General features: G+C 68.7%; 53 protein-coding genes, 2 tRNA genes and 1 pseudogene (1 of these 56 cut by a window edge). 31 read left to right on the top strand and 25 right to left on the bottom strand.

Annotated features, from left to right (window positions below; translation table 11 throughout):
• The 6 genes from ACQPXG_RS00280 to ACQPXG_RS00255 form a co-directional block, all read left to right on the top strand.
• Positions 1 to 203, top strand: the end of a protein-coding gene (locus ACQPXG_RS00280) for a S1 family peptidase (protein ID WP_433465537.1). It extends 637 nt beyond the left edge of the window; only the last 203 of its 840 coding nucleotides appear in the window; the start codon falls outside the window, past its left edge; the stop codon is at positions 201 to 203.
• Positions 204 to 366: 163 nt separating this feature from the next.
• The gene (locus tag ACQPXG_RS00275; RefSeq protein ID WP_433465536.1) at positions 367 to 1,779 is read left to right on the top strand and encodes a cytochrome ubiquinol oxidase subunit I; all 1,413 of its coding nucleotides are present in this window, start codon (positions 367 to 369) and stop codon (positions 1,777 to 1,779) included.
• Positions 1,780 to 1,791: 12 nt separating this feature from the next.
• Complete coding sequence (gene cydB / locus ACQPXG_RS00270) at positions 1,792 to 2,799, top strand: cytochrome d ubiquinol oxidase subunit II (protein WP_433465535.1); 1,008 nt, start codon at positions 1,792 to 1,794, stop codon at positions 2,797 to 2,799.
• Positions 2,796 to 4,451 (top strand): thiol reductant ABC exporter subunit CydD, encoded by a 1,656-nt coding sequence (gene cydD / locus ACQPXG_RS00265; RefSeq protein ID WP_433465534.1) that lies wholly within the window; start codon positions 2,796 to 2,798, stop codon positions 4,449 to 4,451. Before cydB ends, cydD begins: the two co-directional genes overlap by 4 nt.
• Before the next feature lie 190 nt (positions 4,452 to 4,641).
• Entirely contained in the window at positions 4,642 to 6,384 is a 1,743-nt protein-coding gene (gene cydC / locus ACQPXG_RS00260; protein WP_433465533.1) for a thiol reductant ABC exporter subunit CydC, read from the top strand.
• A gap of 142 nt (positions 6,385 to 6,526) precedes the next feature.
• Positions 6,527 to 7,123, top strand: a complete 597-nt coding sequence (locus tag ACQPXG_RS00255) for a peptidoglycan-binding domain-containing protein (RefSeq protein ID WP_433465532.1) — start codon at positions 6,527 to 6,529, stop codon at positions 7,121 to 7,123.
• Between the two features lie 280 nt (positions 7,124 to 7,403).
• On the opposite strand, the gene ACQPXG_RS00250 is transcribed toward ACQPXG_RS00255, so the two are convergent.
• Genes ACQPXG_RS00250 through ACQPXG_RS00240 form a run of 3 tightly spaced genes read right to left on the bottom strand, consistent with a single transcriptional unit; the run spans position 7,404 to position 10,903 of the window.
• Entirely contained in the window at positions 7,404 to 8,636 is a 1,233-nt protein-coding gene (locus ACQPXG_RS00250; protein ID WP_433465531.1) for a hypothetical protein, read from the bottom strand.
• 10 nt (positions 8,637 to 8,646) lie between these two features.
• Positions 8,647 to 9,531: a nitrilase family protein gene (locus ACQPXG_RS00245; RefSeq protein ID WP_433465530.1), complete on the bottom strand. Its 885-nt coding sequence runs from the start codon at positions 9,529 to 9,531 to the stop codon at positions 8,647 to 8,649.
• 10 nt (positions 9,532 to 9,541) lie between these two features.
• Positions 9,542 to 10,903, bottom strand: coding sequence for an amidase (locus ACQPXG_RS00240; protein WP_433465529.1), 1,362 nt, complete (start codon positions 10,901 to 10,903; stop codon positions 9,542 to 9,544).
• Positions 10,904 to 11,069: 166 nt separating this feature from the next.
• On the opposite strand from ACQPXG_RS00240, the gene ACQPXG_RS00235 reads away from it, so the two are divergent.
• Positions 11,070 to 12,122, top strand: coding sequence for a LacI family DNA-binding transcriptional regulator (locus ACQPXG_RS00235; protein ID WP_433465528.1), 1,053 nt, complete (start codon positions 11,070 to 11,072; stop codon positions 12,120 to 12,122).
• A 98-nt stretch (positions 12,123 to 12,220) separates the two neighbouring features.
• Positions 12,221 to 13,591 carry a hypothetical protein gene (locus ACQPXG_RS00230; protein ID WP_433465527.1) on the top strand — a complete coding sequence of 457 codons (1,371 nt, stop codon included), beginning with the start codon at positions 12,221 to 12,223 and terminating at the stop codon, positions 13,589 to 13,591.
• Here the strand turns inward: ACQPXG_RS00230 and ACQPXG_RS00225 are convergent.
• Entirely contained in the window at positions 13,588 to 13,932 is a 345-nt protein-coding gene (locus tag ACQPXG_RS00225; RefSeq protein WP_433465526.1) for a hypothetical protein, read from the bottom strand. The genes ACQPXG_RS00230 and ACQPXG_RS00225 overlap by 4 nt on opposite strands.
• 115 nt (positions 13,933 to 14,047) lie before the next feature.
• On the opposite strand from ACQPXG_RS00225, the gene ACQPXG_RS00220 reads away from it, so the two are divergent.
• Both ACQPXG_RS00220 and ACQPXG_RS00215 read left to right on the top strand, forming a co-directional pair.
• Complete coding sequence (locus ACQPXG_RS00220) at positions 14,048 to 14,416, top strand: hypothetical protein (RefSeq protein ID WP_433465525.1); 369 nt, start codon at positions 14,048 to 14,050, stop codon at positions 14,414 to 14,416.
• Positions 14,417 to 14,498: 82 nt separating this feature from the next.
• Positions 14,499 to 14,813: a hypothetical protein gene (locus tag ACQPXG_RS00215; protein ID WP_433465524.1), complete on the top strand. Its 315-nt coding sequence runs from the start codon at positions 14,499 to 14,501 to the stop codon at positions 14,811 to 14,813.
• Between the two features lie 104 nt (positions 14,814 to 14,917).
• On the opposite strand, the gene ACQPXG_RS00210 is transcribed toward ACQPXG_RS00215, so the two are convergent.
• The gene (locus ACQPXG_RS00210; RefSeq protein WP_433465523.1) at positions 14,918 to 15,874 is read right to left on the bottom strand and encodes an aldo/keto reductase; all 957 of its coding nucleotides are present in this window, start codon (positions 15,872 to 15,874) and stop codon (positions 14,918 to 14,920) included.
• 111 nt (positions 15,875 to 15,985) lie between these two features.
• On the opposite strand from ACQPXG_RS00210, the gene ACQPXG_RS00205 reads away from it, so the two are divergent.
• Positions 15,986 to 16,654, top strand: coding sequence for a TetR/AcrR family transcriptional regulator (locus ACQPXG_RS00205; protein ID WP_433465522.1), 669 nt, complete (start codon positions 15,986 to 15,988; stop codon positions 16,652 to 16,654).
• Positions 16,655 to 16,766: 112 nt separating this feature from the next.
• Here the strand turns inward: ACQPXG_RS00205 and ACQPXG_RS00200 are convergent, their stop codons facing one another.
• Complete coding sequence (locus ACQPXG_RS00200; protein WP_433465521.1) at positions 16,767 to 17,159, bottom strand: VOC family protein; 393 nt, start codon at positions 17,157 to 17,159, stop codon at positions 16,767 to 16,769.
• A 117-nt stretch (positions 17,160 to 17,276) separates the two neighbouring features.
• Positions 17,277 to 17,936, bottom strand: a complete 660-nt coding sequence (locus tag ACQPXG_RS00195) for a YdcF family protein (RefSeq protein ID WP_433465520.1) — start codon at positions 17,934 to 17,936, stop codon at positions 17,277 to 17,279.
• Positions 17,937 to 18,335: 399 nt separating this feature from the next.
• Between ACQPXG_RS00195 and ACQPXG_RS00190 the strand changes: the two genes are divergently transcribed.
• The 3 genes and pseudogenes from ACQPXG_RS00190 to ACQPXG_RS00180 all read left to right on the top strand — a co-directional run bounded on the left by ACQPXG_RS00190 (position 18,336) and on the right by ACQPXG_RS00180 (position 21,279).
• Positions 18,336 to 18,956, top strand: a complete 621-nt coding sequence (locus ACQPXG_RS00190; RefSeq protein ID WP_433465519.1) for a hypothetical protein — start codon at positions 18,336 to 18,338, stop codon at positions 18,954 to 18,956.
• Positions 18,957 to 19,312: 356 nt separating this feature from the next.
• Positions 19,313 to 20,292 (top strand): annotated as a pseudogene (locus tag ACQPXG_RS00185) (IS481 family transposase).
• A gap of 294 nt (positions 20,293 to 20,586) precedes the next feature.
• Entirely contained in the window at positions 20,587 to 21,279 is a 693-nt protein-coding gene (locus tag ACQPXG_RS00180; protein ID WP_433470178.1) for a site-specific integrase, read from the top strand.
• Between the two features lie 1,054 nt (positions 21,280 to 22,333).
• Here ACQPXG_RS00180 and ACQPXG_RS00175 read toward each other — a convergent pair.
• Positions 22,334 to 23,632: a hypothetical protein gene (locus ACQPXG_RS00175; protein WP_433465518.1), complete on the bottom strand. Its 1,299-nt coding sequence runs from the start codon at positions 23,630 to 23,632 to the stop codon at positions 22,334 to 22,336.
• A gap of 899 nt (positions 23,633 to 24,531) precedes the next feature.
• Here ACQPXG_RS00175 and ACQPXG_RS00170 point away from each other — a divergent pair.
• Entirely contained in the window at positions 24,532 to 25,038 is a 507-nt protein-coding gene (locus ACQPXG_RS00170; protein ID WP_433465517.1) for an ATP-binding protein, read from the top strand.
• A gap of 175 nt (positions 25,039 to 25,213) precedes the next feature.
• On the opposite strand, the gene ACQPXG_RS00165 is transcribed toward ACQPXG_RS00170, so the two are convergent.
• A complete protein-coding gene (locus ACQPXG_RS00165) occupies positions 25,214 to 25,867 on the bottom strand; it encodes a hypothetical protein (protein ID WP_433465516.1) in 654 nt (217 codons plus the stop codon).
• A gap of 296 nt (positions 25,868 to 26,163) precedes the next feature.
• On the opposite strand from ACQPXG_RS00165, the gene ACQPXG_RS00160 reads away from it, so the two are divergent.
• The 8 genes from ACQPXG_RS00160 to ACQPXG_RS00125 all read left to right on the top strand — a co-directional run bounded on the left by ACQPXG_RS00160 (position 26,164) and on the right by ACQPXG_RS00125 (position 32,874).
• Positions 26,164 to 26,931 carry a GntR family transcriptional regulator gene (locus ACQPXG_RS00160; RefSeq protein WP_433465515.1) on the top strand — a complete coding sequence of 256 codons (768 nt, stop codon included), beginning with the start codon at positions 26,164 to 26,166 and terminating at the stop codon, positions 26,929 to 26,931.
• A 124-nt stretch (positions 26,932 to 27,055) separates the two neighbouring features.
• Positions 27,056 to 27,484, top strand: coding sequence for a plasmid replication, integration and excision activator (locus tag ACQPXG_RS00155; protein WP_433465514.1), 429 nt, complete (start codon positions 27,056 to 27,058; stop codon positions 27,482 to 27,484).
• A complete protein-coding gene (locus ACQPXG_RS00150) occupies positions 27,484 to 27,774 on the top strand; it encodes a hypothetical protein (RefSeq protein ID WP_433465513.1) in 291 nt (96 codons plus the stop codon). The genes ACQPXG_RS00155 and ACQPXG_RS00150 overlap by 1 nt, the downstream gene beginning before the upstream one ends.
• Positions 27,771 to 28,070 (top strand): hypothetical protein, encoded by a 300-nt coding sequence (locus ACQPXG_RS00145; protein ID WP_433465512.1) that lies wholly within the window; start codon positions 27,771 to 27,773, stop codon positions 28,068 to 28,070. Before ACQPXG_RS00150 ends, ACQPXG_RS00145 begins: the two co-directional genes overlap by 4 nt.
• 82 nt (positions 28,071 to 28,152) lie before the next feature.
• Positions 28,153 to 29,610 (top strand): FtsK/SpoIIIE domain-containing protein, encoded by a 1,458-nt coding sequence (locus tag ACQPXG_RS00140; protein ID WP_433465511.1) that lies wholly within the window; start codon positions 28,153 to 28,155, stop codon positions 29,608 to 29,610.
• Between the two features lie 59 nt (positions 29,611 to 29,669).
• Positions 29,670 to 31,295 carry a replication initiator gene (locus ACQPXG_RS00135; RefSeq protein ID WP_433470177.1) on the top strand — a complete coding sequence of 542 codons (1,626 nt, stop codon included), beginning with the start codon at positions 29,670 to 29,672 and terminating at the stop codon, positions 31,293 to 31,295.
• Positions 31,292 to 31,522, top strand: coding sequence for a helix-turn-helix domain-containing protein (locus tag ACQPXG_RS00130; RefSeq protein ID WP_433465510.1), 231 nt, complete (start codon positions 31,292 to 31,294; stop codon positions 31,520 to 31,522). The genes ACQPXG_RS00135 and ACQPXG_RS00130 overlap by 4 nt, the downstream gene beginning before the upstream one ends.
• A complete protein-coding gene (locus ACQPXG_RS00125; RefSeq protein ID WP_433465509.1) occupies positions 31,522 to 32,874 on the top strand; it encodes a tyrosine-type recombinase/integrase in 1,353 nt (450 codons plus the stop codon). Before ACQPXG_RS00130 ends, ACQPXG_RS00125 begins: the two co-directional genes overlap by 1 nt.
• A gap of 59 nt (positions 32,875 to 32,933) precedes the next feature.
• Here the strand turns inward: ACQPXG_RS00125 and ACQPXG_RS00120 are convergent.
• From ACQPXG_RS00120 to ACQPXG_RS00110, 3 genes are all read right to left on the bottom strand, one after another.
• A tRNA-Ala gene (locus ACQPXG_RS00120) sits at positions 32,934 to 33,006 on the bottom strand.
• A gap of 16 nt (positions 33,007 to 33,022) precedes the next feature.
• Entirely contained in the window at positions 33,023 to 33,739 is a 717-nt protein-coding gene (locus tag ACQPXG_RS00115) for an HAD family hydrolase (protein ID WP_433465508.1), read from the bottom strand.
• Positions 33,740 to 33,761: 22 nt separating this feature from the next.
• Positions 33,762 to 33,881 (bottom strand): DLW-39 family protein, encoded by a 120-nt coding sequence (locus ACQPXG_RS00110; RefSeq protein ID WP_021592723.1) that lies wholly within the window; start codon positions 33,879 to 33,881, stop codon positions 33,762 to 33,764.
• A 208-nt stretch (positions 33,882 to 34,089) separates the two neighbouring features.
• On the opposite strand from ACQPXG_RS00110, the gene ACQPXG_RS00105 reads away from it, so the two are divergent.
• The 3 genes from ACQPXG_RS00105 to ACQPXG_RS00095 all read left to right on the top strand — a co-directional run bounded on the left by ACQPXG_RS00105 (position 34,090) and on the right by ACQPXG_RS00095 (position 37,023).
• Positions 34,090 to 34,299, top strand: a complete 210-nt coding sequence (locus tag ACQPXG_RS00105; RefSeq protein ID WP_433465507.1) for a hypothetical protein — start codon at positions 34,090 to 34,092, stop codon at positions 34,297 to 34,299.
• A 17-nt stretch (positions 34,300 to 34,316) separates the two neighbouring features.
• The gene (locus tag ACQPXG_RS00100; protein WP_433465506.1) at positions 34,317 to 35,108 is read left to right on the top strand and encodes an SDR family NAD(P)-dependent oxidoreductase; all 792 of its coding nucleotides are present in this window, start codon (positions 34,317 to 34,319) and stop codon (positions 35,106 to 35,108) included.
• A gap of 121 nt (positions 35,109 to 35,229) precedes the next feature.
• On the top strand, positions 35,230 to 37,023 hold the full coding sequence (locus ACQPXG_RS00095) for a M64 family metallopeptidase (RefSeq protein ID WP_433465505.1): 1,794 nt from the start codon (positions 35,230 to 35,232) through the stop codon (positions 37,021 to 37,023).
• A gap of 16 nt (positions 37,024 to 37,039) precedes the next feature.
• Here ACQPXG_RS00095 and ACQPXG_RS00090 read toward each other — a convergent pair whose 3' ends face one another.
• The 3 genes from ACQPXG_RS00090 to ACQPXG_RS00080 are packed head-to-tail and all read right to left on the bottom strand — an operon-like array spanning position 37,040 to position 39,135.
• Positions 37,040 to 37,966, bottom strand: coding sequence for a DMT family transporter (locus tag ACQPXG_RS00090; protein ID WP_433465504.1), 927 nt, complete (start codon positions 37,964 to 37,966; stop codon positions 37,040 to 37,042).
• Between the two features lie 40 nt (positions 37,967 to 38,006).
• Complete coding sequence (locus tag ACQPXG_RS00085) at positions 38,007 to 38,945, bottom strand: AraC family transcriptional regulator (RefSeq protein ID WP_433465503.1); 939 nt, start codon at positions 38,943 to 38,945, stop codon at positions 38,007 to 38,009.
• On the bottom strand, positions 38,902 to 39,135 hold the full coding sequence (locus ACQPXG_RS00080; RefSeq protein WP_433465502.1) for a hypothetical protein: 234 nt from the start codon (positions 39,133 to 39,135) through the stop codon (positions 38,902 to 38,904). The genes ACQPXG_RS00085 and ACQPXG_RS00080 overlap by 44 nt, the downstream gene beginning before the upstream one ends.
• Before the next feature lie 270 nt (positions 39,136 to 39,405).
• Here ACQPXG_RS00080 and ACQPXG_RS00075 point away from each other — a divergent pair, with 270 nt between their 5' ends.
• On the top strand, positions 39,406 to 39,756 hold the full coding sequence (locus ACQPXG_RS00075) for a VOC family protein (RefSeq protein WP_433465501.1): 351 nt from the start codon (positions 39,406 to 39,408) through the stop codon (positions 39,754 to 39,756).
• Between the two features lie 468 nt (positions 39,757 to 40,224).
• Here ACQPXG_RS00075 and ACQPXG_RS00070 read toward each other — a convergent pair whose 3' ends face one another.
• Positions 40,225 to 40,959 (bottom strand): bleomycin resistance protein, encoded by a 735-nt coding sequence (locus ACQPXG_RS00070; RefSeq protein ID WP_433465500.1) that lies wholly within the window; start codon positions 40,957 to 40,959, stop codon positions 40,225 to 40,227.
• A gap of 161 nt (positions 40,960 to 41,120) precedes the next feature.
• On the opposite strand from ACQPXG_RS00070, the gene ACQPXG_RS00065 reads away from it, so the two are divergent.
• The 4 genes from ACQPXG_RS00065 (at position 41,121) to ACQPXG_RS00050 (ending at position 43,509) form a co-directional block, all read left to right on the top strand.
• Positions 41,121 to 41,984 (top strand): dioxygenase, encoded by an 864-nt coding sequence (locus ACQPXG_RS00065; protein ID WP_433465499.1) that lies wholly within the window; start codon positions 41,121 to 41,123, stop codon positions 41,982 to 41,984.
• Between the two features lie 42 nt (positions 41,985 to 42,026).
• Entirely contained in the window at positions 42,027 to 42,383 is a 357-nt protein-coding gene (locus ACQPXG_RS00060) for an ADP-ribosylation/crystallin J1 (RefSeq protein WP_433465498.1), read from the top strand.
• Positions 42,384 to 42,745: 362 nt separating this feature from the next.
• Entirely contained in the window at positions 42,746 to 43,237 is a 492-nt protein-coding gene (locus ACQPXG_RS00055; RefSeq protein WP_433465497.1) for a DUF2975 domain-containing protein, read from the top strand.
• A complete protein-coding gene (locus ACQPXG_RS00050; RefSeq protein WP_433465496.1) occupies positions 43,237 to 43,509 on the top strand; it encodes a helix-turn-helix domain-containing protein in 273 nt (90 codons plus the stop codon). The genes ACQPXG_RS00055 and ACQPXG_RS00050 overlap by 1 nt, the downstream gene beginning before the upstream one ends.
• A gap of 199 nt (positions 43,510 to 43,708) precedes the next feature.
• Here ACQPXG_RS00050 and ACQPXG_RS00045 read toward each other — a convergent pair.
• The 9 genes from ACQPXG_RS00045 to dnaA all read right to left on the bottom strand — a co-directional run bounded on the left by ACQPXG_RS00045 (position 43,709) and on the right by dnaA (position 56,464).
• Positions 43,709 to 43,785: transfer RNA gene (locus ACQPXG_RS00045), tRNA-Ile, on the bottom strand.
• A gap of 92 nt (positions 43,786 to 43,877) precedes the next feature.
• Positions 43,878 to 44,426: a DUF3566 domain-containing protein gene (locus tag ACQPXG_RS00040; RefSeq protein ID WP_433470176.1), complete on the bottom strand. Its 549-nt coding sequence runs from the start codon at positions 44,424 to 44,426 to the stop codon at positions 43,878 to 43,880.
• Between the two features lie 561 nt (positions 44,427 to 44,987).
• On the bottom strand, positions 44,988 to 47,492 hold the full coding sequence (gene gyrA, locus ACQPXG_RS00035) for a DNA gyrase subunit A (protein ID WP_433465495.1): 2,505 nt from the start codon (positions 47,490 to 47,492) through the stop codon (positions 44,988 to 44,990).
• Positions 47,493 to 47,578: 86 nt separating this feature from the next.
• Complete coding sequence (gene gyrB, locus ACQPXG_RS00030; protein ID WP_433465494.1) at positions 47,579 to 49,516, bottom strand: DNA topoisomerase (ATP-hydrolyzing) subunit B; 1,938 nt, start codon at positions 49,514 to 49,516, stop codon at positions 47,579 to 47,581.
• Positions 49,517 to 49,889: 373 nt separating this feature from the next.
• Positions 49,890 to 50,417 (bottom strand): DUF721 domain-containing protein, encoded by a 528-nt coding sequence (locus tag ACQPXG_RS00025; protein ID WP_433465493.1) that lies wholly within the window; start codon positions 50,415 to 50,417, stop codon positions 49,890 to 49,892.
• A complete protein-coding gene (gene recF / locus ACQPXG_RS00020) occupies positions 50,414 to 51,556 on the bottom strand; it encodes a DNA replication/repair protein RecF (protein ID WP_433465492.1) in 1,143 nt (380 codons plus the stop codon). The genes ACQPXG_RS00025 and recF overlap by 4 nt, the downstream gene beginning before the upstream one ends.
• Positions 51,557 to 51,589: 33 nt before the next feature.
• Positions 51,590 to 52,510, bottom strand: a complete 921-nt coding sequence (gene gnd, locus ACQPXG_RS00015; protein WP_433465491.1) for a phosphogluconate dehydrogenase (NAD(+)-dependent, decarboxylating) — start codon at positions 52,508 to 52,510, stop codon at positions 51,590 to 51,592.
• 113 nt (positions 52,511 to 52,623) lie between these two features.
• On the bottom strand, positions 52,624 to 53,766 hold the full coding sequence (gene dnaN / locus ACQPXG_RS00010; protein WP_433465490.1) for a DNA polymerase III subunit beta: 1,143 nt from the start codon (positions 53,764 to 53,766) through the stop codon (positions 52,624 to 52,626).
• A gap of 664 nt (positions 53,767 to 54,430) precedes the next feature.
• On the bottom strand, positions 54,431 to 56,464 hold the full coding sequence (dnaA, locus tag ACQPXG_RS00005) for a chromosomal replication initiator protein DnaA (protein ID WP_433465489.1): 2,034 nt from the start codon (positions 56,462 to 56,464) through the stop codon (positions 54,431 to 54,433).

The following is a 56,464-nucleotide window of genomic DNA, read 5'->3' as shown; positions in this document are numbered from 1 at the left end:
AGGTCATCGGCGCGAACAACACGCTCAACGAGAGCGGGCAGCGCTGCACCCTGAACAACCCGTGCGAGGTCGACCAGTCCGGCAACGTCACGGTGCACGAGGGCATCGGGTACGCCCAGGAGACCTACATCCTGGCCGCCTGCATCGCCCCCGGAAGCGTGATCGACTACAACCGCCCCGGCTGCCTCGTCCCGCGCGGCTGACCGCCCGCTCGGGATCCGGCTCGTCCCACCGGCCCGCGGCCTCTGAAGGCCGCGGGCCGCGCTGTGAGCGACATAACGACGGCAGGTAGTACTACGGCTTGTAGTATTTCTGACAGGATGTAGTACTACAGCTTGTAGTGGACGAGCCGGAGAGGCACCCGCCATGGACACGGTCGACATCGCCCGGTGGCAGTTCGGGATCACCACCGTCTACCACTTCCTGTTCGTCCCGCTGACGATCGGGCTCTCCGCGCTCGTCGCGGTGCTGGAGACGGCCTGGCTGCGGACCGGCCGGACCGCCTACCTGCGGGCGGTCAAGTTCTGGGGCAAGCTCTTCCTGATCAACTTCGCGATGGGGATCGTCACCGGCATCGTGCAGGAGTTCCAGTTCGGCATGAACTGGAGCGACTACTCCCGGTTCGTCGGCGACATCTTCGGCGCACCGCTGGCGATCGAGGGGCTGCTCGCGTTCTTCGTCGAGTCGACCTTCCTCGGCCTGTGGATCTTCGGCTGGGACCGGCTGCCGAAGCGCGCGCACCTCGCCTGCATCTGGATCGTGCACGTCGGGACGCTGCTGTCGGCGTACTTCATTCTCGCCGCGAACTCCTGGATGCAGCACCCCGTCGGCTACCGCGTCGACCACGAGACCGGACGGGCCGTCCTCACCGACTTCTGGGCCGTCCTCACCAACCCGACGCAGCTGGTCGCGTACCCGCACACGATCACGGCCGCGTTCGTCACCGGCGGCATGTTCATGGCCGGCGTCAGTGCCTGGCACCTCGCCCGGCGCAGGAACGTCGAGGTCTTCAGGCCGTCGCTGAAGCTCGCGCTCGTCGTCACCGCGATCGCGTCCATCGGCGTCGCGATCTCCGGCGACATGCAGGGCAAGGTCATGACCGAGCAGCAGCCGATGAAGATGGCCGCCGCCGAGGCCCTGTACGAGACCGAGCAGCCCGCGTCGTTCTCCGTCCTCACGGTCGGGACGCTCAACGGCGACGAGGAGGTCTTCGGGATCAAGGTCCCGCACGTCCTGTCGTTCCTGGCGACGGGCAGCCTCGACGGCGAGGTCAAGGGGATCAACGACGTCCAGGCCGCCGAGGAGGCCCGGTACGGGCCCGGCGACTACCGCCCGATGATCCCGGTCGCCTACTGGAACTTCCGGATCATGGTCGGGGTCGGGATGCTCACCGCGCTCGTCTCGCTGGCCGGGCTCTGGATGCTGCGGCGCCGCCGGCTGCCGTCCAGTCCGTGGGTGTACCGGATCGGCATGCTGTCGCTCACGCTCCCGTTCATCGGCAACTCCGCCGGATGGGTCTTCACCGAGATGGGCCGGCAGCCGTGGTCGGTGTTCGGCGTCATGAAGACGTCCGCGAGCGTCTCACCCGGGGTGTCGGCGTCCTCGATGCTCATCTCGGTCGTCTCGCTGACCGCGCTGTACGCCGTCCTGCTGGTCATCGAGTCGGGACTGATGCTCAAGTACGCCAAGGCCGGGCCGCCTTCGGAGGACGAGGTGCTGCCGCCTCCGCCCGGCGCCGGCGATTCCGAGTCCGAGCGCTCGCTCGCGTTCGCCTACTGACGGGAACCGGTCATGGAACTCACCACCGTCTGGTTCATCATCATCGCCTTCCTGTGGGCCGGCTACTTCTTCCTGGAAGGGTTCGACTTCGGCGTCGGGATGCTGCTGCCCGTCCTCGGCCGGGACGACGTCGAACGGCGCGTCGTCATCAACACCATCGGCCCGGTGTGGGACGGCAACGAGGTCTGGTTCATCGTCGCGGGCGCCGCCACCTTCGCCGCGTTCCCCGAGTGGTACGCCACCCTGTTCAGCGGCTTCTACCTGCCGCTGCTGACGATCCTGCTCGCGCTGATCATCCGCGGCGTCGCGTTCGAGTACCGGGGCAAGCGGGACGACGCGCGCTGGCGCTCCCGCTGGGACAAGGCGATCTTCTGGGGCAGCCTGCTGCCCGCGTTCCTGTGGGGCGTCGCGTTCGCGAACATGGTGCGGGGCGTGCCGCTCGACGCGGACCACGAGTACGCCGGGACGCTCGCCGACCTGCTCGGCCCGTACGCGCTGCTCGGCGGGCTCACCACGATGACCCTGTTCCTCCTGCACGGGGCGGTGTTCCTCGCGCTGAAGACGTCAGGGGAGATCCGCTACCGGGCGCGCCGCGTGGCCGGCCTCGCCGCGGTGGCGGCCATCACCGCCGGCGGGAGCTTCCTGCTGATCACGCAGATCCAGCACGGCAGGCCGGTGACGTGGGCGACCGCCGCGGGCGCCGCCGCCGGGCTGCTCCTCGCCGCCGCCGCCAACCGGCGCGGCCGGGAGGGCTGGGCGTTCGTCGGCACCGGCGCCGCCATCGTGCTCGCGGTCGCGACCCTGTTCCTGTCGCTGTTCCCGGACGTGCTGCCGTCCACCCTCGGCACCGGCTCGCTCACGACGTCGAACGCCGCCTCGTCCGCCTACACGCTCAAGATCATGACGTGGGCGGCGGCCGTGTTCACGCCGGTCGTGATGATCTACCAGGGCTGGACGTACTGGATCTTCCGGAAGCGGATCGGCACGTCCCACATCCCCGCGCGGAAGCCGGTCGCATGAAGCCCCTCGACCCCCGCCTGCTGCGGTACGCCCGGACGACGCGTCTCTTCCTCGCGGCGTCCGTGGTCCTCGGCGCCGCCACCGCCGGGCTGATCATCGCGCAGGCGACACTGCTCGCCGGCATGCTCACCCGGGCCTTCCTGGGCGGCGCCACGCTCACCGGCCTGCGCACCCCGCTGCTGCTCCTGCTCGCCGTCGTCCTCGGGCGGACGCTCGTCGCGTGGCTGCAGGAGGTCACCGCCCACCGCTCGTCCGCGGCGGTGAAGTCACAGCTGCGCGGCCGTCTGCTCGCGCGGTCCCTGCGGCTCGGCCCGCGCTGGCTCTCCGGCGAGCGCAGCGGTGAGCTGGCCACCCTCGCCACCCGCGGGATCGACGCGCTCGACGACTACTTCTCCCGCTACCTGCCGCAGCTCGTCCTCGCCGTGATCGTGCCCTTGGCCGTCGGCGCGCGGATCCTGCTGGGCGACTGGCTCTCCGCCGTGACGATCGCGGCGACGCTGCCGCTCATCCCCGTCTTCGCGATCCTGGTCGGGCTGACCACGCAGCGGAAGATGGACCGGCAGTGGCGGACGCTGTCGATCCTCGCCGCGCACTTCCTGGACGTCGTCGCCGGGCTGCCCACGCTGAAGATCTTCGGCCGGGCCCGGACGCAGGCGGCGAGGATCCGCGAGATCACCGACCGGCACCGGCGGGCCACCATGTCGACGTTGCGGATCGCGTTCCTGTCCGCCCTCGTCCTCGAACTGCTCTCGACGCTCTCCGTCGCGCTCGTCGCCGTGTCGATCGGCCTGCGCCTGGTCGAGGGCGGGCTGGGCCTGGAGACCGCGCTGCTCGTCCTGATCCTGGCACCGGAGGCGTACCTTCCGCTGCGCCAGGTCGGCGCGCAGTACCACGCCAGCGTGGAGGGCCTCACCGCCGCATCACGGATCTTCGAGGTCCTGGAGACGCCCGCACCCGCCACGGGGACGCGGTCGGACGTCCCCGATCTGGCCCGCTCGACGCTCCGCCTGGAAGAGGTGACGGTCGCCTACCCAGGCCGGGACGCCCCGGCCCTCGACACCTTCTCGTTGACCGTCCACCCTGGCGAAACGGTCGCTCTGACCGGGCCGAGCGGTGCCGGGAAGTCGACCGTCCTGTCGGTGCTGCTCGGGTTCGTCCAGCCGGACTCGGGGCGCGTCCTGGTCGACTGGGACGACCTCGGTTCCTTCGACCCGGACGCCTGGCGCGCCCGGATCGCCTGGGTTCCGCAGCGCCCCTACCTGTTCGCCGGTTCCGTCGCGTCGAACATCCGCCTCGGCCGCCCGGACGCGTCCGACACCGAGGTGCGCGCCGCCGCCGAGGCCGCGAACGCCCTCTCCTTCATCGAGGCGCTGCCCTCCGGCCTCGACACACCGCTGGGCGACCGCGGCACCGGCCTCTCCGCGGGCCAGCGCCAGCGCATCGCCCTGGCCCGTGCCTTCCTCCGCGACGCACCGCTCCTCCTGCTGGACGAACCGACCTCCAACCTGGACGGCGAAAGCGAAGCCGAGGTCATCGAAGCCGTCGCGCGCCTGAAGGCGGGCCGAACCGTCGTCCTCGTGGCCCACCGCCCGGCCCTGACCGCCCTGGCCGACCGGACCATCGCCGTCGCCAACGCGGAGGTGACCGCATGACCCCGCACCTCACAGCACAGCGTGGCCCCAGGCAAGCCGGCTCCGCGCAACCGCCCCATCTCGCGCGAACCCGCAGAGGTCGCTACTGCTCTGCCAACGGGTGGGCGATGCTCCGCGCGCCTGTGAATGATTCACGTGAAACCTCTCCTCTCACACAGGCCACAGACCTGGCCTTTCCGGGGGTGGCGGCGTGATTCTGCGGCTGATCAGGTTCGCGCGTCCGGCACGGGGACGGCTGCTTCTCGCCGTGCTCTTCGGCGTTCTGGCGCTCGGCAGCGGGGTCGGGCTGATGGCGACGTCGGCCTGGCTGATCTCGCGGGCGGCGCAGCATCCGCCCGTGCTGATGCTGATGGTCGCGATCGTGGCCGTCCGCGCGTTCGGCCTGGGCCGAGGCGTCTTCCGCTACGCCGAGCGCCTCGTCGGGCATGACGCGACGTTCCGCATCCTCGGGGACCTCCGCGCACGGGTGTACGAGCGGCTGGAACGCCTCGCCCCCGGCGGGCTGCCCGCCTTCCGCGGCGGCGACCTGCTGAACCGGCTCGTCGCGGACGTCGACGCCGTCCAGGACCTCTTCCTCCGCGTACTGCTGCCCTGCACGGTCGCCGCGGTCGTCGGCGCCGGTTCGGTGGGGCTCGCCTGGGCGCTGCTTCCATCGGCGGGGGTCGTCCTGCTCCTGGCCCTGCTTCTCGCCGGTGCCGGGGCACCTTGGCTGTCGTCCGCCATGGCACGGCGGGCCGAGCGGCAGACGACCGACCTGCGCGCCGAACTGACCTCGCACATCGTCGACACCTTGCAGGGCGCCCCCGAGCTCATCGCGTACGGCGCCGCCCCGGAACAGCTCGCCAAGGCCGGGCGGCTGGACCACGACTTCACGCGCGCCTCGGGCCGTTCCGCCACGACCACCGGAGTCGGCGCGGCCCTCTCCGCCCTGGCAGGCGGTCTGGCCGTCTGGGGCAGTCTCGCCGTGGGCGTGCCGGCCGTCCGCTCGGGGGCGCTCGACGGCGTACTGCTCGCGGTGGTCGTCCTCCTCCCGCTGGCCGCATTCGAGGTCGTGGCCGGTTTGCCCCAGGCCGCGCAGCACATGGAACGCGTCCGCCGTTCGGCCACACGCATTTTCGACGTCCTGGACAGCCGTCCCCCGGTGCACGACCCGGACGACCCCACACCGTTGCCCGCATCGCCCTACACGCTCTCGGTCGAGAACCTCCAAGCCCGTTGGACGCCCAGCGCGCCGTACGCCCTCGATGGCATCTCACTGGACCTGTCCCCAGGACGCCGCTGCGCGATCGTGGGCCCGAGCGGTTCCGGCAAGACGACCCTCACCGCCGTCCTGCTCCGTTTCCTGGAACCCGCCGGCGGCGGGGTGTCCCTCAACGGCGTGGACCTACGGGCTCTCAGCGGCGACGACGTCCGCCAGGTCATCGGCCTCTGCGCCCAGGACGCGCACCTGTTCGACTCCACGATCGGCGAGAACATCCGCCTGGCCCGTCCCACCGCCACCGACGACGACATCCGCGACGTCCTGGGCCGAGCTCGCCTACTCGACTGGGTCGACTCCCTGCCGCACGGTCTCGACACCCGCGTCGGTGAGCATGGCGCCCAGGTCTCCGGTGGCCAGCGCCAGCGCATCGCACTGGCGCGCACCCTCCTCGCCGACTTCCCGATCGTCCTCCTGGACGAACCCGCCGAACACCTCGACATGGCGACCGCCGACGAACTCACCGCCGACCTCCTCACCGCCACCGAAGGCCGGACGACCCTCCTCGTCACCCACCGCCTGGCCGGCCTGGACGTCGTGGACGAGATCATCGTTCTGGACGAGGGCCGCGTCGTCGACCGGGGAAGTCACAGCAGCCTCCTGGACCGCCCGGGTCTCTACCGTTCGCTCTGGCACCACGAGAAGACCGCCGAGCACGCCCTCGAATTTAACTGAGTAAATTATCCCAATTCAGGTAAACCTGATCACCCACCAATTCGTCGCGACACTTTTCTGGAGATTATCCAGAACAATTCCCAACCGGTCGGCATCACATCGGAGTACAGGATCCAATCGACCGGAACAGGGGGTTCCACAGATGAAGATCTTGGCTCGCGCGGTGCTCGGCACCGCGGCCACGCTCCTCGCGCTCGGCACCGGGGTGGGCGCGATGAACACCGCCAGCGCCGACGGTCCGGACACCAATCCCGCGGTCCTCAGGGCCATCGCGTCCCAACCGTGGGTGGATCTCGGACCCGGCGACAGCGACTACCGCATCGCCTCCGCCCGCTGCTACCTGGTGCAGCTCGGCTACTACGGCGACTGCACCCCGACGTCCGCCGGCGAGGGCTGGCCGGCGAACCTCGGTGACGCGCTGAAGAAGTACCAGAAGGCGCGCAACCTGCCCCAGTCCGGCAGGCTCGACACCGAGACCTGGGGCGTGCTCCGTGACAACGGCGGCGAGGTCGGCCAGGGCAGCACCCGCCGCAACCAGATCAAGGGCATCCAGTACGCGATGAAGGTCCTCCAGGACCGCTCACTCGTCGTGGACGGGTACTACGGCGCTGCGACCACGAAGGCCGTCACCGCTTTCCAGAAGCGCAAGGAGATCGACGCGGACGGAATCTTCGGCCCGATCACCTTCCGCGCCGCCTTCGCCAAGGGCGCCGAGACCCAGCGCACTCCAGGCCGATAACCCACCGGCGGCCGCCTCGCGACCACTCCCGATCGCAAGGCGGCCGCCTCCACTCACCGAATTCAATTGCGAGTGATCAACGCAACGCGCTTACATCACAGCGCCTTTAGTGCGTCGCTTATGTGGTGTGCGAGTGCGCGGGGTGCCTGTGCGTGGGCCAGGTGGCCCTGCCCAGGGATGCGGACGACCTGTGCTTGGGGCATCGCTCGCGCGAACTCCGCGAACGCCGTGCCATCACGGTTGAACTGAACTGGGCGCAATGTCGATCCTTCGAGACGAGTCAGAGCGTTGAGACGAACCCGGGCAGGAGACCGAGCCCCGGGACGGCGATGAGCGTGCAGACGGTCATGGAGACCACGTTGCCGATGAACGGATGGAAGTCCGGCGGCAGGCGTCTGGAGACCAACGCGGCCAGCGGCGGCCCGGCGACCGCGCCGAACACCGCCCCGAGGACGACCGCCTGAACGGTCGCGCCATAGGTGAGGACCACCGCCGGCGCCACCGAGACGACCGGGACGAACGTCGGATACCAGCCGAGGACGGCCCAGCGACGCTGGTAGAGCAGGACGCCCAAGGTCCCCGCCAAGACCTGGGCGGTGAGCATCGCGGGCAGCAGGCTGCTTCCGTACACCGGAGTCAGGGGGTTGAGCAGATAGGTCGCGAGCGTCCCGCCGATCAGGCCGATCGCGGCTATCTCGTTGCCGTAGAACTGGGCTTCGGTGAAGTCGGCCAGCACGCGCCGGACCACCCACACGGCGCCGCGCCCGTCCGGCTCGGGCGCCGCGGGTTCGGCGGGTTCGGCGCTTCGCTCGGCGGAGAGCGGACGAGGCATCCATGGCAGGTGCCGGCAGATCAGGAACGCCAGGAGCGCTCCGACCCACATGCCCGTGACGTTGCCGATGATGTTGGGCAGGTGCAGGGGGTGGCAGAAGTAGTTGGCCACGACCAGCGCCGTCGGCGTCGTCAGCGCGGCTCCGAGCACAGCCCCGGTGGCGGCCACCGACCATCCCGCGCCGTAGACGAGCACCACCGCGGGCGGGACCGACACGAACGGCACGAAGGTGGGCTGCCACTGGCCGGTCGCCGGGATCGTCCACCCCCAGGCGAGGTCGGACAGCAGCAGGCCGAACGCGGCGGAGCACAGCAGCCACGGCCACAGTCCGGTGCCGTAGCTGATCGGGAAGCCCGCCCAGCGGCGGCCCCTCCGCCAGGCCGTGTGCGCGAGCCAGCCTCCCGCGATCATCCCGAGCCCGCCGATGGCGGACTTGAAGAACTCGGCCTCGGTGGCGTCCCCGATCCACCAGCGCAGGAACTGCGGGACGTTCGCGTACGCCTCGTCCTGCCAGGCGGCGTAACCGGGCAGGACGTGAGGCAGTCCATCCGTGGCACGCGAGAGGAGAACGGCGAGCACCGCGGTCACCGAGACCAGGACGGCGCCGCCGACCCATCTCGCGACCGCTGGATCCGCGGCGCGGGCGGCCACGGCCGGCGAGGTCTTCGTCGTGTCGCTCATGACCGCGTCCTCACCGCGGGAAGGCGTCGCCGCCGCGGTAGCCGAGCAGCGGATCGTAGAGATCGGTGCGCCGGTCGCGGACGAGGTCGTTGAGATCGTTCCAGATCGGCGCCGACCGCGCCGCCACGACGTCGAGGTCCGCGTAGACGGTCGTCTCGCCCTCGGGCGGGGCGACGGAGCCGATCGGCCAGCCGTTGGTGCCCGTGATGAGGGAACACCCGAGGAACTTGCCTCCCCGCTCCTCGCCCACCCGGTTCGCCGCCACGATCGGGAGGTTGTTCACGTGCGACGCGCTCATCGTCAGGTAGGCGGCCATGCACCGGCCCGCCTCGTCGAAGAGCGGAGGCGGCGTCCACACCCAGTTGTTCACGCTGCAGACGACGTCCGCGCCCTGCGTGGCGAGCAGCCGCGCCACCTCGGGGAACCAGATGTCCCAGCAGATCAGCAGCCCGATCCGGCCGATCCTGGTCGGGAACACCGGGAAGCCGAGATCGCCGGGTTCGAAGATCAGCTTCTCCCGGTTCCACAGGTGGGTCTTCCGGTAGGTGCCGATCACGCCGTCCGGGCCGGTCAGCACCGCGGTGTCGTACAGCCGGACGCCGTCGCGCTCGGGCAGACCGCCGACGACGTGCAGGCCGCGCTCGCGGGCGAGCTCCGTCCACGCCCGCGTGGTGGGCCCGTCCGGCACGGGTTCCGCGTGGGCGTAGGCCTCCTCGCGGGTGGCGAATCCGTAGCCGGTGGCGGCCAGTTCCGGGAGCACGATCAGCGTGGCTCCGCGGTCGGCGGCCTCGTTGATCAGTTCGAGGCTCCGCTGGACGTTCTTCTCCTTGTTCTCCAGGCCGACCTGGGGATCGAACTGGACGGCGGCCGCGGTGACCGGGCTGACAGCGGACATGGGTGCTCCTTCAGGGCTGGGATGCGGTGGTGGTCGACTGGTTCGCGTCCGCCAGGCGGGCCGCGACGGCGAGCAGCAGGCGCTCGGCGCCCGGCCTGGCGATCAGCTGGAGGCCGGTGGGCAGCCCGTCCACCAGTGCGGCGGGAAGGCTGACGGCGGGCAGCCCGAGCACGCTCCACGGGCTGGTGAGCGACAGCAGTGCGGCTCGGACGTCGATCGACGTCCCGTCCAGGGGCACGCTTCGGACGTCCAGTGGAGGAGGGAGGATTGGGACGGTGGGTATGGCGAGAAGGTCATGGCGTCCTAGGAGCGCCGTCACCGCGTCTTGGACCCGCTTCCGGATCGTCTGGGCCGCGGCCGTGTCCTCTTCGGTGATCCTCCCGGCGGCGTGCAGGCGGGCGAGAACCTCCTCGTCGTAGAGGTCCGGTGCGGCGGCCAGCCGTCCGGCGTGGACCATGTGGACCTCGCGGCCCTGGATCACCTGGTAGGCCCAGCGCAGCCGCGCGACGTCCGGGACGGCCACGTCCTGCACGGGCAGCGGTTCCAGCATGGCGCGGGCCGCCTCGGTCACCCGCGGGTCGGCCGGATGGAGGGCGTCGGGCGCCACCCACCCGACGCGGCAGCCGGAGATGTCCGGCTCGGGGACGTCCTGACCTGCCAGGACGTTCCAGAGCAGCAGGCAGTCCCCGGCCGTGCGCGCCATCGGGCCGACCGTGTCCAGGGTGGGCGACACCGGGAAGACGCCGCCCGACGGCACGGCACCGTGGGTGGGTTTGAGCCCGACGATCCCGCAGCAGGCGGCGGGGATGCGCACCGAGCCGCCGGTGTCGGTGCCCACCGCGAGCGGCACGATCCCGGCGGCCACCGCGGCGGCGGACCCGCCACTGGAACCGCCGGAGACATGACCGCGCCGGTACGGGTTGCGGGTCGCCCCGTTCGCCGACCGGTCGCCGGTGGGGCCGAACGCGAACTCGTGCGTCGCCGCCTTCCCGACGATGATCGCGCCGGCTGCGCGCAACCGGCGCACGCACTCCGCGTCATGCTCGGGCACCCGGCCGGTGTGGTGACGCGAGCCCATCGTGGTGCGCAGGCCAGCGGTGTCCACGACGTCCTTGACCGCGACGGGGATGCCGTGCAGGGGGCCGCGGTCCAAGCCCGCGGACAGTTCGCGACCCGCGCGCTCCGCCGCCGCTCGCGCACCGGGCACGTCGACCGTGACGAACGCGTTGAGTTCCGGGTCGAGCCTGGCCGCCTCGGTCAGCGCCCGCTCCACCAGATCGTCCGGAGACATCGTCCCGGCACGCAGCGCCCCGGCCAGCTCGGTCACGGTGCGCCGGGCGAACCAGCCCGCGCCCGGCGGCGGCCCGATCATGCCAGCCTCGCCGCGTCGACCCGTCCTGTCACGACTCGCCTCTTTCCCCAAACGTTTGGGTGTTGATCTCTGGCTGACCCAAACGATTGGGTCAAACGTTTGGGTTGTATAAAAGACACCGAACGGTTGCCCTGTCAAGGGGTGCGGCGACAGAGAGGCGGGACGGGTGGCCCGGAGCGACCGGCAGCGGCCCGCGACACTGCGGACCATCGCGCAGGCGGCGGGGGTCGACGTCTCGACCGTGTCCCGGGTGCTCAACGGTTCCGCCGAGGACGCGCAGCGCGCCGCGTCCCGCGAGACCGCCGACGAGATCCGGCGGTGGGCGGCCCGGCTCAACTACCGTCCGAACCCGCACGCCACCAGCCTGCGCACCGCGCGGAGCAACCTCGTCGGCGTCCTGGTCCCCCGGCTGTCCGACCTGGTGCTCGCCACGATCTACGAGGGCGTCGAGGACGCCGCCGCCCGGCACGGCCTCACGACCTTCGTGATGAACAGCCACGACCGCCCGGACCAGCAGCGGGCGCGCACCGAGCTGGCGCTGTCCCGCCACGTCGACGGGCTGGTCTTCGGCGACGCGCACACCGACGCCGCGTTCCTCGACGAGATCGCCGAACGCCGGATCCCGTTCGTGCTCGTCAGCCGGCACGCCGGCCGGCATCCCGCCGTCACCTGCGACGACCACCTCGGCGGCCGGCTGGTCGCCGACCATCTCCTCGGCCTCGGCCACCGGCGGGTCGGGGTCATCGCCGGCGAGCCCTTCGCCAGCACCGGCGCCGATCGCACCGCCGGCTTCGTCGACCGCTACCGCGAGGCGGGCGTCCCGGTGCCCGGCTCCCACGTCGTCCGCTCCCGGTTCGACGCCGCCGGCGGCCGCGACGCCGCCGAACGCCTCCTCCGGCACGACCCCCGCCCCACGGCCATCTTCGCCGTGAACGACTTCGCGGCCATCGGCGCGCTCGGCGTCCTGCGCGACCACGGCCTCCGGCCCGGCAAGGACGTCGCCGTCGCCGGATACAACGACACCCCGCTGGCCGCGGAACTGCCCATCCCGCTGACCAGCGTCCGCTCGCCCATGCGGCAGATGGGCGCCCAGGCCCTCGACCTGCTGGTGGACCTGCTCGCCGGGCGTTCGCCCGCGTCCGAGCGTCTGCGCCCCGACCTCGTCGTCCGGGCGTCCACCGACCCCGCGAAGCTCTCCAGGATGATCGAGGAGTTCTGACGCGGTCGGCCCGTGAAAGATGTGAAAGACCACTGTCCTGAAACGAGGGGTGTCTCTACGCTGCCGGGGTCGCAGACGAACTCTGGAGGGCCGCCCCCATGCCCGAGCTCCCCGCCGCGTCCACTCCCGCCCGGACATCGATCGACCGCAGGAAGTTCTTCGGGGTGACCGCGGGGGCCGCCGCGGCGTCCGCCCTGCTGAGCCCGGCCACGGCACGCGCCGACGGACCGGGATCCGGCCGCCGCCGGCGCCGCCCGGTCCGGTTCGGGGTGAACTACGTGCCGAGCAAGAACTGGTGGTTCTCCTGGTCGGACTGGGACCGCAGGTCGATCGCGGCCGACCTCGACGACATCGCGTCACTGGGCATGGACCACATCCGGATCATGCTGATCTGGTCGGAGCTGCAGCCGAACGCCGCCTACGCCCGCGGTGAGCAACTCGACCGGCTCGAAGAACTCCTCGACCTCGCCGCCCACCGGCACCTGGACGTGGAAGTGACCGTCTTCAACGGCGCGGTCAGCGGCGTCCTGTTCGTCCCGCCGTACCTCATCAACAACGGCAACGGCAAAATCCGCAACGTGCTCACCGACCCGGTCGCGGTCGAGCGGGAGCAATGGCTTCTCGGCCAGATCGCCGAACGCATCGGCCGGCATCGCGCGTTCATGGGTTTCGACCTGTCCAACGAGATCCACTGGTTCGCCAAGCCGCTGGGCATGGCGGCCACCCAGGCCGAAGGCGACGCCTGGCACACCGCCCTCTTCGACACCTGCGAAAAGGTCGCGCCCGGCAAGGTTCACGTGTCGGGAATCGACCACTGGCCATGGCAGAACAACGACTATTGGACGCGCCACGGCCTCGCGACCGCCGGGACGATGACCGCCAACCACACCTGGGCCGGATGGACGCAGGTCATCCAGCGATACGGCTCCCTGTCGACCTCGTCCACGCACTACTCCGAGTTCTTCGTCGAACTCATCAAGGCCTTCCACACCGACCTGAAACGGCAGGTGTGGATCGAGGAGACCGGCGTCTCGACCGTCTGGATGGACGCGGCCGACATCCCGGCCTGGACCGAACGATCGATCCGCGCCATGGCCGACTGCACCAGCCTCTTCGGCATCACCTGGTGGGACTCCCACGACCTGAACCCGAAACTCAGCGGCTACGTCGACCTCGAATACGACCTCGGTCTCTTCACCAACGACCGCAAGCTCAAGCCGATCGGCAAGACCATCCGGAAAGTCATCGCCGAGTACGACGCCCGCCCCCCGTCACCGCCGCGACGCGCAACGGCGCTCGTACTCCCGGACGACATGATCCCGCTGGCCGACTTCACCCGATTCTTCGACCCGTTCATGAAACTGGTCGACGAGGGAACACGCCCCGCCGTCGTCCTCCAAAGCCGCACCACCGACACCGCCTACCTCACCGCCCGCGGCATCGACCGCCTGATCACCCCCGACCGCTAACGCCACAAGTAGTCGTAACGTGCCGCCGCGGGGCCGATGAAGACCTCACCGTCTCTGACCTGCCATTCAGACTGGCCTTCTTCCTCATGAAAGACGAGGAAGAGTCCACACACACGGTCGTTGTCCTCATCGACCGCGGGAAGAGCGGCGATCTCGCGGATCAGGTCGAGCACATCGTCCACATACTGCGAGCGCACCGCGTGGGCGTAGCACACCGCGTCCAGCCAACCACCCTGAGGAAACGCCCACCCCTCGGCTGCCCCGCCACCGAGAATGCGTTCCACCTGCTCCCGCTGCCCATGAAACTCCAGCCAGCCCCGTACATAGACCCAGCTCCCCATCCCCCAATACTGCAGCCCGCGTTGGCAAGGGGGCGACCCGCCCGCTTCACCGCCACGGACCGGCTACCGGCCCACGGATCGTGACCCTCGCTTCGAGGTGGCTCATTATGAAGGCATGCCGGAACACATCCCCGCCCACCTTGACGCCGTCGGCCCAGGCTGGCACCCGCTGCTGCTACGCCTGCACGAGCAACTGCTGGCCGTGAACCCCGACTACAGGGTCCAGCAGGTCAAAGAGAAGTACGGCACTCTGCGGATCTACCTCCTGACCGGCTTGATGCGCTACCCAGGCTGGGAGACCGGCAATTTGCCCGAACCGCACGACGAGGAACGCTACAAGCGCGAGGACGAGGCGGCGCGGCGCCTCGTCCACGCCGCCGAGGAGGAGTCGGCCAGAATATGTGAATCCTGCGGCAACCCTGGCGAGACCAGAGGAAACAGCTGGCTGAAAACCTTGTGTGACGACTGCGCCACTCCTCGCTAAGACGAAGTGATTTGCGGCACTGAAGTCTGACGGCGCACCACTAACGCTCATCACAAGATCGAATCTCCGTATACTCGCCGCCATGAGGAAAACGATCTTGGGCACTCTGGTCACCGTGGCGGCCGGTGCCCTCGTCTCCGTCACCCCGACGGTCGCGCACGCCGAGCCGTGGCCTTCCGACTGCAAGGACGACTTCCGCGCGCCCCGCGTCGGCACGTGGGCGCGATGCGACTCCGGCGCCGGCTATGTGCAGGCCATCGCCAAGTGCAAGAAGCGGGACGGGACCGGCGGCACAAAGAACGCCTACGGGCCGTGGAAGTGGATCGGTGCGACCTCTCTGTCGAAATGCCCCACCGGCTGGATCGCCGTGAGTCACTCCCACACCGTCAAGCACTAAGCGGGCAATAGCGCGCACCGAAAACGCACCTCAATTTTCGGTGCGCGCACTCGGCGGTCCCGCGCCGGTTGACCACGACCGAACGGCAGCTCGCGCGATGTCGGTCAGATCCAGGTCGGGAGGGCGTGGTCGACATAGCGGGCGCCGAAGCCACCGGTGGGCAGGATCTGGGCGATGGCCTCCAGGTCGGCGCTGGTCAAGGTCAGGTCGGCGGCGCCGGTGTTCTCCTCCACCCGCTCGGCACTTCGGGTGCCGGGGATCGGCACGATGTCCTCGCCCTGGGCCAGGATCCAGGCCAAGGCCAACTGGGCGACGGTCGCGTCCTTGGACGCGGCCAGTTCCGTGAGCTGCGCGACGGCGTCCAGATTCTTCTCGAAGTTGCCGGGCTGCCAGCGCGGGTCGGCGTTGCGCATGTCGGTGGCCTCGTATTGACCGGCGGGCTTGGCGGTTCCGGTGAGGAAGCCGCGTCCCAGCGGGGAGTAGGCGACGAACCCGATGCCCAGCTCGCGCAGCACGCCGAACAACTTCTCGACGTCCCCCTCGAAAAGCGAGTATTCGGTCTGCAGCACTGAGACCGGCTGCACGGCGTGGGCCCTGCGGATGGTCTGCGGCCCGGCCTCGGATAGGCCGAAGTACTTCACCTTGCCCGCCTCGATGAGCTCCTTGATGGTCCCGGCGACGTCTTCGATCGGGACGTCGGGGTCGACACGGTGCTGGTAGAGCACGTCCACGTGGTCGACACCCAGGTTGCGCAGGCTGTTGTCGAGCACCTCGCGGATGTGCCCAGGCCGGCTGTCGGTGCCGTAGTCGCGAGTGAAGCCGAACTTGGTGGTGATCTCGTCGCGGAACGGCGCCACGGTCTTGCCGACGATCTTCTCGTTCTCGCCCCACCCGTACAGCTCGGCAGTGTCGAAATGGGTGACGCCCAGCTCGTGGGCGCGTCGGATCGCCGCAGCGCCCTCCGCATCATCGCCGGGGCCGTACGCCATGGAGATGCCCATCGAGCCGTAGCCGACTGCTGAGGTGACCAGGCCCTGACGGCCCAGGGTGCGCTGCCGCATGGTGAATCATCCTCCACATGTCAAACCGAACCGTTCGGTATGGCCGATGCCCACGCTACCTCCCGTGTTCCCTTTGTCAAACCAAACGGTTCGGTTGGCTAGGGTGAGGGCATGACCGGCACCGACTCCACCCGCGACCGGATCGTCGCCGCGGCCAAGGCGGAGTTCGCCCGGCACGGCATCGCCGGCGCCCGCGTCGACCGGATCGCCAAGGCCGCCCACACCAGCAAGGAACGCGTCTACGCCCACTTCGGCAACAAGGAAGCACTGTACGCCTACGTCGCCTCCAGGGAACTGGCGGCCGCGGCCGAAGCCATCCACCTGGACCCGGCCGACCTGTCGAGCTACGCCGGGCAGATGTTCGACTACTTCACCGCCCACCCTGACAGCCACCGCTTCATCAGCTGGGGTCGCCTGGAGTTGAGCACCGATCCCACCGGGAAGCCCCCCGCCACCGACCGGCCCGACCCATATGGCGAAGCAATTCTCGGCAAGGTCGAAACGGTCCGCCGCGCACAGCAGACCGGAGACCTCGACCCGACCTGGGACCCGATCGATGTGATGACCCTCGTCACCCAGATCGCCCACGCCTGGATCGCCCAACCCGAACTCGCCGGCCTCGCCCGTCTCGCGGCCACCGACCCCACCCTCGCCGCACGCCGCACCGCCGTCATCCGCGCCGTCCGGACCCTCTTCCCACCCGCGCCACGCCCCGCCGCACCCTCAAACCACCGCGAGCACGCAACAGATGCGGAAGAGAGCAAGGGAGACGAGAGCTAGGCCAGAGGCGATGACCACGCAAACGACCGTGGCCCCCCGTTGGTCAACGTCCCATCAGGCCATACAACGGGCACGATTGTCAGCCGCCCCGCCGAGGCATCGTCGTGGTCCGTCAAGGCGAACCGAGCAGATCCCATCGGTTGCCGGCGATATCGAGGAACACGGCGACTCGCCCATAGGGCTCCGTGCGTGGCAAGGTCACGAAGTTGACGCCGGCGGCCATCATGCGTTCATGGGCGGCATTGAAGTCGTCCACTTGGAGAAAGAACCCGACGCGCCCGGCCACCTGGTTTCCGACGGCACCGGTTTGGCGCTCGCCATCCGCGCGAGCCAGCAAGATGCCGGTCGCGGCACCCGGCGGCCGCACGACGACCCAGCGTTTCGGACGGCCGTCGTTGGTCAGTGATGGCGAGTCCTCGACCAGGTCGAATCCCAGGGCGGCGGTGAAGAACTCGATGGCTTGATCGTAGTCGTCCACAATGATCGTGATCAGATCAAGTCGCACCTGCATGAGACTAGCCCGCAGAGCCCCGCAAGACCGCCCCATGATTCCTGGAACATCCGTCAAGCATGTCCTGGGATCAAAACGAGGTGGTTCCGGGACCTGTCTTGTCGGGGCGGGTTATCGGACGAGTCTGCTGGTAAAACCTGCCTCGACCAGGCGGCGGTAGGCCGCTTCGACTTCGGGCGGCATGTCCTGTGGGATGGCGAATCCCTGTGTGGGATAGACCATGATGCGCTGGGTGTCGCCTACCAGCATGTTGATAACGCGGTTCACGTCGCCGATGCTCACGATGTACTCGTCCAACGGGAGCGGTCGAGACGCGCAGATGATCTCAAGGTCTGGCCACAGCTTTCTGGCGGTGGAGTAGGCACGGCGCTGCTGGTAGGGCCGAGAGATCAGGGTCGCTGTGTTGACTTCGATCCCGCGGTCAGCGAGTAGCTTGCGGGTGAACTCGATGTTCTGGCCGGTGTTGGCGGCCTTGGGCTCGACCAGGATCGCCTCATCGGGAACGCCGAGTTCGATGGCGTGTTCGCGGTAGTGGACGGCTTCGCCGCGCGGGAATCGTTCGATCGTCGTCGGTGCGTTGGCGCCGGTGAAGACGATGCGGGGGAACATACCCTCGTGGTAGAGCTCCGCTGCGAAGGTGGCAACGCCGAGATCATGGCTACCGAGTCCGATGGCGACGTCGCTAGGCCGAATGGTGTGGTGCATGTCGTGGTAGTCCCAAAGCGTTTCCACGTCGGCGCGGTAGGCGGCGGACAAAGTCACCTCGGCCACGGGGCTCACTCCTTCAGGCGGGCGTCACGGTTGGCTCTTGCCGCGGAAGTGCTCGGCCTCCCGAGCTGCTCGTCCCGGTGGCCTGATTGCACGCTAATCGCACGAACACCCTCATCCATGATCAGGATGAGGGCGTTTGGTGGGTGGAGCCTTGGGGATTCGAACCCCTGACACCCGGCTGCAAAGCCGATCATGAACCCGCCGCGCGACCCGGCGAACCTCTGACCTGGGCCTCGTTCTCTGGCTCGTTCCGCCGTGGTGACCTCGCGCTGATGGTTGATCACGCGCGGCGCCGTCTGCTGCCGTTGTCACGGCTGCTGTCACTGTTGTCCGGCGCGTGCACTAGGCAGGGCGGAGTGACGAAGGGCCTCTTCGGCATATCTGACTATTTCAGGCATCATGATCGGCATGATGCAGAGCTTGCCGCGCGACCGACTCGCCTGGACCTGGCTCGCGGCCGTTTATACGGCGCTGATCGCCGGGACCGCTATCGCCACTCTCGCATTGCTTTCGCGCAACGTTGACCTGGGACAGGAGCTATGGCCCGACGCGCAGACGGGCCCGCAGGCGGTGTATGCGTGGCGGGGCGGGGCCATCCTCGGCTATACCTCCGGCAGCGAGGTCGGTCATATCTGTGCACTACTGGCCGGCCTGCTGGCAGTGCGGGCCGTAAAAGCCCGGGCATGGCGAGCCGGGCTGGCCGTGGCCGTGCTCGCCGGCACGGTGCTGGCGCTGGTGAATCTCTCGCTGGCCTGGTGGAAGGCATCCCCCCAGCTTGCCCAGCTGGCCGGTCCGGCTCTGTATGGAACCGTCGATCCCGGGCTGCGGCACCATATCTGCGTCATCGTCGCCATCATGCTGGTGTTCACTTCGTACCTGGTGTTCGCGGCCGTCGGCTACTTCCTCGGTTTGAAGCGCAGGAACAAAGCCACACTCGTTCTCCTGGCGGCGCTCTTGGTAGCAGCGCCCTACAGCCACTTCATCGCTGCCACGATCCTGACACCCCGGGTGGGTCTTTAGCAGCCGCCCCGTGAACGTCCCCACCCCTTTCTTCCCTGCGGCCCATCCGTGCCCTCAACCCGGCTTCTTCCTGTCGCGGTCTGCGAGGGCGGCAACCTCCACCCCGTCACCGACCGCAACAGACGAGCAAACCTGTCCGGAGGGGCCCCGGGGAACCACGGCGTCCCCCAGTCACACACGCTTGACCAGTCGCCCCGAACCAGCCGTGACGACCTGGGACAACACTCAGTCACGAGCATGGTCTAGCTGTACTTGGTCATGATCTTGGTGACACCTGACCGGTAGGTGTTTGATCAGCAAGAAGACCTCCGGGCGTAGTGGGGTTTCACCGACTTCACCGACGCCCGGAGGTCTTGATGGGTCACGCTAACGCGCGGCTGACGTTTCATGGCAGATGCCTGCTGGTTCGCCGCGTCGTCTTCGATGGCCGCCCGGTCGCGCATGTGGCGTCCGAGTTGGGGATCTCGCGGCAGTGCGCGCACCGGTGGGTGGGACGGTTCCGCGGCCAGGGCTGGGACGGGCTGGCCGACCGCCGCAGCGGTCCCCGCTCGCGCTCGTCGCGGACCCCGGCCGTGGTGGAGGAGCGGGTGCTGGCCGCCCGCGAACGCCTTCGTGCCGGCCCCGACCACATCGCCGCCGCGACCGGGGTGCCGGCCCGCACCGTCACCCGCATCCTGCGCCGCCACGGCGTTCCGGTGCCGGCGGCCTGCGACCCGCTGACCGGCCAGCAGATCCGGGCGTCCCGCAACAGCGACCGGCGTTACGAGCACCCGGCACCCGGCACCCGGCACCCGGCGACATGATCCACATCGACGTCAAGAAACTCGGCCGGATCCCCGACGGCGGCGGATGGCGCGTCCACGGCCGCAGCGAACCCGTCCGCGGCCGCGGCATCGGCTACGACCACGTCCACACCGCCATCGACGACCACACACGGCTGGCCTACGCCGAGGTCCTGCCTGACGAGAAGGGCACCACCTGCGCGGCGTTCCTCACCCGCGCCGCGGCGTTCTTCGCCGCCCACGGCATCACCCGCATCCACCGGGTCATGACCGACAACGCCAAGAACTACCGGACCAGCCACGCCTTCCAGCAGGCCTGCACCGACCTGGGCGCCCGCCAGAAATTCACCCGCCCGCGCTGCCCGTGGACCAACGGCAAAGCCGAACGCCTCAACCGCACCCTGACCACCGAATGGGCCTACCGCCAGCCCTACACCAGCAACGACCAGCGCACCCAAGCCCTCGAATCCTGGCTCGAGCACTACAACACCCAACGCCCCCACTCGGCCCTGGGCGGCCACCCACCCATCACACGACTGACACCAAGATCATGACCAAGTACATCTAGCGCTCGATGACGAATGGCTCCGACTACGGCGGTGGCGCGTGCTCCGTGGCGACCGGTCGGGGCGGGGCCAGCGGACCTGTTGCGATGCGCGGCCCCTGCGCGGCCGTCCGGTGACCGGCGCCCACGCCGCACGCTCCGGGCGGCCTGGCGCGGGGCCGCGCAGCGGCCTGAGCGCCGCCGCCCCTTGACTCCGGGGCCGGTGCCGTCACGGTGGCCAAGGCGTATCGACTGCTCAAGGCAATCATGAACACAGCGGTCAGTGACGGCATGATCAAGCGCAATCCATGCGCGATCAAGGACCGGCGGGGCCGAGAACTCACCAGAGCGGCCGGTCCTCAGCATCTCGGAGGTCTTCGCCCTGGCTGAGGCGATCGACCGTCATTACCGGACGCTCGTTCTGCTGGCGACCTTCCCGAACCTGCGTTGGGGTGAGGCCGTGGCACTGCGACGGAAGGACATCGATCTCAAGGCCGGAACGGTGCGGGTCGAACGGACGCTTGTGGAGGTGACCGGAAAGCCGCTCCACTTCGGGCCCCCGAAGTCTGAGGCGGGCGTCCGAACGCTTCCGATTCCGGCAATCGTGCTCCCTGAGCTGAAAGAGCACATCAAGGCGTTCGCCCAGGACGGCGACGAGGGGCTGATCTTCGTCGGTGGCAAAGGGGCGCTCCTCCGGCGTGCGAACTTCCGGCGCAACTGGGTCCGGGCCTTGGACAAGGCGGGGCTCAAGGATGTGCGGTTTCACGACCTGCGTCACACAGGGAACACGCTTGCTGCGATCGCGGGGGCGACGCTCCCAGAACTCAAGGAACGCATGGGCCATGCGAGCGACCGCGCGGCCATGATCTATCTGCACGCGACGGACGAACGGCACCGCGAGATCGCGGACACGCTCAGCGCGATGGCCAAGGCTGAGCTCAAGAAGGCGAAGCGATCGGGCACGCAACGGGCACGGAAGCGAAAGAGGAGATCGTGAGACAAGAGAGCCCAGACCGGAACTTTGGTTCTGACCTGGGCTTTTTGGTGGGTGGAGCCTAGGGGATTCGAACCCCTGACACCCGGCTTGCAAATCTGCGAGATCAACCCCGATCACTCCCCTGACCTGCACAACCCGTGATCCAGACGTGACCGCTCTTGCCCCCTCGTGACCGCCCCTAATTGCACGCTAATTGCACGGCTCCCCGTCGCTGGCCTGCGAGTCCTCCCCCGTGCAGCGCACGCCACGGACCACCGCAACAGACGAACGGACCTGTCCGGAGGGTGCTCCCGCGCGAACGGCGCGAACCCCGAGACAGACAGATTCGCGCGGGAGTGCCCTCCGGGTCCAGGAGGGGTCTGGGGAACCACGGGGTTCCCCAGTAGCGCACGCTCAGCCGACCTCCAGGCAATCTCCCCTAATCCTCCAGCCGCACTTGTAGATCTTGGTCTGGCGTGGGGCCAGGGCCAGTGGCTTGCTTCCAAGTCAAGATCGCGGACAGTCCAAAGCGTGGCGTTTAGGTCGCCACAGTGGCAGTTGCCATGAGAGAACCGAAAGGGCTTATGCTCATGCGTATAGTCGAAACTGGAGAGACAGGCGGGCCGAAAGGCACTCCTGGCTCACCCGACAAGGCGTGCCTCCCGAGCGAGGCGCACCGCGACCTGTTCAAGCGGCTGGCCCGCCAGGTCGGAACGCCCGGGATCCTGACAGGGCGGAGCGTCGAGGCGATCAGCGCGTTCACATTCAGCACCGCGGGCCTGCGGGTCTTCGGACAAGAGTAACAACGGTGCCGTAGCTGACACGGCGCTGTTGTCTACCTGTGGCCCTCGGAGTTCCGCTCCGGGGGCCACGCTCTTGTTAGGGCGGCGGCGCGACCCTGCGGTGGGCGGTCGGGGCGGGGCTGGCTGGCGCGGCGCGATGCGCGGTCCGGCGCGGCCGTCCGGTGACCGGCGCCCACGCCGCACGCTCCGGGCGGCCTGGCGCGGGGCCGCGCAGCGGCCTGAGCGCCGCCGCCCCTTGATCTAAAACAGCCCAATTCGGCAAGCAAGTGATGTCAGTTGCGTTGTTCGGACTGGTTTTGGCGGACGGCTTCGCGGGCGGTTACGAGTCGTTCGCGGAACTGCTCGGCGAGTGGTTCGGCGGGGTAGTGCTCATCGAGCACCTCAACGAGGTCTTGGCCTCGCATCGCGAGGTCGTAGTTCTGGCGGTCGTAGTCGAAGGCGGCCAGACCTTGTCGAACGGCCTCGTCGAGATCACCTCGGCGGGCGTGGATGATCCCGAGGTTGATGCGGGCGTCGCCCGTTCGCATGGGGGCGTTGCTGGTGCCGTCGGCCCTGGTGTGGCGGGACAGGACTTCGAGCGAGTGCTCTTCGGCGCGTTCGTCGTCGCCCTGGTTGGTGTAGATCGTGGAGGCGTAGAACACCCACTTGGAGTGGTCGAACACGAAATGGTGATCCGGCCTGGAGGGTGTGGCGAGTTGGCCGAGAACCTCCGCGCCGCGCTCCAGGGCCTGGCGTGATTCCGTTCGGAAGGTAATTCCGAGCCGTGAGTACGCCTGCGCTTCCTTCAACGTCAGTTGAACCGCAGCGTTGCTGCTGCCGGCGAACTCCTGCCCTCGTTGGGCGGCGTCGAGTACGTCTTCGTAGCGGCCTTCGACGAGTGCGAACCATGCCGACATCTCGTAGGCCCAGCCCATGAGTTCGCCGTGGCCAGTCTGCTTGCCCATCTGGTAGGCGGCCTGACGCGCGGCCTCGGCTTGCTCTCGCTGGCCAAGGTCGTAGTGAACGCATCCCAGGAGGGCCGCGAGCCATCCGGCTTGGACGAGCAGTTCGCGGTGTTGGTGGAGGGTGAGTCGGCCCTGCAACAAGTCGAGAACGTACTTCATGCGGCGCTTGGTGCGGTCACGCAGAACGACGGCGTCAGTGACGGGGTAGGCACGGCATAGGAGGTCTACCGCCTCTTCGATCGTCTCCAAGGTGCCGGGGCCGATGTCGGAGACCTCCGTCATGCGGGCCAGTTCCATCGTGTCGAAGAGGGAGGCTTCGGCCTGCATGGCGTCCGCGGGAACGACTCGGCCGACGAGCAGGGCTTGCCGCTCTCGCTGTTTGGCTGGGGGAACGAAGCCGAGTTGTTCGGCGGTGCGCCCGGTCAGCTCCTGAAGTGCTCTGCGGTATGGCGGATGCGGCCATAGGACCTCGCCGCGTTCCCAACGTCGAATCCGCTCCTCGTCGCAGACCAGCGCCTTCTCACGCGCCGTGGGTGTCTGGCACAGCGCGTCGGCCATGTCCCTGCGCGTGGGGTGGTTCGCCTCGCGCCATGCAGTGAGCTGCACATTAGGGATGGTTTCGGGCATTCGACCTTGCCTCGTCGAGAAAAGGGGGCGATTGGGGGTCCGGTTAGCGGTCCTTACGGAAGGTGACGGCTGGTTGTCTTCATGGCAGTCAACACCGTACGTCATTCGAGCACAGTTGATCATGCAGCTTCAGGAGGCATGACTGGTGATCCCCCGTCCCGGAGAGAACGAGCCGACTCGCGAAACCCCCTGCTCTTCGTGCAACGGGCGTGGTTGGTCCTGGGTGTCGTCTCGGGTTGACCTGCTGGTGGCGCGGCGTGGCTCCGGACGTGGACCGGAACGGAAGCGGGAGAGCTGCATCGAGTGTGGCGGGGCGGACCGGGCCGAGGTGGCGTGAAAGCGGCGGGTCCGGCGGCATGGTGCGGGCGGCCGTTGATCGGCCCGGTTCTGCTGCGGGTCGTGAACCAGGGGACGGCAGTGACCCCGTGTCGCCGGACTCGCTTCCATCAGATGGCGGGCGTGGGCGCGTGAACGTGGCGGTTCGTCCGGCGGTATCCGAACACCGAAGGGAGTGGCGTTGCGATGTCGGGTGAGATGGGAAAGGCCGCTGTGGTCGCTGGGCCGACGAGGTCGACGGCGGGCGGTGGCGGTCGGTCCGCTCGGCTCAATCACGCGATGGGCGCGCGTCGGCTGCATCTGGCGGCGTTGGACGCGGTAATTGCACGCAGCGAGGAACCGTTGTCGTGTGGGCTGGTGAGCCGGGAGGGCGGGCCGCCGGTGTTGCTCGTGGTGAGCGGGGCGGATCGGGCGCGGTCGGTGCGTGTGGGGTGTGAGCGGGTCGGCGGGGTGTGGTGGTTCGTGCGGGCCGACTCCGGTGAGGGGATTGTGCCGGTCGATGAGGTTCAGTCGGCTCCGGCGGTGCTGGCTGGAATGGTCGCCGGTGGTAAGGCCGGCCCCCGATGACCGCGACAGCCCAAGTGGACACTTTGGCGCATCAGCGTAGGCAGACGCTGACCAAGGCGTGCCCGGACAGCGTGTATCTGACCCGTGCTCTGGTGCGTGAGGCTTTGGACGGGTGGGGGCTGGCGGCTTACGAGAGCGACGCCTGTCAGATCATGGGTGAGCTTGCGGGGAATGCTGCAACGCTGTGTGAGGGCGCGGAGATCCGTGCTTGGGTGAGCCGGATCGATGTAGGCGTTGAACTGTGCGTGTGGGACGCGCACCCCGGACGCCCCGAGCTGCAATCGCCGCGTGAGGGTGCGGAGTGCGGGCGCGGGCTGATCATCGTGCAGGCGTTCGCGTCCGGTGGCTGGGGCTGGTGCAGCCTGGGACAGGGAAAGATCGTTTGGGCGCGCATCGCGATCGATTACGCGTTCATGCTTTCGGGCGCGCGGGCGGCGGGCCGTCCGGTTGTCGGGCCCCTGCCGCACGTGGACAGGCCGACCGCGCCGACGACAACCCGATAGTCGGCCCCCGGGGCGTCCCTGCCGGGTCCCCCGGTCTGGAAGACGGGGAGGCGAGAAGAGGCAGCCTCTCCCATTGCGGAAGAGGCTGCCGGTGTGGAGGCCGCCGCGGTTGAGGCGACAACCGGTGTGGTGGCCCCGGGCGCCTGGACGCCCGGGGGTGGATGCCCCCAGGTCCTTACTTGACCTCGGGGGACGTTGCGGTCGTGACCACGCTCGCGACCACGATCTCGCGGAGCCGGGGGTCCCGACTGTGGGGGAGCGGTGGCTGCGTCTTCCACCGCAGCAAGGTGCGGTAGGGGCCAAAGTTGGCCCCGACTTCTCCCTGATCGTCCCGCCCGTAGTGCTTGTACAACAGCTCTTCCACATTGTTGCCGCGACCACGGAAGCGGTTAATGATCTTGCGGAGCGCATTGAGTTCGTTCAGGCTCAGCCCGCGGGTCCCGGAGGACTTGCGGAGCTGCCCGAGCTCGTCCGCTCGTACTTGATGGTCCCGCCCGCGAAAGTCCCAGTGCAGGATCATCCACCGGGCGTACCAGGAAAGCCGGTTGAGCGGCTGGCGATAGCGCTTCGCCCAGCCCAACACCGGTCCTCGCCCGGTCAGTGACTTCACCTCACGGAGCTCGTCGAGGTTGAGCGCACCCGACTCGGTCACCAGGTGCACCGACGGGGGCTGCCCCGTCTCGAACTTCCCGACGACGAACAGGTGGGTTGCGCGCTCAAGCTTCGCGTCGAGCTCCTCCACATAGGAGGGGCTGTCCACCGGGGGGACGAAGTGGATACCCAGGGCGTGGAGACGCTCCCAGGTGATCTGCTGCCCATGCTTGGACATAATTTCGTTCCTTTGAGTTGAGTCCAGATCTGTAGCGGCTCCAGGAGCCTCACGACACCGATGTCCGGCGCTCGCTTGTAATGATCGTCCGACCCAACGCAGAAATGGCCACCGAGCTGACGAGGCCCCGACCACGTACGGAACTCGACGCCGCCAGCGCGTGAGTCCCAGAACTCCCAGTTCGTACAGTCGCTGCCATGCGTGACGCGCAGACGGGCTGCGGACGACCGGGTGAAGAACTTGCCAGCTCGGGACCGGTGAAGGCGTGACAGCGGCTGGTGGCGTCTGGTTTCCTGGTGCTACTCGTGTTGTCGAGCTGTTGGCAGGACCTCGTGGCAGATCATGCTTCGTACGCTCCGAAGTACGTCCAGATCATCGAGACGCTCCGGCGTCGGATCCAGGACGGCACCTATCGGGTTGGGGACCCGATCCCGTCTGAGGCGGCGCTAGGGCGGGAGTTCGGGGCGTCGCGTCCGACGGTGGTCCGCGCGTTGAATGAGATGGCGCTGTTGGGTGAGCTGCATCGTGAGCACGGGCGGGGCACCTTCGTTAAGGCTGCCTCGCCGTCGCGGGCGTCGGACAGTAGCCGGCCCGGTCTGGCGGTCCTGGATCGCCAGGAGACGGGGTCGTCTGTCCGGGTCTTGGAGGTCGGCCGCCGTCCTGCGCCGAACCAGGTGGCTGCGCTGCTTGGCCTGGCCGAGTCGGCTCCGGTCCTGCTGCGGCGGTACGTGGGCCGGTATGACGACATCGCCAGTGAACTGGTTTCGCTGTGGGCTCCGCTGGATGTCGCGCGCTCTACCGGCCTAGACCAGGAGGGCCCGTTGACGGTGCCGGTCCGTCAGTTGATGACGGCGGGCATCACCGAACGGCTGACCCGCATTGATGAGCGTCTCCGGGCTCGTCGTCCGACCGGCGAGGAACGCGATGCGCTCGCCCTGGTCGACGGTGAGCCGGTGCTGTCGGTGCTGGGGTCGGTGGTGGACTCGGCGGGCCGGACGGTCCTGGTGGTGGAGGTCGTCCTACCGGGGTCGCTGCATGTTCTCGAAGAGAGCTACGGCTTGTGACGCAGATCACTCGATAAGTCGTCTTTCGGCGATTGAAGATCTGGATCTCTCGGGTACGTTCTAATACAGCAACTCGACAAAGCGAGTTGTCGTCAGGAAGAACGATCGAGAGGGTGTGATCGCGATGGCGGTGCAGGGTCCGTTCAAGGTCTCGTTCGGGGACGTGTTCCCGTTCGGGGCGTTCATCAAGGGCGGTGTTGAGCCGGTGCGGGACTTCGACCGGTCGACCCGCGAGAACTTCGTCCAGGCGCGGGACAAGGAGTCCGGCGAACTGGTGTGGGCGGTGGAGGTCCTGGACGCCGATCCGGAGTCCAAGGGCACGTTCAAGGTCAAGCTGATGGCGCCGGTTCAGCCGGTGATGCCGGAGGCTCCGGCGGGGTTCCCGTTCGTGCCGGTGGAGTTCGATGGGCTGGCGGTGACGCCGTATGTCAACTCCGGTACCGGGCGGCTGGCCTACAGCCTCAAGGCGGCTGCGGTGCGCCCGGCCAACTTCAAGGGCAATGGCTCGGGCCGGACGGCGGCCAAGGACAACGCTGCGAAGGATGCGGCGTGATGGCGGGCGGGCGCATGTCGGCGCTGTCGCTGCCGGTCGACGCGTCGGCTTCGGTGAAGTTCAAGCCGTTCCGGGGGCGTACGCCGCTGTTCACGGTGTCGGCGGGTCGGGTGCTGGTCACCCTCACCCTTCCCGAGCGGGTCAACGCCGGTGACGTGGAGTTCGCGCGGGGGCTGGCCGAGCAGGCGGCGGCGTACGCGGTGGAGGTGGAGCGGCTGTACCGGTCGGGCCGTCGTCCCTCGGGCCGGTCCTCGTCGGGCCGGTCCTCGGGTAAGCGGAAGGCGGCGTGATGCAGACCTCCTACAGCCACACCACGGTCATGGTGGAGCCGGACGGGACGTCGGTGATCTCGGTGAGCCTCTACCCGGACGGGCGGATGGCGATGACGTGCCCGACCGACGGCGATCGCGCGCAGATTTGGATCTCGCACGCTGGGGCGCGGGTGCTGATCGCGCCGACCAACCCGGAGGAGCCGACCGCCGAAGACGTCCGGGTCGCGCGCAAGTTCGCCGAGGTGTTCGCGCGGTACGCGGCCGAGGTGGAACGGCTTCACACCGCAGCGCAGTCCGCCGCACCCGCGGCCTGAAAACCAGGTGGGGCGGCTGGAGCTGGTACCTCCGGCCGCCCCGCTTCTCTCCCCTGAACAGCGCAACGAAGAGGAATCCATCATGGCATGGGAGTTCCGCAAGCTCGGTCCCGGCGAAAACGTTGCGGTCGAAGCGCAGCGTGACCCGTTCGCGCCCCCGAAATGGGCGCCTCCGGTGTGGCACATGCCTGAGGGCCTGGTGCTCATCGTCAACGCCGTCCGCGTCCTGGTCCGGACGATGGTGTTCCTGGTCCGCAACATCGTCCCCGTCACCGTGGCGTCCGGTCTGGGCTGGCTCGGGTACCGGTTCGGCTGGCCGGTCCCCGCCGTCGTCCTGGCCCTCGTCGTCCAGGGCCTGAGCGCGTGGGCGCTGGTCGACAATCCGTCCTTCGTCCGCTGGGTCGCCCGTCCCGTCCGGGCCCGATGGCGGCTCGTCACGGTCTACCGGCGGGACTGGCAACCCGTCCTCGTCACGGCCGGACTGACCAAGGTCCACAAGGGGCGCGAATACCTGCCTTCGCTGGTCCGGGTCCGCTGCGGCCCGACGTCGGATCGGGTGCTGGTGAAGATGCTCAAGGGGCAGGCCCCGGCCGCCTGGGAACAGGTCGCGGTCAACCTCGCCCATGGCTTCGGCGCAACCCTGGTCCGCGTCCGGGACGGGGACCGTCCGGGCCGTATCTGGCTGGAGTTCGTCCGCCGCGATGCCCTCGCCGTCCCCATCCCCGCACTCCCGATCCCGGACCCTGCCGACGTCGATCTGTCCGGGCTGGAGATCGGACGGCAAGAGGACGGCTCACCCTGGCGGCTGCGACTCCTCGGAACCCACGTCCTGATCGCGGGCGCGACGGGGGCCGGCAAGGGGTCGGTCATCTGGTCGATCATTCGCGCCCTGCTGCCCTGGATGCTGTCCGGGCTGGTGGAGGTGTGGGGCATCGACCCCAAACGCATGGAACTGAGCTTTGGGAGGGCGCTGTTCGAACGGTGCGGGCGCTACAGCGACGACCCCAAGGGCGGCATGGTCGAACTGCTGGAAGCCGCGGCCGAGGACATGAACGCCCGCGCCGAACGCTTCGCCGGAGTCACCCGCTCGTTCACACCCAGCCATGAGCACCCGTTCCGGGTCATCGTGGTCGATGAACTGGCCTTCCTCACCGCCTACTGCCCCGACCGCGACCTACGCAAGCGGGCCGAGTCGGCGCTGGCCGTGCTCACCTCGCAGGGTCGGTCGGTGGGGTACTGCGTGATCGGTGCGCAGCAGGACGCCCGCAAAGAGGTCAACAATCTGCGCAACCTGTTCCCCGACCGGATCGCGCTGCGCCTGGACGAAGACGACCAAGTGGACATGGTGCTCGGCGACGGTGCCCGCGACCGTGGCGCCCTCGCTGACGAGATCTCCTCCATCCCGCAGGTCGGCGCGGGAGTCGGGTTCGTCCGGCTGGAGACGAGCCCGGATCCGGTGCGGGTGCGGGCCGCGTACGTCTCCGATGACGACATCAAAGACATGGTCGCGCTGGGCTTCCCTGATGTGGAGGCGGCGTGAATCAACTGGCCCTCGACGGTGCCGCCTCCCCTGCGGCTGAGCCCGAATCGGCCGAACCGGTGGTCAAGACGCTGGCTCCGCTGGCGCGGGGCGTGCTGGAAGCGGTCGCGGTCGAAAACGGCGTCTGCATCCGGCCGGTGCCCATGCGGCGGGTCGACCTGAACACCGGTGCGGCTGAGGTGGTGTACGTCCCGTGCAACCACACCCTCGCCTCGGTCTGCCCCTCGTGCGCCGAACGCAAGCGCAAACTCCGCGCCGTGCAGTGCTCCCAGGGCTGGCACCTGACCGAAGAACCGGTCATCACCCGCGCTGACCCCAACGCCGAGCAACGCGCGTGGATGGAGCTTCGGGCACAAGCTCAAGCGGCCCGTGACCGTGCGGCCGAGGAGGGTTCGGCAGAGGGGGAAGACGCCGGGTTCTGGGATGCCGTGGTGCGTGACCTCGACAACGAACTCGAACGCACCGGCGTGCGCGGCTCGCTCAAGACCGGCGAGGAGAGCAAAGGCCGGCGTGCCCGGTCGACACGGCGGCGGCAGGACGCTCCGGATCTGCCTCGCCGTCCGGTCGACTCCCGCACGGTCGGCAAGGTGTTCCGGGGCCGTGATGGGAAGACGTTCCGGCCGTCGATCTTCCTGACGCTCACCCTGGACTCCTACGGGCGGGTGTGCTCGGACGGAACCCCGGTCGACCCGGCGGCGTACGACTACACGCGGGCCGCGCGTGATGCCCTGCACTTCTCCAAGCTGGTGGACCGGTTCGTGCAGAACCTGCGCCGGTTCGTCGGCTATGACGTGCAGTACTTCGCCACCGTCGAACCGCAACGCCGTCTCGCACCCCACCTGCACATGGCGATCCGGGGCACCATCTCCCGCGCGGAACTGCGGCAAGTGGTGGCGGCCACCTATCACCAAGTGTGGTGGCCTCCGACAGACCGCGTCGTCTTCGATGGCGAACACCTCCCGGTCTGGGATGAGGCTGCGGGCGAGAACGGCGGCTACCTCGACCCCACTACCGGCGAGGTCCTCCCCACCTGGGATGAGGCTCTGGATGCGGTGGGCCTGGACGAGGATGCCGAACCGCTGCACGTGGTGCGGTTCGGGCGGCAGATCGACGCCCAGGGCGTGATGCCCGACTCCCCAAAGTCCCGCAATCTCATCGGATACCTGACCAAGTACCTGGTCAAGGGCGTGGCCGAATGCCACACCGCCCAGACTGCCGCGCAGCGCGAACACGCCGACCGGATGGCCGAAACGCTCCGCTACGAGCCGTGCTCGCCCACCTGCGCGAACTGGCTCCGCTACGGCGTCCAGCCCAAGAACCCCCGCAAGGGCCTCACCCCCGGCTACTGCAAAGGCAAAGCACACCGACACGAACACCTCGGCTACGGCGGCCGCCGCGTCCTGGTCTCCCGCAAATGGTCCGGCAAGACCCTCGCCGACCACAAAGCCGACCGCAAAGCCTGGGTCCTGGCACGGCTGGCTGAAGCCGGAATCCCCGTCCTCAACCCGACCGACCCGAACGCCCTCCACGTCTGGGAACGCGCCGGACCAGGCGACCCGGACGTCAAGTCCATCGAACGACGGCTCATGCACATGATCAACGAACGCGTCACCCGCCGCGCACAACTCGACCAAGCGACGCAGACCGACACCCCAGAACTTTCGGCAATTCCGGAGGCGGCGTGACCAAGCGACCTGACAACCTTCCGGCTGAACGGCTGCTGACCGTGGCTGAGGCGGCCGAGTACCTCAACACCTCACAGCGGTTCCCTCGTCGACTCATCGCCGAAAGACGCATCCGCTTCGTCAGGGTCGGGCGGTTCGTCCGCATCCCAGAGTCTGCACTTCGTGAGTTCGTTTCAGCCGGGCTAGTGGAGCCCATCACCGCGTCCGACGTCTGGAGGGCTGCATAGTGGCTAAGGGCAACAAGCCGGGACACCGACGTTTCGGCAACGTCCGCAAGCTGCCCTCGGGGCGTTATCAGGCGAGCTACCTGGGGCTTGACGGCAAGCGGCGGTATGCACCGGAGACGTACGAGCGCAAGGGCGACGCCGACCGATTCCTCTCGCTCGTCGAAGCGCAGATGATCCAAGGGCAGTGGATCGACCCTGAGCGCGCGAAGGTGAAGCTCAGCGTCTACGCCGCGAAGTGGATCAAAGAGCGGGCGGGCCTGCGTCCTCGTACCGTCGAGTTGTACGAGCGACTCTTGGGGAAGCACATCGGCCCACACCTGGGCGGAGTCTCAGTCGGCGACATCAGTACGAGCATGGTCCGGGAATGGCGAACGGCCCTCCTGGACTCCGGTGTTTCGGCAAGCGTGACCGCAAAGGCGTATCGGCTGCTGCGGGCGGTCCTCATGACCGCGACGGAGGAAGACGGCATGCTCGCACGTAACCCATGCCGGATCAAAGGCGCCGGTGACGAGACACCGGAAGAACGCCCCGTGCTCACGCTGGCGCAGGTCTTCGAACTGGCCGAACTGCTCGGCCGTCACCCTCTGGGCAACATCCGCAAACTGCCTTCCGGAGAGTTCCAGCTTCGATACCGGCTGGTGGAGGGCGGGACGCGGGCGTTTCCTCAGTACCTACCGGACCGCCAGGCCGCCGAACGCGTGCTATGGAATCTCGCCGTGGAGGGATACGCGGCCGTCGAGCATGACGACAGGTACCGGGCTCTCGTGCTCCTGGCGACCTTCGCAAGTCTTCGGTGGGGTGAGGCCGTGGCGCTGGTGCGGCGGGATATCGACCTGAGGGCCGGTGCTGTGTCCGTCCGGCGGCAGTACCTCGAACTCGACACGGGTGACCTGGTGATCGGTCCTCCCAAGTCTCGGGCAGGCAAGCGCACCGTGAGCTTCCCGGCGGGCATCGTCCCGTTGATCCGGGAACACCTGCGGGCGCACGTCGGTGACAATCCCGCGGCGCTCGTCTTCGCGGGGCCGAACGGCGGCGTACTGCGGCGGGGCAACTTCCGGCGGGCGTCCCGGTGGACTCTTGCCGTGGAAACGCTCGGGCTTCCGAGCCTGCATTTCCACGACCTGAGGCACACGGGCAACACCCTTGCGGCACAGAGCGGGGCGAGCCTGCGCGACCTCATGGACCGCATGGGGCATGACAGCGTCCGGGCGGCGATGATCTATCAGCACGCCACGTCGGAGGCGGGCCGCGCCATCGCAGACGCGCTTAACGACAAGATCCAAATGGAGCGGGACGCCGACGGTGACGAGGACGACGACGGTCCTACCGGGCTGCTCGTCCCGGTGGCCTAATTGCACGCTAATTGCACGAACGCCCTCATCCATGATCGGGATGGGGGCGTTCTCGCAGGTGGAGCCTAGGGGATTCGAACCCCTGACACCCGGCTTGCAAAGCCGGTGCTCTACCAACTGAGCTAAGGCCCCTCGCGGCGGGTCAAGCCTACCCGGGGTCGGGGGTGGGCGTGGCATCGGCGGGAGTGCGGAGGATGAGGTCGGGGAAGGCGGCGACGCTCGGGATGATGTGGGTGGCGCCGGCGGTGAGGAGGCGGTCGTGGTCGTGGGCGCCGGTGAGGACGCCGGCGACGATGGACGCGCCTGAGCGGCGGCCGGAGAGCATGTCGTTCGCGGTGTCGCCGCAGACGGCGATGTGTCGGACGTCGTCCACGCCGAGGCGGAGGGCCGCGGTGAGGATGAGGTCGGGCCACGGGCGGCCGCGGGGGACGTCCTCGGGGCAGAGGGTCAGATCGACGCGGTCCCACCAGTCGAGGGTGTCGAGGATGCGGGCCTGTGTGCTGCGGCCGAAGCCGGTGAGCAGGCATACTCGGACACCGGCGCCGCGGATGCGCGCGAGGGCGGCATCGGCGCCGGGTACGGGCTTCAGACCGCGCCTGTCGACGAGCTGGTCGTAGGAACGCTCGAACGCCAGGTTCGCGGCCTGGGCGCGGGGCTCGTCGAAGAGCGAGCGGAATATGCCGATCTTCGATTCGCCGCGCGCGTCGTGGAAGCCGGCGAGGGCACGGCCGTAGGCCGCCGTGCCGGAGACGATCCCCAGGGTGGCGATCGCCTCGGCGAAGGCGGATTCGACGGTGTCGCCGTCCGCGACGGTGGTCCCGGCGAGATCGAGGCAGGCGACGGTGATCGGCTCTGCTTCGTTCACGCCGGGGCCTGTCGCCGGCGTGTCAGTTGTCGGACGACGTGGCCTCGGTCCACAGGTCCAGCTCGGCGCGGTCCTGCTGGAGCTTGCGCCAGACTGCGAAGCCACCGAGTGCGACAACGGCGAGGACGAGCAGCTTCTTCACGGTGGGACCCCTTCACCTCGACTATCAAGTCAAAACCCGGGAATTGCGCATCAGTGAGTGCTTCCCCCAGGCTCTTCCGCAGCCTAGCAACCGTTGCCGGGCGATCAGCACTCAGTCGCCTCATCGGACCGCGCGTCCAAAGAAGACGTCACGTTTCGCAGGGCCGGGACGGCCGCATAATCCGGGGTGACGACCTTCGGGAGTGCCGATGGCTGAGGACGACTTCCGGCGCTGGGAACGCGAGCTGGACTCGGGCGTGCCGGAGGAGCGGGGCTCCGGGGGCCGCGGGATGGTCCTGGTCGCGGGCCTGACCGCCACGGGTTGCGCCGCCATGATCGCGTTGGGCGAGGTGCCGCTCGGCACCGCCGGGCTGGTGCTGTCGTCGATCATTCTGCTGCTGTGGCGGATCGGGATGTGATCCGCCATCATCTCGGCATGGATCTGCGCGGAGCGAACGTCCTGGTGACCGGGGCGACCGGCGGAATCGGCCAGGCGCTGGCGAGGGCGCTGGCCGATCGCGGGGCGAGGGTCGTGCTGACGGGTCGCCGGGCTGACGTCCTGGAACCGCTGGCCGAGCGGCTCGGCGGGCGGGCCATCGTCGCCGACCTGGCGGATCGGGCGGCGGCCGAGGGGCTGCTGGACGAGGCCGGACGGGTGGACGCGCTGGTGGCGAACGCGGCACTGCCCGCTTCCGGGCTGCTGGCCGAGTACTCCATCGCGCAGATCGACCGGGCGCTGGACGTGAACCTGCGGGCACCGATCGTGATGGCGAAGCTGGCGGCCGCGCAAATGGCCGATCGTGGCCGCGGACATCTGGTATTCGTATCGTCACTGTCCGGTAAGACGGCGTCCGGGCACGCGTCGCTGTACAACGCGACGAAGTTCGGAATGCGGGGCTTCGCCTTGGCGCTGCGGGAGGATCTGCGTCCGCACGGCGTCGGCGTCTCGACGGTGTTCCCGGGTTTCATCCGGGACGCGGGCATGTTCGCCGACGCGGGTGTGAGTCTGCCCAAGGGGGTCGGGACGAGGTCGCCCCGGGACGTGGCGCGCGCGACCGTCCGGGCCATCGAGCGGAACATCGCGGAGATCGACGTGGCGCCGCTCGGGCTGCGAATCGGCGCGCGGATAGGCGGGGTCGCCCCCGTCCTGTCCGCGGCGGTGCAGCGGCGCGCGGGCGGACAGCGGATCTCGCGGGGCCTCGCGGACGGCCAGCGCGACAAGCGGTAGCGACAAATCCGGATCTTCCGACGATAATCCGGGCGGACCCGCTTGATCAGCGGGACGAGCCGGCGCACCGTCCTGGCCGCACCCCGCCCGCCGCGTGCGCCCCGCGCGAGGAGGTCTGCGCATGTGGACGGGCAGGAAGATCGTGATCGGGACCGCGGCCGTGACCGTCCTGTCGCTGCTGTCGGCGCCCGCCCGGGCGGCCGAGCCGACGGACGCGACGGTGGTTCCGGTCCAGGTCACCGGTGATCCGGCGAAGCGCTTCAACCTGGTCGTGCTGGGGGACGGCTACACGGCGGCGGACATGCCGAAGTTCCGCGCGCACCTCGCCAAGCACTTGAACGACCTGTGGACGATCGAGCCGTTCAAGTCGTACCGGAGCTACATCAACGTGTATGCGGTGGAGATCCCGTCCGGGGAGTCCGGGGTCAGCTGCGACCCTGCACTGTCGTCCCCGCGCCGCACGACGCCGTTGAAGATGGCGTTCTGGAGCGGTTGCCGGGAGGACGGCATCCAGCGCCTTCTGGTCATGGACTCGACTGCTGCCAAGACGTACGCGGACCTCGTCCCAGGCACGACGGCGGGAAATCGGCAGCTCCTTGCGCTCGCCAACAGCGACACCTACGGCGGTGCAGGCGGCACCTATGCAACGGCGTCCGGCGGGAACGCGATGTCGGCTCTCATCGCGCCGCACGAGCTCGGCCACTCACTGGGTGGCTTGGACGACGAGTACGACTACTACCAGCGTGGCGTCCCTGGCGGGACGTACACCGGTCCTGAGCCTGGCTCCATTCACCACACGCTGCTGACCGAGCAAGAGATGAAGGCGCAGAAGAAGAAGTGGTGGCGGTGGCTCGGTGAACGAAGCGAGGCTGGGGGCACCATAGGGCGGTACGAGGGCGGGCTCTACTTCAGCAAGGGAGTGTGGAGGCCGAGCCAGCACTCGATGATGAAGACGCTGGGCTACTACTACGACCAGGTCGCACGTGAACGGATGACCCAGCGGATCTCAGCCAAGGTCAACCTCGTCCAGGCGAACACGCCTACGGACGCCCCGGTGGGGGACGACCGTGTGCTGTGGATCGAAACGATGCATCCGACCGGTCATCAATTGTCCGTCACATGGACAGTCGACGGGAAGACCGTTGGACGTGGGGCGAACCTGGATCTGTCCAGGCTGCACCTTAAGACGGGCACGCACACGGTCAAGGCGACGGTGACCGACCCCACGGGCTTCGTCCGGGACCCAGCGATACGGTCCTCCGCAGCGCTCACCCAGGTCCGCACATGGACGGTCGATACGAGCCTGACCACACCGCCTACGAACGTGCCCCCCGACTTCACGTCGTCCACGCCGGCCGACAAGCCCGTCGGGGGCGAGTCTGTCGTGTACGTGGAAACGACCCACCCTGTGCAGAGCGCGCCCAAGGTCCGCTGGGAACTCGACGGACGGCGTGTAATCGGCGGCGACCGGGACATCGACCTCAGACGGTTCCACTTGGCCAAGGGCACGCACACGCTGGCCGCGCGAGTCGGCTCCAAGAGCCGCTCTTGGGCGATCGACGCGCAGGCCCCGACCGTGACCTATGAGCTCTCCAAGGCCGCATCGAGCCGGGTGCGCCCTGGGCACACGCCCGAGTACGTCTTCGACGGCCCGTTCACCATGCGGCTGACCGGCGCGGACGACCGTCCAGGCGTGGTCGTCTCGGAGTTCCGCGTGGACGGCGACGGATGGTTCAACTACTTCGGCTGGCCGACCGACTCGTCCGCGCCCTGGCTGTTCACCGAGAACGGCACGGTCATCGACAGCCTCACCTACGGCAAGCTCGGCAAGGGCCGCCACACCATCGAGTACCGCGCCGTCGACCCGGCGGGCAACGTCGGAAAGCCCGCGAAGTTCATCGCGACACTGCGCTGACCGGCCCTCGCCCCTGTCAGTGTTCGGACGCGGGCTCCGGTGCGGACGCGGGTCGGGGCGCGGGGCTGTCGGACGTGGGCGCCGGCTCCGGGGAGCGGTGCGCGGTCGCGAGGATGGAGCCGCCGAGGATCAGCACGAACGAGGCGGTGATCGTGGCGGTGAGGGGCTCGTCGAGGAACACGACCCCGGCGGCGACGGCCACGGCCGGGTTCACGTACGTGAACACCATGCCCCTGGACGTGCCGACTTCCCGGATGAGCTCGAAGAACACGATGAACGCCAGCGCCGTGCACACCATGCCGAGCGCGACGAGCGCCACGAGGACGCGCCCGCTCGGCATGGTCTCCGGCCAGGTGGCGATCGCGGGGCCGGTGTAGACGAGTGCGGCGATCGCCAGCGCGAACGCCGCCATGTGCAGGCTCGGGAGGTCCTGGAGCCGCCGGGTGGCGATCACGGGTGCGATGGAGTACCCGAGCGCGACGAGCATGACCTCGCCGATCGCCCATGCGCTGCCGCCGCCGAGGTGCGGCCCGGCGAGCACACCGACGCCGGCCAGCCCGACCAGGAGCCCCGCCCACCGCACCGGCCCGAGCCGCTCCGCGTCCCCGGCCAGCCGGGCGAGCAGCACCCCGATGATCGGGACGGCGGCGATCAGCAGCCCGGTCATGGAACTGGTCAGCCGGTTCTCCGCGTCCGACAGCAGCGCCCACGGGCCGAGGATCTCCACGGCGGTGAACAGCAGCAGCGGACGCCAATGACGCCGGACCAGGTCCAGCCGGCCCGCCCTGACCGCGAGCGGCAGCAGGATGATCGCGCCGAGCGCCGTCCGCGCGAACACCACCATGGGGACCGAGACGCTCTCGACCGCCACCTTGATCATCAGATAGGGGATGCCCCACAGCACGCTCATCAGCGCGAACAGCATCCAGCCACGGCGACTCAACCCGACCTCCGTTCACGTCCACTCTGGACGTTCACGACATTCAGGATGCCGGCCGGCGGGTCATGCCGTCTTGAACGCTGTTGCGGTACGCGCCCGGCGTGACGCCCAGCACGCGGCGGAACCAGCGGGTGAGATGCGCCTGGTCGGCGAAGCCGACGAGCGTCGCCGCCTCCGCCGGGCGAAGCCCCACGTCGAGCAGCGCACGCGCACGCGCCACCCGGTGCTGGGCGAGCCACGCGTACGGCGGCATTCCCATCGCGTCCCGGAAGACGCGCAACAGCTGATAGCGGGAAAGCTCCAGGTCGGCGGCAACTTCGGCAAGCGTCGGCGGGGCGACGAGTTCGTCGGACAGGCGGGTCGCGACCTTCCTCGCGATCCGCCCGGCTTCGGCCCTGCGGTGCCCCGGGACCGCCTTCGGCCCGGACGCCGCATGCCGCTGGACGAGCGCGCCCAGCACTCCGAGCAGCCGTGACTCGCCCTCAAGCGGGTCTTCGCCGAGCCTCAGCGCGCGGTGGGCGAGCCGCAGCGCCTCGCCGAGCCGCGGGTCGTCGATGATCGGGTCGGCGAAGTGGGGTTCCACCGGCACCGGCCCGGGTTCCGCCGTCGTCGCCGCTCCCAGCAGCTCGGCGCCCGGGTAGAGGCACAGGTAGGCGAAGCCTTCGGGACGTGCCGGACCGCCGGTGTGCGCCTCGCCAAGCTCCACCACGACCACGCTCCCGGCCGCCGAGTAGATCCGCTCGCCCCGGTAGAGCATCGTCTCCAGGCCGTCGACGGTCACCCCGATGGCGTACTCGTCGTGGGTGTGCGGCGCGTAGTGCCGGCGGCCGATCCTGGCCGTCAGCAGATCGAGCGGCGCCCCCTGGATGCCGCCCACCCGCGTCCACAGCGTCCGGTCGACGCCGGCGGCGTCACCGCTCCGCGCGCGCCGGTGCCGGTCAGGCCGAGAAGACGTGCCGGAGCCGCCAGCGATCCTCGTCACGGCCGAGCTCCACGACGGCCACGCCCTCCGCGCCGGTGACCCGCATCCGGTAGACCCTGCCTTCGCCGGCCGTCCCGTAGGTCTTCAGCACCTCGTCGACCGCGTAGCGCGTCCCCCGCCACTCGTACGCGGTGAGCCGTCCCGCCGGGTCGTGCTCGGCGCGGACCGGCTCGTTCAGCAACTGCCCCATGCCGGGAGCGTAGCACGCATTCGAACTGGTGTTCGCAGGTCGGAGAGGTGATCACGCCCCTCGCGGCGCCGGTTCCGGACCACAGTACGCCCGCGTCCCCCCGCCACGCCGGGCGTGGCGCGGAACTCGGATCCTTGGCACCGGGCCGAGTCACGCAAGTCATGCACCCACCAACACCGAACACCTCGAACCTCATCCTGACCACCGCCGCACCTGGTCATGGAAGCGGGCGTCCAGGGGAAGGACCAGAGGACGGCGAAGGGAAAGGCCATGATCAACGGTGCCCATGTCATCCTCTACAGTCGCGATGCCGAGGCGGACCGCGCGTTCATCCGGGACGTCCTGGGCTTCCCGGACGTCGACGCCGGCCACGGCTGGCTGATCTTCAAGCTGCCTCCCGCCGAACTGGCCGCGCATCCCACGGAGGGACAGCCGCGCCATGAGTTCTACCTGATGTGCGACGACATCCACGCCACGCTGGACGACCTGATCGACAAGGGCGTTCATGTCGACGTGCCGGTCAGCGAACAGCGCTGGGGCCTGCTCGCGGCGATCAGACTGCCGAGCGGCGGAGACCTGCCGATCTACCAGCCGCTGCACCCGCTGGCGAAGGATCTCTAGGCGCCGTCATCCACAGGCTGTGGGCAACCTTGGCACACACCTCCCTCGGCGTCGCAACAGGCGTTCCGGAGGACACGTCCACAGGTGGATCCCCAGAACAGCCGGGCTTTCCACGGTCTGGACGGCCCGTCGAAGGCCGTCCCCTCCAGGATCGCCGCGACGGCGGCTCCATCCACAGAATCCACAACCTGTGGATAACCATGGTGCACAACCTGGGTACGGCCGCCCGACTTCGCGTCCACCATTCTTCCCCAGGCCGCCCCCAACCCGCGCGATCAGTTGTCCACGTCGTGGAAAAGCCACTGACCAGCGATAAGACGCCGCCGGAGGCATCGTCGCCCACACCCTGTTCACACCCTGTGGGTGGACACCCTCCACAACCGTGCCCGGCCGGTGGACAACGTTGCCCACAGCAATCCCCAACCACGTCCCCAACTCACCCGCAGTGCCGGCTCACTTTCCCACAGGTCAGGCCGACGGCGGCACACCCGAGTCGTTCTGGCCTCTCGACGCCGCCTCCAGGTCGGCCAGCCGCTGGAGGTCATCGGACAGGTCGGCGGTGTCGGGGATGTCGATCGCGCGGGCCTCGGCCATGAGCGCCCGGGCACGAGGCAGTTCGTCCAGGTGGACGGCCATGTCGGCGCGCAGGACGAGGGCTTTCAGGCGGTCGGACGGCGACAGCGGCTCGCCCGAGGCCAGCAGATGATCAAGGATCCGGGCCCCGGCCCGATGATCCCCCTTGGAGTCGCCGAGGAGCGCGGCCATGTGGAAGGCCCTCGCCACGGGCTCCTTCGGAATCGGCACATGCCGCGGATCGTCCGAGATGGGCTGGCCGACGCGGAGTTGAAGACCGTCCGGGTCGCCGAGCAGGAACTGCCGGACTCCATAGGACATGTCACGCAAGGCGCTCAGCCGAGGCAGCCCTCGGGTGGGAATCCGGCCGAGGGCCTGCCTGAGCCCGCTCCGAAACGACTCGTAGAGGGCGTCCACCTCCGTCGTGGTGATGTAGCACATGTTCATGGAGGCGGCCGGATCGTGCTTCTTCCGGCCGAAGAACTGGAGCTCGACGTCGCCGCGGCGAACCGCCAGGTAGGGATTCGGACTCGTCTGCCAGGTGGTCTGCTCGAACCCGAGGACCCGATAGAACTCCCAGGTCGCGGTGATGGAACGGCACGGAAAGATCGGTATCGCCTTCTCGCCCATACCCGGAAGCGTAGGAACGCCAAGGAAGCTAGTCAAGTTTGATTACATCTTCATGCCCCGACCGGGACAGATGGAGGATGATGTGTCGTGGCGGGCAACATTCGGAGGGCTGGTGCAACCTCGCCGAGAGTTTTCCACAGGTTGTGGATAGGAGGGCATCCGTGGACTTCAACGAGCACACTGCCGCACAGGCCGTCCAGGACAGTTTTCGCAACACCCCCGACGCCCGCCTCCGTGACCTGCTGGACGCGCTCACCCGCCATCTGCACGCATTCGTCCGCGAGACGAAGCCGTCCATCAAGGAATGGGAGGAGGCCATTGGGTTCCTCACCGCGGTCGGCCAGGCCTGCACCGACACACGCCAGGAGTTCGTCCTGCTGTCGGACGTCCTCGGCGTCTCGATGCTGGTGGAGACACTGAACGAACACGAGGGCGGCACAGAAAGCACCGTCCTTGGCCCTTTCCACATGGTGGAGTCGCCGCAGCGCGCGCTTGGCGACACCATCGATCTGGTCGGCGAAGCAGAGCCGTGCGTGGTCTCAGGACGCGTGCTGGACACCGACGGCGCACCTCTACCCAACGCGGAGGTCGACGTCTGGCAGTGCGACGAGAACGGCTTCTACGACGTTCAGCGACCCGGCGTGCAACCGGCCGGCAACGGACGCGGCCTTTTCCACACTGACACCGAAGGCCGATTCAACTTCCGCACCGTCATCCCCAGCCACTACCCGATCCCGACGGACGGCCCGATCGGCCGCCTCCTGGAAGCCACCGGACGCCACCCCTACCGCCCGGCCCATATCCACTTCATAGTCCGGGCGGACGGCCACACCCCTCTGACTACGCACGTCTTCGTTGCGGGCAGCCCCTATCTGGACTCCGACGCGGTCTTCGCGGTCAAGCAGAGCCTCATCGTCGATTTCACCGAATCGAACGACAAGGAGGCCGCCTCCCGGAACAACGTCCAGGCCCCCTTCCGCCACGCCGAGTTCGACCTGGTCCTGAGCAGGGAGGCTGACCGGTAAATGCCGTGGCCACCGGACGTCCCAGCCGGGCAGACTCTGCAGATGACCACCCGCACCCTCTGGCGCCCGGTCGGTCCCGCCGAGCTGGACCTCCTGCGCGCCTCGGGCTGGCGCTCATGGCCGCCCAGGCTCCCGGACCAGCCGATCTTCTACCCGGTCCTCAACGAGGACTACGCGATCAAGATCGCGCGCGACTGGAACGTGCCCGCACACGGCTCGGGCTATGTGACGAGGTTCGAGGTGGACGCCGCCTTCGCCGCCCGCTACCCCGTCCGCCAGGCCGGCGGCCGAACGATCCTGGAACTCTGGGTCCCCGCCGAGGAGCTCGAAGAGTTCAACAAGCACATCATCGGCCTGATCGAGGTCATCCACGAGTTCCACGCCGACGCCCCCAAGTAATCCACAACCTGTGGAGAAACACCCCCATCCTCTGGATAACCACCCCCTGACCTGCGCAGACGACACCCCCACCGAACTCCCGCAACCGGCAGGTAGCAACGACCACACCCCCGCCCAACTCCGAGCAGGCAAGGTGGATTGAGCCCCCGGCCTCACCCTGCGGTCGCTGAAGTGCCGACGTGGGGCGTGGCATCGACGCCATCGCCCGACACACGGGCACAAGCCCCGGCTGACGTTGTTTCCTCATCGGTGCGTCACCTGGCCCGGAAGTCTGTACCGAAGTCCTGCCTCCTCAGCCAATCCCTTGCCTTATCTATCGAATACCGATAGATTTCCATCGCAACTCGATGGAAGGCAGGGCCATGGGAAAGCTGACAGTGCGCGCGCTGCGCGCCGTGCTCGGGGTGGTGCTCACCGGCACCGTGTTCGTCCAGGCGTTGATGGTGTGGGCATTGGTCAGTGGGAACGACCCGGAGGACGGGTCGCTCCCACTGACCCCGCTGCGCGTGATCACGATCCTGGGCATCGGGACGGTCCAGGTCACCGGGGTCTGCGTATGGCGGCTGGTGACGATGGTGCGACGCGGAACCGTGTTCTCCCACGCCGCCTTCCGGTACGTGGACGTCATCATCGGCGCGATCGTGGCGGCCGCCCTCGTGTGGTTCGCGGTCACGGCCCTCAATGCGCCGGGCCAGCGAGACGACCCGGGCGTCACCCTCATCATGGGCGGCATTGGCGTGGCCATCCTGGGCGTCGCGCTCATCGTGCTCGTGCTGCGGACGCTGCTCGCCCAGGCCGTCGCGCGAGAAGTCGAAGCGACGCAGATGCAGGCCGAGCTGGACGAGGTGATCTGATGCCGATCACCGTCGACATCGACGTGATGCTCGCCAAGCGGAAGCTGTCGGTGGGCGAACTCGCGGACCGCGTCGGGATCACCCCCGCCAACCTGGCGGTACTCAAGAACGGCCGCGCCAAGGCGGTGCGCTTCACCACACTCGCCGCGCTCTGCGAGGCGCTCGACTGCCAGCCGGGAGACCTGCTGCGCTTTGAGGCCAAGGACACCGCGGGCGGCGGACCTCAGCCGTCGGCAACGGTGGCTAAGGCCGAAGTGGAAGACGGACCCTAGTACGGCAGCCTGTCAGGGAGTGCCGCAGGCGACACCGGGCCTCGCCCGGTCCAAGCGGAAAAGGATCAGGGACGATCGGGTGCCTCGGGGGATCAGCTCGTGCCCCGTGATGGCACGGAGTCCGAGTGCCATGGGAGTGCCAAACGATCAAAAGACCGGTTCCGAGTTACTCGGAACCGGTCTCTGACCTGCATTGAGCTGGTGGGCCTAGGTGGACTTGAACCACCGGCCTCATCCTTATCAGGGATGCGCTCTAACCGACTGAGCTATAGGCCCGGAGTGTGCCGCCGCCCCTGGCGGCGCAACGAGAGATTACCCCATCTGGGCGGGCAACCGGAAATCGATTGCGGGGCGGCGGCGGGGTGGGGCTACTCGGCCTCCTTGAGGGTGACTTCCACGCCGCCCACGAGGTCGGCGGCGAGGTTGTAGATGACGGAGCCGACCGTGGAGAGGGCGGTGATGAGGAGGACGTTCAGGGCGCCGACGAGGACGGTGTACCCGAAGACGCGGATGAAGGAGAACCAGTTGCCGGCGTCGACGCCGCTGCTGGTTTCGCCTTGTTCCTTGGTCAGGCTGTTGACGGTGTCGCTGATCGCGTCGAACACGCCGAGGCCGGAGAGGATCACGTACAGGACGATGACGGCGACCAGGAGGACGACGAAGCAGACCAGCGACATGACGAAGCTGAACTTCATCACCGACCAGGGTTCGAGCCGGGAGAGCTGGAGCTGGGCCTTGCGGGCGGGTTTGCCGTTGGCGGGTTTCGACGAGGAGTTGGCGGGGGCCATCGAGGTGGACGGGCGGTCCTTCAGGACGGTGCCGGCGAAGCCGCGGCCGCCCGAGCCCGAACCGGAGCCGGAGGTGGACGTCGAGTTGCCCGACGGGGTTCCTGGGGAGTTGAACGGCTTGGCGGGCATGTCCGTACGTCCTGTCGAGACCGAACCGGACGGCTCGGCGGGCTTGGTCCAGCCCGCCGGGCCGGAGGGCGACGGGGCCGGTGAAGGCGAGGAGGAGGGTGCCGGCTTCTCGTCCTTGGGCGGCTCGGCGGTGTCCTTGACCGGGGCGATCTCCGGGGTTTCGGACGCGGCGGCCGTGGGCCGGTTCTCCTTCCCGATCTGGGCGAGGTCGGTCCGGGTCTCCTCCGTCCCGGGGCCGTCCGGCTCGGCGGAGGCCGCGGCGCCCGGGTCGATGTCGACGACCGTCTCGTCCCGCCCGGACTTGGCGGACGCTGCGGCCACGGTCTTGCCCGGCTTCGCGCCGGGCTTGCCGGCGGGCTTCGCCTTGGGCTTGGCGGAGCCTGGTTTCGCCGAGCCCGGCCGCGCCGGACGCGGTTTGGCCGCGCCCGGTTTCCGGGTGCCGCCGTCCTTCGCGGCATCGTCCTTGGCGGTGTCGGCCGTGCCGGGCCCGTCCTCGTCGTTGCCGGGCTCGGTGCTCACGTGTCCTCCTGGCCTAGCGGCTCGGTGACGATGCAAGCTACGTCACTCACCGTCGCCCCCTTCGGCGTCGTCCGAGTCCTCCATGGACTCTACGTTCCTCGCGATGGCCACCACGCTGTCCCCGTCGGCGAGGTTCATGAGGCGGACCCCCATGGTCTGCCTGCCGGACTGCTTGATCTCGGCGGCGGTGGTACGAATGACGCCGCCGTTGGACGTCATCGCGAACACCTCGTCGTCCGGGCCGACCATCAAGGCCCCTACCAACATTCCGCGCGATTCCACGATCTTAGCGGTGAGGACGCCCTTACCCCCACGCCCCTGGAGCGGGTATTGGTCCACGCGGGTGCGCTTGGCGTAGCCGCCTCGGGTGGCCACCAGGACGTCGTCGGAGGCGTCCTGGACGACCAGCACGTTGAGGACCTCCTGGTCTTCCTCGAAACGCATGCCGATCACGCCGGACGTGGCGCGTCCCATGGGCCGGAGCGACTCGTCGTCGGCGCGGAACCGGATCGCCTGGGCGCCGGTGGACACCATCAGCAGGTTGTCCTCGGACGACACCAGCCGCGCCGCGATGACCTCGTCGTCGTCGACGAGGTTGATGGCGATGATGCCGCCGGTGCGGGGCGAGTCGAAGTCGCTCAGGGCGGTCTTCTTGACGCGGCCCTTCTTCGTCCCGAGGACGAGGTAGGGGGCGACCTCGTAGTCGCGGAGATCCATGACCTGGGCGATGTGCTCGTCCGGCTGGAAGGCGAGCAGGTTCGCGACGTGCTGGCCTCGAGAGTCCCGGCCGGAATCGGGCAGTTCGTACGCCTTCGCCCGGTAGACCCGGCCCTTGTTGGTGAAGAACAGGATCCAGTGGTGCGTCGTCGTGACGAAGAACTGGTCGACGATGTCGTCCTGCTTCAGCTGCGCGCCGCGGATGCCCTTGCCGCCGCGCCGCTGCGCCCGGTACAGGTCCGTCTTGGTGCGCTTGGCGTAGCCGCCGCGGGTGATCGTGACGACGACGTCCTCTTCGGCGATGAGGTCCTCGTACGACACGTCCCCGTCGAACGGGATGATCTCGGTGCGCCGCTCGTCGCCGAACTTCTCGACGATCGGGGCGAGCTCGTCGCCGACGATCTGCCGCTGCCGCTCCGGCGAGGCGAGGATGTCGTTGTAGTCGGCGATCTCGGTCATGAGCTTGTCGTACTCGTCGGTGATCGCCTGGCGCTCCAGGGCGGCGAGCTTGCGCAGCTGCATGTCGAGGATGGCTTGCGCCTGGATCTCGTCGATCTCCAGCAGGTTCATCAGGCCCTGCTGCGCCTCCGAGGCGGACGGCGACCGCCGGATCAGCGCGATGACTTCGTCGATCCGGTCGAGGGCCTTGAGCAGGGCGCGCAGGATGTGAGCGCGCTCCTCGGCCTTGCGGAGCAGGAACCGGGTGCGGCGGACGATGACTTCGATCTGGTGCGCGACCCAGTGCCGGACGAACTGGTCGATGCGCAGGGTGCGCGGCACGCCGTCCACCAGCGCGAGCATGTTCGCGCCGAACGTCTCCTGCAGCTGGGTGTGCTTGTACAGGTTGTTCAGGACGACCTTGGCGACGGCGTCCCGCTTGAGGACGATGACGAGGCGCTGCCCCGTCCGGCCGGACGTCTCGTCGCGGACGTCGGCGATGCCGTCGAGCTTGCCGTCCTTCACCCCGTCGGCGATCTTGAGGGCGAGGTTGTCCGGGTTGACCTGGTACGGCAGTTCGGTGACGACGAGGCAGGTGCGGCCCTGGATCTCCTCGACCTCCACGACGGCCCGCATGGTGATCGAGCCGCGGCCGGTGCGGTAGGCCTCCTCGATGCCCTTGCGGCCGACGATGAGGCCGGCGGTCGGGAAGTCGGGGCCCTTGACCCGCTCGATCAGCGCCTCAAGGAGCTCCTCGTCGGACGCGCCGTAGTTCTCCAGGTACCACCGGACGCCGTCGGCGACCTCGCGCAGGTTGTGCGGCGGGATGTTCGTCGCCATCCCGACCGCGATGCCGGCGGACCCGTTGACCAGCAGGTTCGGGTACCGGGACGGCAGGACGTCCGGCTCCTGCGAGCGGCCGTCGTAGTTGGGGGAGAAGTCGACGGTCTCCTTGTCGATGTCGCGCAGCAGCTCCATCGCCAGGGGCGCCATGCGGCACTCGGTGTACCGCATGGCCGCGGCCGGGTCGTTGCCGCGCGAGCCGAAGTTGCCGTTCCCGTCGACCAGCGGGTACCGCATCGACCAGGGCTGCGCGAGCCGGACGAGCGCGTCGTAGATGGCGGAGTCGCCGTGCGGGTGGTAGTTCCCCATCACGTCGCCGACGACGCGGGCGCACTTGAAGTAGCCGCGGTCGGGCCGGTAGCCGCCGTCGTACATCGCGTACAGGACGCGGCGGTGCACGGGTTTGAGGCCGTCTCGTACCTCGGGCAGCGCGCGCGCGACGATGACCGACATCGCATAGTCGAGATAGCTCTTCTGCATCTCGACCTGGATGTCGACCGGCTCGATCCGTTCGCCGGGGTGGCCGCCCTCTGTGGTCACGTCCGTCACTCTCAAGACCTCTTCTGCTCGGTGGGAAGGAAGTACCGGCGCCTTTTGGGAGTCAGGCCGATGGGAGCCCGGCCCAGGCGGGTGCCTCAGATGTCGAGGAAGCGCACGTCCTTGGCGTTGCGCTGGATGAACTCCCGGCGGGGCTCTACCTCCTCGCCCATGAGCACGCTGAACAGCTCGTCCGCCTGGGCGGCGTCGTCCAGCTGGACCTGCAGCAGGACCCGGTTGTCGGGGTCCATGGTGGTGTCCCAGAGCTCGTTGGCGTTCATCTCGCCGAGGCCCTTGAAGCGCTGCACCTGGTCGCGGGGACGGGGGTCGCGCTTGCCCGCGGCGATCCCGGCCTCGATGATCGCGTCCCGTTCGGCGTCGGAGAAGGCGTAGTCGGCCTCGTTGCCCCGGGCATCCCACTTGATCTTGTAGAGCGGGGGCTGGGACAGGTACACGTGCCCGGCCTCGATCAGCGGCTTCATGAACCGGAACAGCAGCGTCATCAGCAGCGTGTTGATGTGGTGGCCGTCCACGTCGGCGTCCGACATCAGGATGATCTTGTGGTAGCGGAGCTTGCTGATGTCGAACTCGTCGTGCACTCCGGTGCCGAGGGCGGTGATGATCGCCTGCACCTCGTTGTTCTTCAGGATCTTGTCGATCCTGGCCTTCTCCACGTTCAGGATCTTGCCGCGGATCGGGAGGATCGCCTGGAAGTGCGGGTTCCGGCCGCCCTTCGCGGAGCCGCCCGCCGAGTCGCCCTCGACGATGTACAGCTCCGACTTGGCCGGGTCGGTCGACTGGCAGTCCGACAGCTTGCCGGGCAGCGACGTCGACTCCAGCAGGCTCTTGCGGCGGGTCAGGTCGCGCGCCTGACGCGCCGCGACCCGCGCGCGCGCCGCCTGCGACGCCTTGTTGATGATCTCCTTGGCCTCGCCGGGGTTCTCCTCGAACCAGTCGCGCAGGTGCTCGTTGCACGCCTTCTGCACGAACGACTTGGCCTCGGTGTTGCCGAGCTTGGTCTTGGTCTGCCCCTCGAACTGCGGGTCGGCCAGCTTGATCGAGATGATCGCGGTGAGGCCCTCGCGGACGTCCTCGCCGGTCAGGTTGTCGTCCTTGTCGCGCAGCAGGCCCTTGTCGCGGGCGTACCGGTTGACGATCGTGGTCAGCGCCGCGCGGAACCCCTCTTCGTGGGTGCCGCCCTCCGCCGTGTTGATCGTGTTGGCGAAGGTGTGGACGGACTCGGCGTAGGACGAGTTCCACTGCATGGCGATCTCGACCGACATGCCCGTCGTGTCGTCGTCGAAGTAGACGACCGACTCGTGGGCGGCGTCCTTGCGGGCGTTGATGTAGCGGACGAAATCCTCGATGCCGCCCTCGTAGCAATAGCGGACGACGTGCGGCTCACCGTTGATGTGGTCGGGACGCTCGTCCCGCAGCGTGATGGACAGGCCGCGGTTGAGGAACGCCATCTCCTGCATGCGGCGGGAGAGGGTCTCGAAGTTCCACTCGGTGGTCTCGAAGATGCTGGGATCCGGCCAGAAGCTGATGATCGTGCCGGTCTCTTCGGTCGCCTCGCCCTGGCGGAGCTCCGTCTCCGGCCCCTGCCATGTGTAGGACTGACGCCACACGTGGCCGCTGGTGCGGACCTCCGCCTCCAGACGGGTGGACAGCGCGTTCACCACGGCGGAGCCGACGCCGTGCAGGCCGCCAGAGACCGCATAGGACTTGCCGTCGAACTTGCCGCCCGCGTGCAGCGTGGTCAGCACCAGCTCGATGGCCGGACGCTTCTCCACCGGGTGCTCGCCGACGGGGATGCCGCGGCCGTTGTCGTCCACGCTGACGCCGCCGTCGGCCATCAGCGTGACCACGATCTCGTCGGCGTAGCCGGCGAGGGCCTCGTCGACCGAGTTGTCCACGATCTCGTAGACGAGGTGGTGCAGGCCGCGCTCACCGGTCGAGCCGATGTACATGCCCGGGCGCTTGCGAACCGCCTCAAGCCCTTCAAGGACAGTGATCGAACTAGCGTCGTACGCCAAAGGAGATCCTCCTGCCGGGGACGTCCGCCGCCCCGCGCCCGAGGGAGGCGCGGTGTGCCCCGTAACACACATGAAGGCACCCGGGTCGTGCTCTGGTTCTTCGTGGTCAGAGCCCCGGGCACCTCATGGCGGCGCAGCATCCTGAACCCGGAATCATTCTACCGGGTGACGCGACAGAAAGTGGCACTCACAAGCTCTGTATGCGCGTGTGGCGGCCGATTGACCCTGGAGCCACATCCCCCCATACGGCCTGGGGGGTTCTCTGGCCTACGTGGCGCTGGCCGCTGAACTGGAGACCGCGACCCCCGAACAGATGTTCCCACCCGGCACCGACACCCGCCGCCCGCCGAGGGGGACGCCCCGGCGCGCCGGCTCAGCGGGCACGCCAGGCGCCCGTCCGGCGCGGCCCGGAGGAGGGGCCCACCACCTTCACCTTCCGGACGGTGCCGTGCCCGAGTTCCTCGTTCAGCCGCCGGACCAGGGTGGACGACAGCAGGCGCAGCTGCGTCGCCCACGTCGTCGAGTCGGCGGCGATGGTGAGCTCGCCGTCCTCGAAGCGGTCCGGGCGGGTGTGCTCGGCCAGTTCCGCGCCGACGATGCCCGCCCAGTTGCCGAAGACGCCGCCGACGGCCGCCCGCTGCTCCCAGCCGCGGGACGCCATCAGATCGCGGATCGCCGCCCCGAACAGCTTCGGGTCGCCGCCGCGTCCGGGCTCCCGCACGCGGACGAGCCGGCCGTTGCCCTTGCGCTTCTGACCGGGAAGGGTGCCCCGCTTCAGGGCGTCCGCCTTCGCCTGGGCGAGCGCCTCCCGGGCCAGTTCGATCCCCGACTTGGCCGGAACGGCCCCCTCGTCGGCGGTCTCCTCGTCGGCGGAGTCGTGCACATCCTGTGGATCGCTCACGCGTTCGCCCCCTCGGCGCCCCGGACGACCTGGCCGTCGGAGACGGTATACGAGCCCCCCGTCAGTTCGGCGGGGACGTCCGCCGGAACGGCCGCCGTGATGAGGACCTGCTCGGCAGGCGCCACCATCTCGGCCAGCCGGCTGCGGCGTCCGGTGTCCAGCTCGGCGAACACGTCGTCCAGGATGAGCACCGGGTCGTCGCCGTCGGCGCGGAGCAGGTCGAACGCGGCCAAGCGGAGTCCGAGCGCGAACGACCACGACTCACCATGGCTGGCGTAGCCGCGCGCCGGAAGCTCCCCAAGGCGCAGGACCAGCTCGTCCCTGTGCGGCCCGACGAGGCTCACACCGCGCTCCAGCTCCTGCTTACGTGATTCGCCCGTCGCCGCGAGCAGTTGCTCGGCAAGTTGTCCACGGTCTGTGGACAACTCCGCGTCCCCCAGGGAGCTCCTGTAGATCAGGTCGACCGCGCCGCTATGCGGCGCAAGCGCCGCATAGGCGCGGGCCACCAGCGGACGGAGTGCGTTCACCAGGTCCAGCCGGGCCGCCAGAAGCTCCGATCCCGTACGTGCCAGATGCGAATCCCACACGTCCAGGGTCGCGAGCACCTCCTGGCTGGGGGAGCGCCTGTGCGCGGCCGCCGATCTCAATAGAGCGTTGCGCTGCTTGAGGACACGGTCATAGTCCGAGCGCACACCGGCGAACCGTGGAGCCCGCGCGGTGAGCAGCTCGTCCATGAACCGGCGCCGCTCCCCCGGGTCCCCCTTCACGAGCGCGAGGTCCTCGGGGGCGAACAACACCGTCCGGAGCATCCCCAGGATCTCGCGCGGCCTCGGGACGGGGGACCGGTTGAGCCGCGCCCGGTTCGCCTTGCCCGGGTTGATCTCAAGCTCGATCAGTGCCTTGCGGTCGTCCTTCACCACACCGGCCCTGACGATCGCACGCGGCGCCCCATGCCGGACGAGCGGCGCGTCCGTCGCGGCCCTGTGGCTGCCGTGCGAGGCGACGTACCCGATGGCCTCCACCAGGTTCGTCTTGCCCTGCCCGTTGGGGCCCACGAACGCCGTGACCCCCGGCTCCAGCGCGACCTCGGCGGCCGGGTAGGAGCGGAAGTCCTGGAGCGAAAGGTGGGCGACGTGCACGACACACGAGCGTAGAGCCTTCCGCGCGCCCCGTCAGACGGCGGGCGGGTTGACGTCGGCGCCGGGGGAGTCGCCGTCACCGACGGCCTCGACGGCGTGGCCGCCGAACTGCTTGCGGAGGGCGGCGACGACCCGCATCGCGGGCGAATCGTCCTGGCGGGAGGCGAAGCGGGCGAACAGGGAGGCGCTGATCGCGGGCAGCGGGACGGCGTGCTCGACCGCGGCCTGGACGGTCCAGCGGCCCTCGCCCGAGTCGTTGGCGTAGCCGCGCAGATCGTCCAGCTCGGGGTCGCCGGCGAGCGCGCGGTTCAGCAGGTCCAGCAGCCAGGAGCGGATGACCGTGCCCTCCTGCCAGCTCAGGAAGGTCTCCGGCACCTTGGTCACGAGGGGGCTGGCCTCGATCAGCTCGTAGCCCTCGCCGAACGCCTGCATCATCGCGTACTCGATGCCGTTGTGGACCATCTTCACGAAGTGGCCGGCGCCGATCTTCCCGGAGTGGACGAAGCCGAACTCCCCCTCCGGCTTGAGCGTCTCGAAGATCGGCATCAGCCGCTTCACGTTGTCGTCGTCCCCGCCGACCATGAGGGCGTAGCCGTTCTCCAGGCCCCAGACGCCGCCGCTCACACCGCAGTCGACGAACCCGATGCCCTTGGCGGCCAGTTCTTCGCCGTGCTTCTGGTCGTCCACATAGTGTGAATTACCGCCGTCAATCACGATGTCGCCCGGCTGCAGGGCCTCCCCCAGGCTGTGGATGGTGTCGGCGGTCGGCTGACCCGCCGGCACCATGACCCAGACGGCGCGCGGCGCGGACAGCCGTCCGATCAGCTCCTCGACCGAGCCGACGTCGCTGACCCCCGGGTCGCGGTCGTAGCCGACCACGGTGTGGCCGCCGCGGCGCAGCCGCTCGGCCATGTTGCCGCCCATCTTGCCCAGGCCGATGATCCCAAGCTCCATGAAACGCTCACTCTCCCCAGTCCGTGACTACCCGTGCCGTCCGCGGGGGCTCGGCTCCCCCGCGGAACCATCGTCCCCGGCGCGCCCCAGGGCATGCCCTCGGGGGGTCATGCTCATCCGGACAGCCTGACGGGCATGATCAGGTAACGGTAGTTCGGGTTCTCGCCTTCCTGCGGCGGCTTCCCGGTGAGGACGGCCGGCTTGGTCGGGGTCGTGAAGGACAGCCGCGCCACGTCGGAGCCGATCGCGGAGAGCCCGTCGAGGAGGAACGCGGGGTTGAACGCGATGTCGATGTCCTCGCCCTCCAGGGAGGCCTCCAGGGCCTCCACGGCCTGAGCCTCGTCCCCGGTGCCCGCCTCCAGGACGACCTCGCCCTGGCTGAACGAGAGCCGGACGGGCGTGTTCCGCTCGGCGACCAGCGAGACGCGCTTGACGGCCTCGATGAACTGCGCGGTCTGGATCTCGGCGAGGCCCGCGTACTCGCTCGGCAGCAGCGACCGGTACTTGACGAAGTCGCCGTCCAGCAGCCGGGACGTGGTGCGGCGACCGCCGCCCTCGAAGCCGATCATGCCCTCGCCGGTGCCGCCCGCCCCGCCGAGCGCGATCGACACCTCCGCGCCGGCCGTCAGCGACTTGGCGGTGTCGGCGAGCGTCCGGGCGGGGACGAGCGCGACGGCGGAGAAGTCGGGCCGCTCGGGCTTCCAGTGCAGCTCACGGACGGCGAGACGGTAGCGGTCCGTGGACGCCAGCGTGACGGTCTCGCCTTCGATCTCCACCCGGACGCCCGTCAGCATCGGGATCGTGTCGTCCTTGCCGGCGGCGATCGCGACCTGGGACACGGCGGCCGCGAACTCGTCGCTGCCCACCGACCCCGCCGCCGGCGGCATCTCCGGAAGCGTCGGGTAGTCCTCCACAGGCATGGTGAGAAGTGTGAACTTCGCGCTTCCGCAGCGGAGCATCACTTTCGCGCCGTCCGTCGTCACTTCCACAGGGTGGGGAGGAAGGCTGCGCGAGATCTCGGCGAGAAGGCGTCCGGACACCAGCGCGGTCCCGGCCTCCTCGACGTCGATGTCCGTGGACACCTGAGCGGAGACCTCGTAGTCGAACGCGGACAGCTTCAGCCGGTCGCTGTTGTCTTCGCCTCCGGCGACGATGTGCATGCCCGCGAGGACCGGTACCGGGGGACGGACCGGGAGCGTACGCGCGGTCCAGGCGACGGCGTCGGCCAGGGCGTCTCTGTCGATGCGGAACTTCAAGTGGACCCGCCTCCTGCAGGTTTCGGACAACGGTGAGGTGATCTTGGCTGGGCCGGGGCGCTCGGGGCGCGTTGTCCCCAGGCCCTGACTTGAGGTGGATCTTTTTTTGGATAGAGAAGTAGAGCAGTACCAGTAATAGGGGCGGTGGATAGTGTGGACAGAGGCCATCGTCCCAGGTGAGACCGCGTTTCTCTGTCCACGGGCGCTGTGCATGGGGCGTGGACGGCGCGGCGGCGCCTGGGGACGGCGAAATCATCCCCACAGGTCGTCCTCATGTCATCCCCCGGTTATCCACGAGTTCTCCACGGGTCTTCCGCCGGTTCGCCGTCCGTTCGCCGTGGCTGGGGACACCGGGACGGGGGATCGCCTGGTCCGCCCCCAGGCCGTCCCCAGCTCTTCCACCGGTTTTCCCCAGGAGTCGGGGCGGCCGTGCACAGCCGGTCCACCTCCGTCCACTGTTCATCCTCAGCTTCTCCAACGGTTGCCCACAGGGTTATCCGCGAAAATCCCCAGAGTTTTCCACAACTTGTGAGTAGCGGCGCCGATTCTCGGGGCAGTCGCGCCCTTTGTCGGTTCTTTGCCCGGAACAGGGTGTGGACGAGGCGTTCGGAGTCCGTCCACAGGGGCGGCACCGGTCTGTCCACAATGTGTACGGCGCGGCCGGTCAGCGCTTGCGGGCCTGATGCTTGATGCGTCCCGTCAGCTCCGTGACCTGGTTGTAAATGGCGCGGCGCTCGGCCATCAGCGACCGGATCTTGCGTTCGGCGTGCATGACCGTGGTGTGGTCGCGTCCCCCGAACTGCTGTCCGATCTTGGGGAGGGACAGTTCCGTCAGCTCCCGGCACAGGTACATCGCGATCTGCCGGGCGGTGACGAGCATCCGGGACCGGGACGGGCCGCACAGGTCCTCGATCGTCGTCCCGAAGTACTCCACCGTCTGCGCCATGATCATCGCGGCGGTGATCTCGGGTCCGGAGTCGTTCGGGATGAGGTCCTTCAGCACGATCTCGGCCAGCTTCATGTCGACCGACTGCCGGTTCAGGCTCGCGAACGCCGTGACCCGGATCAGCGCGCCCTCCAGCTCGCGGATGTTCGTCGCGATCTGCGAGGCGATGAACTCCAGCACGTCGGGCGGCGCGGCGAGGCCCTCCTGGCGGGCCTTCTTCTGCAGGATCGCGATCCGGGTCTCCAGCTCGGGCGGCTGGACGTCGGTCGTCAGGCCCCACTCGAACCGGTTGCGCAGCCGGTCCTCCAGCGTCACCAGCTCCTTGGGCGGACGGTCGCTGGAGATGACGATCTGCTTGCTGGCGTTGTGCAGGGTGTTGAAAGTGTGGAAGAACTCCTCCTGCGTCTGCTCCTTGCCTTCAAGGAACTGGATGTCGTCGACGAGGAGGATGTCCACATCCCGGTAACGGCGGCGGAACCCGTCCGCCTTTCCGTCGCGGATCGAATTGATGAAGTCGTTCGTGAACTCCTCGGAGCTCACATAGCGGACGCGGGCCCCGTTGAAGAGGCTTTGCGCGTAGTGCCCGATCGCGTGGAGCAGATGCGTCTTGCCCAGGCCGGAGTCGCCGTAGACGAACAGCGGGTTGTACGCCTTCGCCGGCTGCTCGGCGACCGCGACGGCGGCGGCATGGGCGAACCTGTTGGACGAGCCGATGACGAACGTCTCGAACGTGTACTTGGGGTTCAGGCGCGCATGCTCGGACGCGCCAGCCTGCTGCGCCGGCGCGGGGGCACGGGGGTCGGAGACCTCCTCGTCCCGGAAGGCGCCCTCGCCCCGAAAGGTCTGCTCCCCGCCGCCGTACTGCTGTTCGCCGCCGGGGAAGGGCTGCTCGCCGTTCTGGAACGTGTCGTCGGTGTGCCCGAGCGGTGGCTCGTTCCCACCGTGCTGGGACTCGCGGCCCGGTTGCTCGGAGCGGCCGCCAGGGCGCAGCTGGCCGAGCGTGCGGTCGTTCAGGTGAGAGTGCGGCGGACGTCCCGGAGGCTCGCCGCCGAACCCTTCCTGCCCTCCACCGAAGTTCTCCTGGCCTCCGTAGCCGGGGTAGCCGCGTCCCTCGAACGGTGCCGGGCCGCGTCCGCCCGGGCCCGTTCCATACGCCGGTGGGCGAGGCGGCGGCGGATACGCTCCACGGTCGTCGTCCTGACCCTGTGGATAACCTCCGGGCGGACCGGGATTGTGGGTAACTCCCGACTGGGGCCGGTACCCCTGGTCGTTGTACGGCTGTTCCGGGTACGGGCGGTCACTGCGTTCCCCGTACTGCTGGTCACCGTAGGACTGATCCGTGTAGGGGCGATCCCGGTCGCGGTCGTCATGCGAGCGGTCACCGAAAGGCTCGCCATAAGAAGAAGGTGTGGGCTCGTGCATACCGAGCCCGGACCCCGGCCCAGGGATCGGTGCGCCCAGCGGCTCACCCGTGCCCGGACGGGTGCCCGCGGGCGGCTCCGGCTGGACGGTCACCGCGACACGGATCGCCCTGCCCAGCTCGTGGGAAAGAGCCTGCGTGATGAGGTTGCGGAGGCGCGTTTCCAGCGCGTCCTTGGCGAACTCGTTCGGTGCGGCCAGCAGGGCCGTCCCCTCGACGAGCGCCAGCGGGCGGACCATGGGCAGCCATGCGCGGTAGCTCGGTGACAGATCGCTCTCGGACAGTGCGGTGAGGGTGCGGGCCCAGACCGATCCGAGATCCTGACCGTCCAT

This window comes from Spirillospora sp. CA-128828 (genome assembly GCF_050945415.1).
Taxonomy (GTDB): Bacteria; Actinomycetota; Actinomycetes; order Streptosporangiales; family Streptosporangiaceae; genus Spirillospora.
Note: the sequence above shows the minus strand (reverse complement) of the source record. Positions and strands in the feature narration are given on the sequence as shown.

Excerpts from the sequence above, each read along its gene's own strand:
- ACQPXG_RS00175 (WP_433465518.1), bottom strand. The coding sequence starts at position 23,632 with ATGCCCGAAACCATCCCTAATGTGCAGCTCACTGCATGGCGCGAGGCG.
- ACQPXG_RS00190 (WP_433465519.1), top strand. The coding sequence starts at position 18,336 with ATGATCGGCATGATGCAGAGCTTGCCGCGCGACCGACTCGCCTGGACC.
- ACQPXG_RS00075 (WP_433465501.1), top strand. The coding sequence starts at position 39,406 with ATGATCAACGGTGCCCATGTCATCCTCTACAGTCGCGATGCCGAGGCG.
- ACQPXG_RS00250 (WP_433465531.1), bottom strand. The coding sequence starts at position 8,636 with ATGAGCGACACGACGAAGACCTCGCCGGCCGTGGCCGCCCGCGCCGCG.
- ACQPXG_RS00210 (WP_433465523.1), bottom strand. The coding sequence starts at position 15,874 with ATGCGGCAGCGCACCCTGGGCCGTCAGGGCCTGGTCACCTCAGCAGTC.
- ACQPXG_RS00215 (WP_433465524.1), top strand. The coding sequence starts at position 14,499 with ATGAGGAAAACGATCTTGGGCACTCTGGTCACCGTGGCGGCCGGTGCC.
- gnd (WP_433465491.1), bottom strand. The coding sequence starts at position 52,510 with ATGGAGCTTGGGATCATCGGCCTGGGCAAGATGGGCGGCAACATGGCC.
- ACQPXG_RS00105 (WP_433465507.1), top strand. The coding sequence starts at position 34,090 with ATGGCTGAGGACGACTTCCGGCGCTGGGAACGCGAGCTGGACTCGGGC.
- ACQPXG_RS00080 (WP_433465502.1), bottom strand. The coding sequence starts at position 39,135 with ATGGGGCAGTTGCTGAACGAGCCGGTCCGCGCCGAGCACGACCCGGCG.
- ACQPXG_RS00245 (WP_433465530.1), bottom strand. The coding sequence starts at position 9,531 with ATGTCCGCTGTCAGCCCGGTCACCGCGGCCGCCGTCCAGTTCGATCCC.
- ACQPXG_RS00070 (WP_433465500.1), bottom strand. The coding sequence starts at position 40,959 with ATGGGCGAGAAGGCGATACCGATCTTTCCGTGCCGTTCCATCACCGCG.
- ACQPXG_RS00150 (WP_433465513.1), top strand. The coding sequence starts at position 27,484 with ATGGCGGGCGGGCGCATGTCGGCGCTGTCGCTGCCGGTCGACGCGTCG.
- ACQPXG_RS00240 (WP_433465529.1), bottom strand. The coding sequence starts at position 10,903 with ATGATCGGGCCGCCGCCGGGCGCGGGCTGGTTCGCCCGGCGCACCGTG.
- ACQPXG_RS00050 (WP_433465496.1), top strand. The coding sequence starts at position 43,237 with ATGCCGATCACCGTCGACATCGACGTGATGCTCGCCAAGCGGAAGCTG.
- ACQPXG_RS00155 (WP_433465514.1), top strand. The coding sequence starts at position 27,056 with ATGGCGGTGCAGGGTCCGTTCAAGGTCTCGTTCGGGGACGTGTTCCCG.
- cydB (WP_433465535.1), top strand. The coding sequence starts at position 1,792 with ATGGAACTCACCACCGTCTGGTTCATCATCATCGCCTTCCTGTGGGCC.
- ACQPXG_RS00170 (WP_433465517.1), top strand. The coding sequence starts at position 24,532 with ATGACCGCGACAGCCCAAGTGGACACTTTGGCGCATCAGCGTAGGCAG.
- ACQPXG_RS00060 (WP_433465498.1), top strand. The coding sequence starts at position 42,027 with ATGACCACCCGCACCCTCTGGCGCCCGGTCGGTCCCGCCGAGCTGGAC.
- ACQPXG_RS00095 (WP_433465505.1), top strand. The coding sequence starts at position 35,230 with ATGTGGACGGGCAGGAAGATCGTGATCGGGACCGCGGCCGTGACCGTC.
- ACQPXG_RS00100 (WP_433465506.1), top strand. The coding sequence starts at position 34,317 with ATGGATCTGCGCGGAGCGAACGTCCTGGTGACCGGGGCGACCGGCGGA.
- ACQPXG_RS00255 (WP_433465532.1), top strand. The coding sequence starts at position 6,527 with ATGAAGATCTTGGCTCGCGCGGTGCTCGGCACCGCGGCCACGCTCCTC.
- ACQPXG_RS00225 (WP_433465526.1), bottom strand. The coding sequence starts at position 13,932 with ATGGGGAGCTGGGTCTATGTACGGGGCTGGCTGGAGTTTCATGGGCAG.
- ACQPXG_RS00140 (WP_433465511.1), top strand. The coding sequence starts at position 28,153 with ATGGCATGGGAGTTCCGCAAGCTCGGTCCCGGCGAAAACGTTGCGGTC.
- ACQPXG_RS00165 (WP_433465516.1), bottom strand. The coding sequence starts at position 25,867 with ATGTCCAAGCATGGGCAGCAGATCACCTGGGAGCGTCTCCACGCCCTG.
- ACQPXG_RS00055 (WP_433465497.1), top strand. The coding sequence starts at position 42,746 with ATGGGAAAGCTGACAGTGCGCGCGCTGCGCGCCGTGCTCGGGGTGGTG.
- cydD (WP_433465534.1), top strand. The coding sequence starts at position 2,796 with ATGAAGCCCCTCGACCCCCGCCTGCTGCGGTACGCCCGGACGACGCGT.
- ACQPXG_RS00205 (WP_433465522.1), top strand. The coding sequence starts at position 15,986 with ATGACCGGCACCGACTCCACCCGCGACCGGATCGTCGCCGCGGCCAAG.
- ACQPXG_RS00220 (WP_433465525.1), top strand. The coding sequence starts at position 14,048 with ATGCCGGAACACATCCCCGCCCACCTTGACGCCGTCGGCCCAGGCTGG.
- ACQPXG_RS00230 (WP_433465527.1), top strand. The coding sequence starts at position 12,221 with ATGCCCGAGCTCCCCGCCGCGTCCACTCCCGCCCGGACATCGATCGAC.
- ACQPXG_RS00040 (WP_433470176.1), bottom strand. The coding sequence starts at position 44,426 with ATGCCCGCCAAGCCGTTCAACTCCCCAGGAACCCCGTCGGGCAACTCG.
- ACQPXG_RS00275 (WP_433465536.1), top strand. The coding sequence starts at position 367 with ATGGACACGGTCGACATCGCCCGGTGGCAGTTCGGGATCACCACCGTC.
- dnaA (WP_433465489.1), bottom strand. The coding sequence starts at position 56,464 with ATGGACGGTCAGGATCTCGGATCGGTCTGGGCCCGCACCCTCACCGCA.